The sequence below is a fragment of the Mucilaginibacter sp. genome (genome assembly GCF_039921305.1).
Taxonomy (GTDB): Bacteria; Bacteroidota; Bacteroidia; order Sphingobacteriales; family Sphingobacteriaceae; genus Mucilaginibacter.
In genome coordinates this window covers 57,672-115,342 of sequence record NZ_JBDSCA010000082.1, presented here as the reverse complement: position 1 = coordinate 115,342, position 57,671 = coordinate 57,672, and the positions used below count along the sequence as shown (strand labels likewise).

Below are 57,671 nucleotides of genomic sequence, written 5' to 3'. Positions count from 1 at the left end.
TCAATTGAAGCGTATTCAGCAGCTTATCCTTAACATCGCTAAAATGCGTACCAATAATTTCGGCAGCCTCATCATGACTAATGGTACTCCCCAAACGGAAATAAGCAAGCAGCGGCGGCAAAACCAACCAGCCAAATACAGCCAGGTTAAGTAAAATATAACCAAAAAATAAAATGCTGCGCAGTACAGTGTTAAAATTACCCAGGTATTCGCTCAGGGTAACTACCACAAATCCCGAAAACAATATGGCACCCAAGAAGATAACGCCACGCAGTAATTTATTTAAATAATACCTGCGTATAAACGTATCAATCTTCTGTATCAGTAAATCGTAATTACTAATTTGCTGCATGGTGGTTTATTAAGCTAATGTACTAAACATTGTGTTAAAACGCCGTATTTGTTGGTATAATTGCCTGTGGGTAACTTAAAAATCACATACGATACTATACCCGCAACTTACTTTAAATAGTAATAACCGGGTAATTTATAAATTGCTAATTTTGTAATACTAAACCAAATATCATGAAATTAATTGCCGCTGCATTTTTGCTTACCGTTGCTACAAGTGTAGCTTCCGCTCAAAGTCTTTTAAACCGCGCGCAAGCTGCTGCTTCATCACAGGGCATTACCGCACCATCGGTTTCTTCGCTACCATCATTAACTAATATTACCGGCGCTAAAAATGCCATTATGGGCAAATTAACCCCGGCCTTAGGTTTAACCACTGCCGAAAAACCAGCCGTATCAACCGATGTTACAGGATTTTTAAAAGACAAAGCCGCTATACTGCCCTTATTAAACACCGATAAGGCCGCTTATGCAACTAAGTTTACAGGCTTGCAAAGTGGTTTGCTTGGTAAGTTAAAAACAGCTTTAACAGCCGCGCAATACGCCAAATTATTGGGATTAAAGCCTGCCGCCCCAAGCGCAACCAATGTTCTTTCGACCTTGTTTTTCTAAATAATCTGCCGCTACTTCCCTATCACCACTTATTTATTTTTATGAAGATCCCTGTAAAAAAGATTTTATTCAAAACGGTTAAAATAAGTGGTATAACTATAGGAAGCATTTTATTACTGATGTTTTTGGTGCCGATGCTATTCCCGGGAACGGTTACCAAAAAAATTAACGAATGGGCAAATGGCAACATCAACGGGCATATTGTTTTTTCGGGCACAGAGCTTTCCTTTTTTAAGCACTTCCCAGCACTTACGCTTACCTTGAACGATGTTACCTTAAAAGGCAGCCCACCTTTTGAAAACGACACCCTAATTGCCGCCAAAGAAATATCGTTGGGGATTGATCTTCCGTCCATATTCAAAAGTAAGATCAACATCAACAAAATATACCTCAGCAATGCCTTTATCAACTTACAGGCAGATAGCAGCGGCAAGGCAAATTACTACGTTTATAAATCATCCGAACAAAAAACGGCTAGTAAAGATAGCAGCAGCACATCACTGGGCATTGATCAGATCCTGATAGAAAACAGCCGCCTGGTTTATCACGACCGCTCGCTACCCATGCTGGTAAATGCCCGCGGCTTTAACTACACCGGCAGCGGCGATCTAAGCAAGGATATTTTCGACCTCCATACCCATACCGAGATCAAATCGTTGGATATTTATTACGCCAATCAGGCCTACATCCTCAACAAAAAAGTAAATGCCAACCTGGTCACACAGATCAATACCAAATCGCTGGCCTTTGTATTTCAAAAAAACGATCTGATGATCAATCAGCTCCCGGTACAATTTACCGGTAAGTTTGAGTTTTTAAAAGATGGTTATGATATGGACTTTAAGATAGACTCGCACGAAAGTGATCTGAGCGATATCTTTACGGCCCTGCCTGCCGAGTACCAAAAAATGCTGGAACAAACCGATGTGGATGGCTCGGGAAGCGTGCAGGTTTCGCTGAAAGGTAAATATATTGTTAAAGACAACATTAAACCCGATCTGGATTTCAAACTCAAAATTCGCGATGGTTTTGTAGCTAATAATAAATCACCATCACCGGTAAAAAACCTGTATCTTAATTTGGAGTCGAGAGTGCCGGGCTTAAATCCTGATAGCCTTTTCCTCAATATCGATTCCATTTACTTTAACATTGATAAAGACTATTTCAGCTCCGTTATACGTGTTAAAGGGGTGAAAGAGCCCCTGATCTACGCCAAAGTAAACACCGAGATCGATCTGGAAAAATGGAACCACGCCTTCGGGATCAAACCATTCCAGATCAAGGGCCGATACTCAATGCATTTGCTGGCCGAAGGTAAATACGCCAAAGGTATCATCATCAATAAACATAAAAAGGCGGATACGATTATTACCAGCATCCCAAAATTCACCCTCACATCGTCATATAAAAACGGGTATTTTAAATACGCCAGTCTACCCCAGGCCATTCAAAGCATCAGCTTTAATTTACAAGCTAACTGTCCGGATAATAACTACAAGCACATTAGCATGGCTATGGATAACCTAAACATAACCGCGCTTAACAATTACATTAAAGGTTACTTCAAACTTAGTAATGCAGATGATTTCCCGATCAATGCCGGCCTGCAATCCAAACTCAATTTAGCCGATATAAAACAGTTTTACCCTATAGATAGCCTCGACCTGAAAGGCGATCTGAGCACCGACATCAAAATTAAAGGTAAATACATAGCCGCTAAAAAACAGTTCCCGGTAACGGTGGTAAATATTAGTTTGCAAAATGGCGCTATCCAAACTAAATACTATCCTCACCCAATCCAAAATATACAGGTAAATACGGTTATAACCAATAACACGGGCACAGCAAACGGCACCAAAGTTTGGGTTAAACCGATATCGTTCGAGTTTGAGGGAGAGCCTTTCTCGCTCAAAGCAAACCTGCAAAACTTTGCCGATCTGGAATATAATATGGCCGCACAGGGCACTATCAATATTGGCAAAATTTACAAGGTATTCGCCGTTAAAGGCTATAATGTAAATGGTAGCGTAACGACCAATGTAAACCTCAAGGGCAAACAAAGCGATGTAACCGCCGGGCATTACGATAAACTGCAAAACTCGGGCACGCTAAAAGTTAAAAACATAACGTTAGCATCAACCCTATTACCGCAGCCATTCACCATAACCAAAGGCAATTTCAGCTTTAACCAGGATAAAATGCTGTTTGATAGTTTTGTAGGCGAATACGGCAGCTCACAAATTATATTGAACGGCGCATTATCCAACGTCATCAACTATGCTATTAAACCCGGCTCAACCCTTAACGGCGATTTTAAACTAAGCAGTAACCTATTAGTAGCCGACGATTTTATGGCTTACTCTGGCTCGCCGCAGGCAAACACCAGTTCATCGGGCGTTATTGTAGTTCCTAAAAATATCAACCTCAACTTTACCGCCGACGTAAAAAAACTAACCTATAACGATCTGGTCCTAAAAAATGCAAAGGGCCAGATGACGGTTAATAATGGCACCATCACCCTAAAACAAACCGGCTTTAATATGATTGGTTCACCGGTAAGCATGGATGCCACTTACATGAGCTTAAACCCAAGCCGGGCGTTTTTTGACTATCACATCAATGCCAAAGATTTTGATATCCAGAAAGCGTATAAACACATCAAACTCTTCCACGATATGGCAACCGCCGCAGAGCACGCGCAAGGCCTGGTATCATTAGATTACCACTTAAGCGGAAAACTGGATGGCGATATGATGCCAATATATCCATCATTAAAAGGTGGTGGGGTATTATCAGCCAAACAAATTAAAATGCGGGGCTTTAAACTATCTAACGCTATAGGTAAAGCATCCAAACATGATAGCATTAATAATAATCCTGATGTATCACAGGTAAACATCAAAACAACCATAGCCAATAACATTATAACCATTGAACGTACCAAAATGCGTATGGCAGGTTTCCGCGCCCGTTTTGAAGGTCAGGTTAGCTTTGATAAAAAGATGAATTTACAATTCAGGCTTGGCTTGCCACCATTAGGTATCATAGGCATCCCGATGAACATTACCGGCACACAGGATAAACCTAAAATACGCTTAGGCAAAGGCAAAAAAGAAGATGAGCTGCAAGCCACAACCGGCGAAGATTGATATGTAAAATAAATCCTTGTTTTTACGACAGGTTATAAAAGGGGTCCACTTGGTGGTACAATGGCAAGTAAATAAAAAGCTTTCGCTTTTTTGAGTCCGAGCCTATTATTTACCCTTGCCCTGAACCATAACTTTAACCGTTTTAAGGATAATGCTCAAATCGGAATTCAGGCTTATGTTTTGTAGATATACTAAATCATAACGCATTCTGTCACACATTTGGTCAACATTTTCAGCATATCCATAATGCACCTGGCCTATTGAGGTTAGTCCTGGTTTTACGCGTAATAGTTTTTTATAATTCGGCGTTTTTTCAACAATCTGTTCAATAAAATGTTGTCTTTCGGGTCTCGGACCAACAACTGACATATCTCCACGTAATACATTCCAAAACTGTGGCAATTCATCCAGCCTGGTTTTACGCATAGCTTTGCCCCACTTTGTAACACGAGGATCGTCTTCCCTAGCCAGTTGTGGCCCCCATTTTTCAGCATCAATACGCATGCTTCTAAATTTGTGAATGTAAAATGGTTTTTCATTCCGGCCAATTCTTTCCTGGCGATAAAAAACCGGGCCTTTTGATGTTGTTTTGGTAACTATTGCCAATATTAAAAATATCGGCGAACCAAATACCATTACACCTGTTGAAAACAGAATATCAAAACTCCTTTTCAAAAACCTGACCTTCATGGCTATCTCCGGGTGAGACGTAATATGCAATACAGGAAGGTTATTGTAATTTACTAACTGGGCTGCATTATTACTAAGTATCAGATCAGAAACAACTTTTATTTTTATAAAGTTATTATCGCCAAATTTTATAAGTCTCTTTAACAGTTCGCTATCCATTTGCTTATAGCAAATAAATACTTCATCTGGCTTCTTACTTAATAAACTTTCTGTTAAAGAGTCTTCGTTCATTGTCAAAATACGCTCTTCAGAAATAAAATCGGCTAAATCATACCCATACTCCGGGTGATGGTTAAAAGATTCCAATAGTCGTTGTGCAATTTTTTCGTCTCCTATTATAACTATCTGCCTGTGGTTGTATCCTTTTTTCCGGGCATAGTCTAAAAAAAAGAACACTACTGACCTATAAATTATAACAAAGGTAAAGAACAGCACATAGGAAGTAAGCAGGAACAGCCTTGAAAAATAACCTAAGTGGAAAAAATAAAAAACCGTAAATACAATAAGTAAATGGTACATCAGCGTTAACATAAACCTGTTTATGTTATCACTTAACCGCAAGGGCCTTTTTATATTAAAACTACCGCTTATGGCTGAAACACCCAGCCAGATAATGTTTACGAGGAATAAAAATAAAGATAATTCAGTGCTTGAAGACGTAGATTGGGTTTCAATTAAGTGCGAATTATAAACCGCTAGGTTCAATAATAATAAATCCGTTACAAATATAAACCCAGGAAAATACTTTGAGTAACGTATCGACATATATTTTAATTTAAGTCAAAAGTAAAGCTTTTTTTAATAAGGGCTGCATTTATTATTAAATTGACAATAAATACACACTATCCTTATGTTAAACCAAAAACGATGCCAATAGTTTAATTACATAAATTTTTTATTTAGGTTCAAATTTATTTATGATAGACGTATACAATATTATCAGCAATCGGCATCTATAGCCTCACAAATAATATGACCAATTAAAATATGCATTTCTTGTATACGTGCCGTTATATTTGAGGGTACAACGATATTGATATCCGAGCATATATTCATTTGCCCACCATCTCTGCCTGATAATCCTATTGTTTTACATCCCAGCTTTTTACCAGCCTCCAGTGCTTTTACCACATTGGGGCTGTTGCCACTTGTTGATATGCCGATAAGTACATCATCTGCATTAGCAAGACCTTCTACCTGCCTTTCAAATATACGGTCAAATCCATAATCATTTCCGATAGCTGTAATTGCAGATGTATCGGTAGTTAATGCTATTGCAGGCAATGAACGCCGTTCCTTTACAAATCTGCCGGTAAACTCGGCTGCTATATGTTGGGCATCAGCGGCGCTGCCACCATTGCCAAATAGCAAAACTTTATTGCCGCCTTTGATGCAGTTTATTACAACACTACAGGCCTGAGCAATACTTGCATTCAATTGAATAGACGATGTTTTTGCTATTTCTATATGTTGCTCAAAAAATGCCTTAATGTTTTCTTCCATCTTAATAAATTTCACCTTTGGCCAAATATTTCCTTACATACTCACCTATACCTTCTTCTAATGTATAAAATTTATCGATATAGCCAGCCAAATGGAGTTTTTGCATGTTTGCTTCGGTAAAGTATTGGTATTTATCTCTAATGTCTACAGGCATGTCAATAAACACCACGTTGGGGCTTTTATCTAATCCTTTAAAAGTGGCACATACTAAATCATAAAAACTTCTTGCGGTACCGGTTCCCAGGTTATACAAACCATTTTTCGATTTATCCCATTTTTCATCAAGCATTGATGTCATCATCCAATACATAACCTTCAAAAGATCTTTTACATATACAAAATCACGTAATTGCTCTCCATCTTTAAAATCGGGGTTATGGCTTTTGAATAGTTTAACCAAGCCCTGTTCATTTATCTGGTTAAAAGAGTGCCATATCACACTGGCCATACGTGCTTTATGGTTTTCGTTAGGGCCGTAAATGTTAAAAAACTTTAACCCTGTCCAAAACGGCGGATGCGTATTTTGTTTTATTGCCCATTTATCAAATTCATTTTTACTAATACCATATGGGTTAAGCGGCTTAAGCTGTTCAATTACATCATGGTCGTCGTTATAACCTAACTCGCCACCACCGTATGTTGCTGCTGATGATGCGTAAATAAGCGGAATATTTTGTTGTACACAGTAATGCCACATATCCTTTGAGTACTGAACATTTAACTCTTCATGAATTGAATAATCAAATTCTGTAGTGTCTGTACGGGCACCCAGGTGTATTACAAAATCAATTTTATAGGGTTGTTGTTTTTGAGTTTCAAAAAATATTGCACGGTTAATTACGCTGCTGTATTTTTTGTTTTCCCAGTTTGGAGTTTTGTTGACTATATCAAAATCATCAACAAGTATCAGGTTGTAATAACCTTGTTCATTTAGATATTGAACCATGCATGAACCAATAAAGCCGGCTGCGCCAGTTACTATGATGGTTGAGTTATGATCCATGTCTTTATTTACTAATTCAATAACTTTTGTTCAACCTCATCAAGCGTAGCTGTTGCACTGCCTACTTTACTTACAACCACTGCCGCTGCATGATTAGCGAAATTACAAGCCTCTCTTAAGGTATAGCCCGATGCAAAAGCTAAACCTAATGATGCTAGTACGGTATCGCCAGCGCCGGTAACATCAACAACATCTATAGCCTTAGTTGGTATAATTTCTAAAACATCCTCATTAAAAAAGGCCATACCATCTTCTGACATCGTGATTATAACGCTATCACATTCTGTTATTTCTTTAATTTTTTCACAAGCTGCTCTTAAACTTTCATAGTTTGTTATATTAATACCCGATGCGATTATGGCTTCTTTTTTATTTGGCTTAATTACGTTAACACCCTTGTATTTTGAAAAATCAATGCCTTTAGGGTCAATTACAGTAAGTATACCTTCGGCCTTGCAAATAGCAAAGAGGTGTTTTAATAGTGTAGGAGATAATAGGCCTTTATTATAATCAGATAATAAAACGATATCATAGTTTTTGATATTTTTTTCAAGCAATCGGATCAGTTGATTTGCTATGTTATTATTGATAGGCCGAATATCTTCTTTATCCAATCGGATAAGCTGGTGGTTAGATACCAAAACTCTTGACTTTACAGTTGTACAGCGTTCTTCATCATTAATTAGAGTAAAGTTAAATACGCCCATCGCATTTAAATGTTCATTAACGATTTGAGCATTGTCATCGTTTCCAACTACCGACATAACGTTTGCGTTTACATTAAAAGATTTTAAGTTTTTTAAAACGTTACCGGCCCCGCCTAATGTATATTCTTCCTCTTTTATTTCTACTATTTGTACCGGAGCTTCTGGCGATATCCTATTACAAATACCGTATATATAATGATCTAACATCATATCACCGATAACCAACACCTTCACGTCGTTTTTTACTGAAACGTTCATATCTTAATTAGTTTTATTTACTATGGCATTAAAATACTTTATTTCCAATAAAATGAATGCATGGACAGCTTCTTAAGAACGGAAAGTGGCATTCTTTTAAAAAATCTGCCTGTATTATATCCCAGCCATTTAGCCAAAACAGAGTTTAGTGATTTAGGTAAAGTTTTCCAATCATTTTTAATTACATAACTTATTTCTGATTTTATAAACTTTAATCCTTCGCCTGTAGGTTTACCAAAATCGGTTAAAAGCCACTTATTTTGTTCATGAAAAACACGGGTATCAAAATAACGTTTAAATTCCTCTGTTAAAGTATAACTATGTGAATGGTAAACAGTCGCATCAGCTACATACGCCTTTTTAAAGCCCGCCGTTAACATTTTGGCTGCAACAATAGCGTCTTCGCCCATAATTGAATTGGACGGAAATCCACCAACCCCATTTAACATACTAACCCGGTATGCCGAAAATGAATTGGAACAAAAAAAAGCCTTAAAACCAAGCCGATCTTTATCTGATAACGTAAGCGTATTAGAAATTGATGGATAATTGTATAATCGGGCGTGAGTTTCAAGCGTTTTTGCCCCCTTGTGCGGCAGTTGCCTGCCATATGCCATACCAACGTCTAAATCTTCAAATACTTTCGTAATATTTGCAATGCTATCAAAAGAAGTTAATATTGCATCTTGGGTTAAAAAAACACAAATATCTACATCCTTATGTAGGTTAACCAGCTTTTGCCGTGTAGCACCATGATTAAATTCATTTTTATTAATTTGAATTATCTCGAAGCCATACTGCTTAGCCGTATCAATTGTGTTATCTATAGAGCCAGAGTCTATTATGGCCTTATGAGCAATTGATATGTTTTGAGTAGATATGCTTTCTAAAAGTAGAGGCCAATCAATACCAGCATTTAATGTGGGAATATAAACTGCTATTTTAATCATTTTTTGATGTCTTTGTAGGCTTTTGAATGTGCGTAAGCATATTTCAAAGATGATTTTAGTTTCATACTGCTTAAAAAAACCGCTGCAAAAACTTTGGCAAAAATATAACCAAGTTTGAAAACATTAATTCCATTAGGAAATTTAACCTTCGCGGCCATGCTTACTCTTTTGTAAACATCATCATAACTGTCATTGTGGCTATGCAAAATATTGTAGGCATGAAAATAATATAGTTTTCCTTGCTTTTTTAATACCGCCTCTGCCCATATTTCGTCTTCTCCAAAAAGAACGTCTTCAAATTTTACTAACTCCCAGTGAGCTCTGTTTATTATGGCTGCAGCATTAGAAAAACTGTGTTTTTTTACTATTCGAATAGGTGAAGACAGCGGATATCGTGGAAATCTATTTTTCAAAAAAGCTTTATCGTAGTTAGAATAGCCTAATATTTTGTTGGGTATTTGTCTAAAATATCCTGATCCAATGTCATCTTTAATAAAAAGGTATGAATCTTCTAATAATGACGGATCTTCTAATATGATATGTCCTGAAAAAAAGTATACCAATTGGCTGTTTGTAAGCTCCATCATTAAATTACAACTGTCGCCAAATCTAAATTCATTTTTTGTGATTGTATAAATGTTACAATTGTAAGTTTGTAATAACTCTAATGTCCCATCTGTACTTCCACTATCTAAGAAGGTAATTTCTAAATTGTTATATATTGTTTGCTTAACTAGAGATTCCCAAAACAAACTCAGTGCTCCTAGTTCATTCATTACTCTAACAGCTATTGAAATTAAATAAGGCTTGCCTGAAGCCTTTTGAGATTGTATTTTACAAAGGGATAGATAGGTGCTTTTACTCATATGCAGGATCGTTTTTTTTGTTGAAGCCTGCAAAAAAGATAGCAATCCAAACAAATTGGAAAACAACAGGTAAATATACAAACATGTTATAAAATATTGATAAAACTAAAATTTGTATAAGTATAGCTCTATAAAAGAAACGCTTAATACCCTTTACCCACCACACCAAATTACTGATTATGCCAATGGCAAAAGTGAAAATAATTATGCCCATGTATCCCATATCAATATAGGGTGACACAAATGCACTACTTACATTAAATGCCTCGGTTACTAAGTCGCCTCCCGTTGTATAATCAGCAGGGTTAAATATTATATTTCTAATAACACTAGGAAATAGTAAAGCTAAAGTATTTGGGAAAAGGTAATGATAGTGTGTAATACTAAAAGTAAAATTGAATAGTAAATTATTTATTGGCGTTGTTACATATATGTAAGCCCACAAAAAACCCGAGGGTAACCAGAGTGGCCAATTGTCTGACGGGCTTGCCAAAGCAAGAAATGCATCGCCACCGGTGCGCAAATCGCCTAATATTCCAAAACCTGTTACTATGATTAACATGTAAAATATAATTTTTAAGAGTACTTTACGCTTTTCTTGTGAAGTAATAAAATTTATCACAAAGATTTCTATCATCAATGACACAATTACTTGTCTTGATATTAAAATTATATTCCAAATTATAAAGCCAATTGTTATAATAAGATATTTTTTCTTTTTTGTTATTTTATAGTAATATGAAGAAATTAAAGCTAATACTAAACCCAACGCGTTTGTAAACCCATGAATAGATGGTATTCCATAATCGGTATAAACTTTTCCATTACCTATAAATAACCAGGCTAATGGTACCCCTTTTGAATAAATCACCTCAATAAATGATAGGATAATTAATCCAATCAAAAATTTGTCGTATTTTTTAAAAAAGTATTCATTTACATTGTAAATTATATCTGTGCTTAAGGATACTTTTTTTTTAAAAAAAAATGCAAATGTGTAGCCTGAAAAAAAGGTTATAGTAATAAGAGCATAAAATTCCCATGCGGTTGAAATGCTTTCTTGAAGGATGTTGCTTAACCGCAAAGAAAAGAGCAGTATAACAAATAACCAGGTTAAAGCGAATAATATTACTGGTTGAAAAAGTTTACTCATTTAATTTATAGATAGTAATCATTTAGAACTTTTATACATGAATGTCTTCATCCTTTTTATGAATGTGGATCTGTTTTTTAAATCAATAAACAATGAAAGTTCTTTTTTTACACCCGACTCAACCATTTGGTTGTATAATCCACTAAACAATATAACTGTATCAATATGTTCATCCAATTCAACTCGTCTATTAAACAAATAATCTTTTAGCTCCTTTGCAATCTTTTTCGCTAAACTGTCATGTGTTGCTGTAACGTTGCTGCCATGGCGTCTATACTGAATTAACGGCTCATTGATATATATATGTTTGCCAAAAGTAAAAGAAATTAGTGCTATCCAATAATCATGCATAAAAACATTATTAGGCATACTATCAAAATACAGCCTCATAGCGGGGTTAAACATTGTTGTGCAGCCTATTACTTTATTGGAATATAATAACGATCTAAGCTTTTCAAATTGAGGGTCTGCTTCAACAATTTCTTTAAAAAAAGATTGGTTCAGTTGTTTATTGTTACCGTCTATAACCGATAGATCGGAAAAAGCCAATGCTGGTATTTCGGGAGAAATTTGACTAAGTTCATCAATATTAACTTTAATTTTTTGAGGTAGCCAAATATCATCCTGGTCCGCTAGAGCAATATAATTCGTAGGCTTACAGTGCTTAACTGCATTTTTAAAATTAGCTATAACACCACCTTCGCTACCATTTATCATGTACTTAATCAATCCTTTTTCTTGGTATTCATTTAATATCGATAAAGTATTATCTGTTGAATGATCGTCAGATATAATTATCTCATCAACGATATACGTTTGATTTAAAATGGAATCCAACTGCTGTTTCAGATACATCCCTCCATTATATGTTGCCATCGCAACAGACACCTTATATTTCGTCATTTTTGTTACTAATCAACGGTTATATCGTTTCTATAAGTAAACTTAACCTGTAATACTATTGAAGGTTTTAAACAATTATAAATCCTTTTATAATTGTTTAGCTACGCTAATACAACTTACTCTAAATGTTTAATCAACCTGGCTGGGTTACCTGCAACAATACAGTTTGCCCCAAAGCTTTTAGTAACAACCGAATTGCTGCCAACAATGCAATTTTCTCCCAGTTTTACACCGGGCATTATTGCACATGATTCGCCGATCCAAACATTATCTCCAATAATAATTCCTCCTTTTGAGCTAAGTGTTCTTTGCAGCGGTTGTTGTTTAAGTGCTTCCGGTATTATTTCGCCGTGAAAATGATCTATGATTAAAACCTTACTGGCAATTAAAACGCCATTACCAATACGGATATGATTTATACAACCAATATGACAATCAAAATTTATTGTCACATTATTACCAATGGTTATTTTAGGTGAATACTGATCATTTAAAAAATGATCGTAAGCTTCTATTCTCAGTCTAGCTCCTGCACCAAAATTATCTCCTATTTCAATATATTGCCCTCCATGAAGGTTGATTGGCGACATAATCAAAAAATTTTCACCAACACTATTAAATTGTCTTTTTATATACCCGCTAAAAATACGGGCTTTGATCTTTTTACCACCTACGAACAAACTATAAGGAAATATGTAAGATAAAAGCACTCCTATTTTGTTTATAAATTTTTGACTACTGCCTTTCATATCTAATTGTACTAAAACCTTATGTGGTGGAGCTATTGTTAACTATATTATATGGTTTCCATATGTAAATTACAAAATAACGGTAAAGTATGACTAACGTATTTGTTAAATAAATAACGGGGCCAAACAACCGAACTTATAGAGCTTTTATAGTGTTTTTAAGCGTAATATTCGATTAAGTGTTATAAATCATGGTTTTAATTAAAATAAACAAAGAGAAAAGCTCAACTATAGATTAGATTATTGTTAATGATTCTGATATTTCTTGTTCGTTTTAATTCGCTATTATCTGGCTCGGCATTTAAAAATACCTCCTTAGTATAAATATTCTGCCTCGCAGTCAATATTGGGTCTAATTTTACATTTGTTCTTCATTATAATCCTGACTTCATTAAGCTAATCATTATCTTTATTACTACCTTTTACCCTGTGCAAGTTTACAAAATATGGGAGATAATTTCATTACGTTGAATCCTATTACTGTCAACATACATCTCATGCTACTGGTAAGGTATGTGCACATTATCCCTTGTAGCAATCCATTGTCATTTTTTTTGAAGGGTGGGGGCTAAACCAATTGCGTAACATACATTTATAATATCACTTACTCAAGATATTATAAATGTATGTTACGCACAGCATTACAATTATCATTATACTTTTTTGCGGTTTTTTATCCAAATTTTGATATCCAGTATATTATCTAATCGAACAAAACAAAAGATCGAACTAGCTAATAAAATAGTTGCATTTATAATATATTGTGGAAATCCGTTTAATAGTAAAGAACTACATAAAACCAATGCCAAGGCCACTCCCAGGGAAAAAATACATTTTGTATTTACAAATGAAAATTTAAAAGAGCTAATGTTTTTAACGCTGAAAAAAACAAAAAACACATTAATACAGTTAGCAATTAAAAAGCCTATTCCGAGCGCATTAAACCCCCAATAACGCCAGCCTACAAAAACGCAAACATTATATATAATTTGGCGTAAGGTTTCACTAATTATAGCATACAAGCCTTTGTTTTTTGAAAGGTAAAGTACACCCAGTGGCCAGCTGATCAATGTGAAAAACGAAGCCATCATTTGCCATTTTAAAACGGGAATTGCAGCATTGAAAGAAGAAGAATACAATAAATTTAATGCCAATGGAGCAAACGCTATCATGCCCATAAGCATTGGTGCCCCAACTAATAATGTTATTTCTAACTGTTCATTAATTAACTTGTTACTCGCGTTATTGTCGTGCTGGATCATGCTTAATCGAGGAAAGTAATCTGCGAGCATTGCATTAAGTAATATATTAATATAAAGTGTTGATATTGTCCAAACAGATTGGAAAAAGCCAACAGAATCTAATCCCATGTGGGATCGTATCAATACGCGAATTACGTACATTGATGCTGCCGCTACAAAGCCATTAATAACAATAAAGAACCCCAATTTAGCCATTCCCAATCCTTCCTTAAAAGTTTGGGATATTGATATTTCAACGTTTTGGGTTATAATTTTTTTTGCAAAAAACCACGAAACAGCTAATGAGCCAAGTGCCGTTAGTACCATTGCCGGAATAATACCAGATATGCCTAACCACCAAAAAAAAGGTAAGGAAACTACTGTGCCCAATATAGAGCCTAAAAGAGTAGCCTTAGCCATTTCTTTAATTCTTCTTAACCCTTGCAATATTGCCAATTGCCCCGCAGATACTGCATTAATTAGTAAAATTACCGACATTAAGGCTATGCTTGCTGTGGAAGTTGTATTGCCAAATGAGTATATACTAAAAAAACGGCATAAAACAAGAACCACCAATGTGCCGATTAAGCCAGTACCAAACTCCCATCGCCTTAGTATTAATATGGTACGGGCAACACGTTCCGGATCTGTATTGTTTTCTGCTACATTTTTTACACCACTAAAATTAACACCAAAGCCAGTGGCATTTCTTACCATATCAATTATAGTTTGAAAGACACCAGACATGCCAACCCCTCCAGGGCCTAGCAATATTGCAATAATTTTAGTTCTTACAATGCCAATAATTATATTAAAGACCTGCGCCCCCCCAACAATACTTGTTGATTTAAATATCTGTTTATACGACTCCTTACTTTCTCCCATAATTACAAAAACCTCACCTTCATACTGTATTCTTATTTAGTAAAAGCTTTAAAAATGTTTTAATAAGCATTTTTAAAGCATAACCATATGCCAACAATACCATACTAAAATAAGACATGTTAGAATAGTAGATTTTTATTGAACTTTTAATTCCCGACAAAGTAAATGTATATTGATTTGCTAAAATTTTGGTTTTACAGTACCAAAGACTTAAAAAATTTATCAGCAAATCAGATTTAATATGTTGAAATGTAGATAGTGTTATTTGTTTTTTTTGTAAACAGCCTTTAATCATTCCAAGGTATATCACGGCGAAGGTTTCAAATAAATTATAACCCCCTTTTGTGTTGACTTCCTGATATTTAACCAATACATTGTTATTAACTAAGTACGATGGCTTGTCCGATAACGCAAATAGCAAAGATGCATGAGGGAACATTGGCTCAACATCTATGTTTTTAATGCGCTCAAAATCAGTTTTCCAAATACCTAAAGCCGAACTCCACGAACTGTAAAACGATATACTATACATAAAGCCGTTAAAGCTATCAAACCCCTCTATTTTATTGATTTTAACATTCCCGTTGGGGAAAAATAGTACTGGCTGGGTTTTTACTGAGTTTTTTACTAAATCTACCATCTGTTGCAAGCCGTCCTCACAAAACTCACAATAGTCATTATGCAACTTTAAGAAGTTTCCATTACCTATTTTTAATGCGTTCATAATATTTAAAAACCCATTATTAGGTCCGGTTTTATAAACAAGATTAGCATACGGAAATTCTCTTAATATGTCATATTCAGATCCTCCATAGTCGGAGCTGTCGTATATAACAACCTCGTAATCAGATATATTAACTTTTGAATTAAAAATACTGGATAAGGTTTTTTTCAAAATCTGTTGTCGCCCACGGGTGGGGATACATATCGAAAGCAGTAAGCCTGTTTGGTTGTTATCCACTTTTTTATTTTGACAAAACAGATCTGGCTAAAACCTTCGCACATCCTTCGATAACTATATATACTTTTCCTGCAATGTTCATTTCAATTGTTTTACATAAAAAAAAATTTGTAAAGTTTCTTCCTAATTTCCATAATTCGAGATAAGAAACACGCCTGCTCTTCATTCCATAGTGTGCACAAATAAGATCATCGGCCATTATTTTTTTATACATCTGAGTTGATGCCATCAATCCATTATTATATAGCTTTTTGATTAGTTTGGCAAGATCGCTTTTTGATATGGTCAAGCCTGAGGCGCTTTGCAAATATATATCAAACTCAACCGCTCTTTTATCTGGTGAAAAAAACACGTCCTTCTCTGTGTATGTAAAGGACGGTGCGGTTGAACATTCATCCTTTGTCTCGGTGTAAAATAGCGGTAGTTTTATTATTGATGACCGGCCTAATACAGCCATCTCGGCGTTGATAAGATCAAAATAAAAGCCAAACTTTTCATGCTTCTCAAGGAGCTTTTTTACAATAGGGAGCTCTTTGTAAGTATTAGAATTATAAAAAAAGCCTGTGGGATGGTGCCCCAAATAAGCCATATTTAAAACCGATGCGAACCCTTTATCATAATGGATATCTGGTTTTTCTTTTTTTAAATTTAAAACACAAATACCAAATGTTATACCAGGATCGGCATTCAGCCTATTAATTAAACCTCTAATATTTTCAGGTTCAATTTTGTCTTTATCTAAACAAACAAAGGCATACTTGCCATTGGCCAGGGTAAGTGCTTTAATAGGGTTTATTATACCGCCCAGATTTTTGCTGTTTTCAACAAACAAAAATCTGGGATCCTTAATTTTAGTCAATAATATCTTTGTATCATCTGTTGAGCAGTTATCCAGTACTATAACTTCAATTTCGTTTCCAGGATAGAGCAAAATATCATTAACAAGCTTGTAAACCTTTTGTGATCTGTTAAAGGTACCTATACAGATGCTAATTAAAGGTGCTTCTTGTTTCCTGGCCTCAGCTACCATTGCAAATGTATTTATTGTAAACTTGGGCGATCTTAGTACTCGGCGTATACCCGATACTATTTTTTAGTTTATCCCCATTTAGTCTAAGTACCTTCATTCCAACATCTACTCGATCTGTTTTTCCAAAAATATTGTCAGGTATTTCCTTATCATTCAGATCAAAAAGCACGGTTACAAGCTCTTTAACCGAAAACTCTTCTACTCCTGATATGTTATAAATACCACTGACCAGATTTGATGCTATCGAATTAAATAAAACGTTAACAACATCTTGTATATATATATATTGCCTTACTTGCACTCCTGAAGTTAAGGTCAAATTTGTATTTTCATTTATTGCTCTGAGTGTATATGGGATTAACCGGTAGGCCGATTCGTGTTCACCGTAAATGGTTGGCAATATAAAATGCAAAAATGTAAAGGGTGCTCTAAACGAATTAAAAAAACGTGAAAGCATTCTTTTAGAAATAGAATAATCATTGGGAGCTACTAATTGTGATCTCAAAACATCAACTTCAGTAAACGCTGATTCTTCTGCTGTTTCTCCAATCTCAAAATAAGAACCAAAGCTTATAAATGCTCCCTTGTATCCTGTTCTAATTAAATTATTACAAATTGACACTGGTATAGACACATTTAAATTGTAAACAGCATCTGGGCTTTCTTTTAAATGAAACTGAATACCAGCTCCGGCAGTATAAATGATAACATCAGATTTGCTTAGCTCTTCATAGTGCAGGTTCTCATTTAATAAATCGATCTTGATAAATTTAGTATAGGTATGATGCTTCGGTTCTGTTTTACCATACATGTGCAATTCGAGGCCATGTTCATTACAATACGATCCGATACATGCAGATAATAAACCATTTGTACCTATTATAGAAATATGCATACCCCTCCTTTAAGTTTGACTATTATCCATTAATATAACCCTTTATCACATCAAGCATATAATCATAATGTGTTTCGTTTAGTCCTGGCCAAACACCCAGCCAAAAAGATTGGTTCATGATGGTATCCGTGTTTTTTAAATCACCAATGGTTCTATGTTGTATGTTGGCGTAGGCTGGCTGACGTAATAAGTTGCCCCCAAATAACAGGCGTGTGCCTATTTTGTTTTCTTCCAAATGCTGTACCAGCATGTGCCTGTCGGCGGCATCACCTTCCCGTAGTGTCAATAAAAAACCAAACCACGATGGATCGCTATGTTTTGTTGGCTCCGGAAGTATAAATATTTCTTCCAACTCTTTCATGCGCTCATATAAGGCCTTATAATTTTCGCGGCGGCGTTGTACAAAATGATCCAGTTTTTTTAATTGCGATACACCAAAAGCAGCCTGCATATCGGTAACTTTTAAGTTAAACCCAATGTGCGAATAGGTATATTTATGATCATAACCGTAAGGCAAGGTGCCTAACTGCTGGCCAAACCGGCATCCGCAGGTATTATCTTTACCCGGTTCGCAATAGCAATCCCGTCCCCAGTCTCTAAAGCTTTCGGCAAGTTTTGCCAACTCGGGGTTATTGATTAAAACAGCGCCACCTTCGCCCATAGTGATGTGGTGGGCCGGATAAAAAGAAAAAGTTGATATATCACCGAAAGTGCCCGTTTTTTTATCACGATATGTAGCGCCTAACGAATCGCAATCATCTTCAACAACCCAAAGGTTATATTTTTTTGCAACACGCATTACCTCGTCCAAATCAAATGGATTACCCAACGAATGGGCTATCATAATGGCTTTGGTTTTTGGTGATACAGCGGCTTCTATATCTTCGGCTTTAACGTTATGTGTAGCAATATCAACATCAACAAATACAGGTATGGCGCCAAACTGTATCATTGGGTTAACCGTTGTAGGGAAACCCGCAGCCACGGTAATTACCTCGTCGCCCGGTTTTACGGCACGGTCGCCAAGTTTAGGTGAGGTAAGCGCATAAAAGGCAACCAGATTGGCCGACGAACCAGAGTTAACCAATAAGGCCTTAGGCGCCTTAAAATATTTTGCAAATTCCGATTCAAATTCATTGGCAAAGCGTCCTGTAGTCAACCAGCCATCTAATGCGGCATCAACGCCCATTAAAATGTCTTCTTCATCTAATACTTTACCGGTTACCGGGATGTAATTTTGGCCAGGAACAATGATCTGTGTTGTTTTAGCTTTTGCAATTTCTCTTAAACTGCTTTCTAATGATGTGCTTTGTAGGATATTCTTTAACATACTATTGTGTTGTGAAATTCTTTTAATATTTTAATTAAGTACTCTCCATACCGATAGGAGCCGAAAAAGGTTCCATTTCGGTAATTGGCTTACCGAATGCTATTTTGGGATATGTATTGGTATGCGGATCTACCATTACTTGTAGTACAGTTGGTTTATCTGCATTTTCGTCATTCCAAAGCCACTCCATAGCATCTTTAACTTGTTGTGGCTCGCTAATGGTTTTGGCATTAATGCCATAGGCTGTGGCAACTTTTTCAAAATCGGGAGTATCATATCCCCAATAGGTTGATTGATATCTTGATTCGAAATAGCTATCCTGAAACTGCCTGATCATTCCCAGCGTTTTGTTGTTTAACACGATGATCTTTACCGGAAGCTTATTGCGTACCACGGTTTGCAATTCCTGAATATTTAGTTGCATACAACCATCGCCAATTAATACAACCACAGGTTTTTTATCAGTAGCAATGCAGGCTCCGATACCTGCTGGCAATGAAAAGCCCATAGCTCCCATACCACCTGATGTTAAAAACAATTGCCCTTTGTTTAATTGCAATGATTGCGCCGACCACATTTGGTGGCTACCAACATCGGCAAGGAAGGTTGTTGCTTTTTGGCTAACTGCCGATAACTCGCGCATCAATATATTGGGATTAATGCCAGCGGGTGTAAGTTCGGTTGTATCCGGCCATTTATTTTTTAAATCGGCTACGTAAGCCAGCCATTCATCTGGCCTGTTGAAAGTTGTTTTTTGCGATGCGCTTTTAAAAGCCTCAAAAAACTGTGATAGGGTTGCAACTATAGCCACACACCCTTTTATACGATTATTGATCTCGCAGGCATCACAGTCTACGTGATATATTATTCTGTTTTCTATAAATTTAGTATCGGCTCCTGTTTGGCGTATATCAAGCCTGCTACCTAATACTACAAGCAAATCACACTCGCCAAAAGCTATGTTTGCCCACCGGTTACCGTAGCTGCCAATAAACCCTACGCGCATAGCATCATCGGCAGCAATTGTGTCCAAACCAAGTAGCGTGGTAATTACCGGAACTTTAGTTTGATTAACAAACGCCTCAAATTGTTGTAACGATTTTGAGGCCCTTACACCACCACCTGCTAATATAAGCGGTCGTTTGGCCTTTTTAATATCCTGTATTAAGTTATCGAGGTCGGTATCGGCAATTTTACTGGTTGGTTTAGGCAGATCTGCGATAAATTCTGGCTCAATCTGGGTGCGTTGCACATCCATCGGCAAATCAATCAGTACCGGTCCGGGCCGGCCTTCAGTCGCTATTTTGAATGCTTCTTCAAATATCCGGGGAATATCGTTAGGATTGTTAACCAAATAGGCTGCTTTGGTAATAGGTTTTGCCATAGCCACAATATCGGTTTCCTGAAAACCCAGTTGGCGTATTTCCCTGTCACCTTTTTGCTCATGCCGGTTAACCTGCCCCGTAATAAAAATAGCCGGAGATGAGTCAAAATAGCAACTACCAATACCAGTAAGCAAATTAGTTGCACCCGGACCACTGGTGGCCATGGCTACGCCAGGTATACCGGTTACACGCCCAAAAGCATCTGCAGCAAAAGCGGCCGATTGCTCATGATGCATCGTAACAATATTTATCTTTGTTTTTTGGCTAATTGAATCTAACAGATGAGTAATCATCCCCCCAGACAGTTCAAAAATGTTGGTAATGCCTTTTTTCTCCAAAAAATCCGCTATATAATCTGATGCTTTCATCCCCCTGTTGTATCGCGTTATATTGCTTTTTTATAATATGTTATGGTGTCAGCTAGTGCTGAATGTAAATCTGTTTGTTTTAGTTTACCAAATGTAGCATTGTATTTGCTATTATCCCCACTTATTTCCATTATCTGATTGGGACGATAAGCTATAGCTCCATAATTGACTTTGCCCTTACCTGCTATACTCTGGCTTATTTGTTCAACAATTTTTTTTAATGCGATCGTTTGTCCTGAACAGATATTAAAAATTCCGGAAGAACTGTTTACTGATGTAACAATGTTAACTACCATAGCTACAAAATCGTTAACAAACAGGTAATCATATTCTTGTTCACATAGCGTTAAATCGCAATCGGTATCATTTAGCTGGTTTGTAATTACCCACGGAATAAACCAATTTAAAGCTTCACCAGGCCCAAATACCGAGAATACACGTAACCAATACCAATCTATATTGTTTTGATTACAAAAGTTTTCAATTATTTTTTGTGAGGCTTGTTTACATACAGCATACGCATCTGTGCCATTTACCGGATGGTTTTCATTAACTCTACCATCAATAGCTCCATATTCGGCTTGTGAACCCAAAATTAAAAGTTTTTTTAAATTAACTTTTTTTGATATTTCCAGCACATCACCTAACAGATCAAAGTTTTTTAATTGCGGAACCCAATCAACGCGTTCCTTGGAGCTTACTCCCGTCCAGGCGGCATGTACTATAATATCGGGTTTAAATAAAATTACCTCTTCTTTATACCGGTCATTACTGGTATCAACCCATGTAACCTGATCCTGAAAAGCTATACAACGGAACAAATCGGTTTGCGGGCGCCGGGCGGCCATCACCTCGAAATTATTTTTCAGAAGCGATGTCATGATTGCCGAACCCAGAAAACCACTTCCTCCGGTTATATAAGCCTTTTGTTTAGCCATTAATAAACTTTATGATCTGTTTTTCTGTAAACTCTGTAATGGTATCCTTCGCTTCAAAAAAATGTTTATACCACTCAATGGTATTGCTTATAGCCAATTGAGCATCGTATTTTGGCCGCCAGCCCAATTCTACCTGCGCTTTGCTCACATCAAGCTTAAGTAAACCAGCCTCATGAAGTTGGTTTTGGGTTTGGTGAACAAAATATTCCCCTTTGCCCCAGCAGCCAATAGCCAGTTCAACCATATTTGATACCGGCAAAGCATCTGTAAATGCAGGTCCAAAATTGTAGGCCTGACTATATTGAGTTGGATTACTATTTAAATTAATGCCCAACATTAAATACCCCAATAAAGGCTCTAAAACGTGTTGCCATGGCCGTATAGAGTGGGGGTTACGGATCTCGATCTTTTCATTTTTAGATAACGCTCTCACAATGTCGGGTATTAAACGATCTTTTGCCCAATCACCGCCGCCTATTACATTACCTGCACGGCCAACTGCTATAGCTTTTTGATGGTCGCTATATTTTCCGATATTAAAAAATGAATTGCGGTAAGAGTCAATTACCAACTCTGTACACGCCTTACTTGCACTATAGGGGTCATAGCCCCCCAAGCGGTCATTTTCCCGATATGGGTAAATCCACTCCTTGTTGTGATAAACTTTATCTGTTGTAATTAATACGGCATAACAAGGTTTGTTTAGCTGCCTTATTCCCTCTAAAACATTGGCTGTACCAATGGCGTTTATTTCAAATGTATCAACTGGTATTTCATAAGAAAGCCTAACGAGGGGTTGGGCGGCTAAATGAAATACAAAATCGGGTTCAAAATCGGTAATGGCTTTACTTAAGGTATCTCTCTCTCGCAGATCGGCTATTACTGATTTACAAAGCGTATTTCCATTTAATAAATAATACAGATCAAAATCATTTTCGGGGGCAAGGGCATAGCCTTTTACTTCGGCGCCAAGCATCGAAAATATTTTTAATAACCACGAGCCTTTAAAACCGGTATGGCCAGTAAGAAAGATCTTTTTTCCGCTATATGCAGCTTTTAACTTATCAAACATAGTTACCATATTTTCCATTGGGCTTTACCACTGCTCCACAATTGTTCAAGTTCTATCCTATCTCTTAAAGCATCCATTGGTTTCCAAAAACCAGAGTGCTTGTATGCGGCAAGCTGCCCATCGTTAGCTATTTCTTTCAATGGTACATTCTCCCATTGAATATTGTCCATATCATTTTCTAAATATTTAAATATGCCTGGCTCTAAAACAAAAAAGCCACCATTAATCCACATGCCGTCGCCTTGTGGTTTTTCAACAAAATGGTTAACAGTACCATCAGCATCCATTTCAATATTACCAAACCTGCCAGGTATTTGCACGCTGGTAAGTGTGGCTAACTTACCGTGTTGCTTATGAAACGCCACAAGTTTACCAATATCAATATTGGCAACACCATCGCCATAGGTCAACATAAAGGTTTCGTCTTTAACGTATTTTTGGATGCGTTTAATCCGACCGGCAGTATTTGTTGTTAAACCGGTATCAACAAGTGTAACCTTAAACGATTCTGAGTTAGAAAAGTGAACATCAATTTTGTTTTGTTCCAATTCTATTGTAACATCAGAATTATAGAGATAATAGTTTAAAAAGTATTCTTTGATAGACTGTTGTTTGTAACCTAAGCATATTACAAAATCATTATAACCATAAACCTCATAAATTTTCATGATATGCCATAGTATGGGTTTACCACCTATCTCAACCATTGGTTTGGGCCGGGCTTCTGTTTCTTCCATTAATCTAGTACCTAAACCACCGGCAAGTAAAACAACTTTCATATAGTTAAATTTATATTATTAAATAGCTATTTCTATAGCATTTGTTAAGGGAAAACTACAACATAGCAGGCACTCATTTTCTAGCAACTCCGGCGGTCTGCTTTGCAAACCAATCATTTTAATTTGTCCTTTCAATAGCGTACCCCGGCAAACCAGGCAACTACCTGTTTGGCAAGAATAATCCAGATCAAGCAGGGCATCAAGGCCAGCTTCCAATATACTTTTGCCTTTAACAACTTCGATAGTGATGTTTTCGCCATTCTTTTTAATAGCTACGGCACTTGTTACAACATCACCAAATTCTTCAGGATTTCTTACGATCTCAAATTCTTCAGAAAATATTTTGTCGTTATCGATTTTTAAATCATTTAATGCTGTTTTAACCGATTCCTTTAGTCCCTCTGGCCCGCATATGTAATGAACCGTGGCATTTAGGTCTCCCTCTGCCTTCATAACCGATAGTACCCGTGCGGGATCAATACGCCCTTGAACCACATAAGGATTGTTAATTGCAATTGCTGGCTGGGTATAAAAATGCCAGGCCGAAAAATGCTCTTTGTGTTGATTTTGCAAAACAGTTATTTTATCGCTAAAAATTACAGCTTCGGTATTGCGGTTACCATATACAAGTGTTACATGGCTAACCAAACCCTGATGCAATGCATATTTAGCTAATGACATAAGCGGAGTTATTCCACTCCCTGCTCCCCATAAAACCAAATGGCTATTTGTGTTGATAAACGTGTTTTGAAGCGTAAAATCACCCATTGGCTGCATAACCTCAACCACATCATCAACTTTTAATTTATCAATTATATGGTTAGAAACGATACCTCCGGGTACCCTTTTTATGGTAACCTCTAAAGTTGTATCAACTAAAGGAGCTGATGAAAAAGAATATGGTCTGATATATTTACGGCCGTTTATTCTGAATATTAGTGTTAAATATTGTCCGGCTATGTAGCTTATTTTTTTTAGGCCCGGCTGTTTAAATACAACAGTTACAGTATCCGCGGTTTCGGCACGTAACTCTAATACTTTAAGCGTGTAATGTTTCATAATATTAATTAAATAGCTAAAGAAGCAAAGCCTCTTTTAATTAGTATCATAAAAATGAAAATAAGCGCCCCTAAAATAAATCCTATAGCAGCGCCCTTTAATTTACCTAAATGCTCTACACTTAATGGCAATACTGGCTTGTCAATAATTTGTATCAATGGGGTTTCTTGTCTTAATGAAAGTTTTGCCGCTTCCAGGTTTTTAACAATTTCGCTATATATTGCTAAGCTGGATTGAACATCTATTTGCTTTTTTTGCGATGGCACACGTAAAGTAAGCATCGTTGGATTGGCGTTAGGAACGGCATCACTAGCCGACGCAACGCCGTTAATTGAAGAATTCAATACCGTCCTTATACTATCAGCTTGCTTTTGAAGGATCACTACATTTGTTAATGTTTTTTTGGTTTTTGTTAAAATGTAAAAGCTATTTACATTTTCAACAATCCTATTTGTAAATTCCTTAGCAAACAACTCATCTTTTGATTCGACCTGAACATTGATAATGCTTAGTTTTTTATCAAGTTTTGCTACTGTTAAGCCCTTTTTATTTATAGCATTAACAATACTTGTCATTATGCTATCCTGGTTGCGGTTAAAGCTATCACCATTACCCGTAAAAGAAATGTTTTTTAGATCATCCCTTTTATTCCAACCCTCCCTAAGTTTATTAAACTCAATGTAGCGATCTATTAACAGTTTTTTTGGGCCGCCAAAATCCCCAAAACTTAATAAAGTTTTCTCTATCATTGTGCGTGATTTATATAACTCAAGTATATTATCACCCTCAAAAAGGCCACCGCCAGTATTGATACCTATTCCTGCAATTGATGCCAGGCCGGCATATTGGCCCATAGAAGAACCCTTACCCCCTTCATCCAAAACAAAAGTACAAGCTGAAGTATAAACGGGTTTTTTAAAGTTTGAATATGCCCAGCCTATGCAAGCACCAATAGCGCCAAAAAGCAATATATAAACCCACTTGCTTATTAAAAAAACTAATAAGGATTTAATACTTCTTACCACATGGCTTAAATAAACTTCTTCGCTTTCTATATTATTTGCAGACGCTTGCTCCATAAATCCTTTACAGATTTGTTACATTATTTTTACAATATTAAACATTTTTTCACACACCATTAATTTAAATTTTATCAAATTAAAGTGCCGATAATAAAAAATCATTAAAAATAACGCATAAAAATTACCTTTTTGTTGAAAAAACTCATAAAATACATGTTTAAGTCTCAATTTATTTTTACTAAATATGACTTAATAATACAGACGTTAAACGAGTTGTTTAGAGACTTGTTTTAAATAATAAAATTTCACCTTGCGGGTTTAGGAAATACCGGTAAACTCTCATGCCCATCGGCATCAACGGCTTGTACTGCAAAAAAATAATTATCTTTTGAATATTCAAGTGTGGCCTGGGTATCGGCTATATAAAACTTCTTTTCCCAATACGGGCTTGTGGTTTCGCGCATTAAAATATAGTAGGCGGCTGGCTTTTTGCCGATGGGGGCATCCCATTTAAGGCTGGTTTTATTGGTTAATGCCGATGTTAGCACCACCACGTTTTGTGGCTGTGCAGGGGCAAGGGCCAGGTTAGCCAGTACAGACAAATTCATACGGCCAACTTTTTGGATGTATTGATAATCGGCAAAATCGGGCAGATCGCCATAATCAATGCCGTTTTCTTTACGGATATTTTGATGCTGGCGGGTAAAATCTTCGTTCATTTCGGTAAACCTAACGGCAGTAAAACCGTTTTGCAAAAAGGGAACATGATCGCCACCCCGCAAAAATCTATCCCGACGATAAATCAACTTCACGTCCAGATGTTCAACATAACGTTCGGCTGTTTCTTTAACGTAGCGGGCCAGTTGGCGCGATGGGCTATCATTTTCGCCACCATTGCCCACCAGCGAAATTATACCGGTATTGGCCCGGCGGGTTGCAAGGCTATCACCACGAACAGGCAGATCGGTTGATGGTACACCTTCACTAAATACGCGTACATGAGTATTATCTTTTAAATTATTTTCCATACCGTGCGTATTGCCCACGATATCATTATTTAGCATGGCATCTACATTCCAATGCTCATCCTTAGCGCGGTTTGCTACGTGGGTTGAGCCGTTTAAGCCTTGCTCTTCTCCGGCAACGGCCATGAAAATTATGGTAGCCGGAAAGGCGTGTTTTGACATTACCCGGGCAAGCTCCATAGAAACCGCAGTTCCGGATGCATCATCAACGGCGCCGGGCTCAACCGAGTTGGCTTCCATTATGTTGTTTATCCGCGAATCATAATGGCCGGATATAATATAAACACGGGTATCAGTAGGGTCGGTACCTTTTAATATAGCCAGTACATTTTTTAAAATAGTAGCTTTATCAATGCGGCTGGTTACGGGTTGTAAAAAACTATCAAACTGAACGGTCATTCTGCCACCTGATGCTGCCGCGTATTTTTCGTACTCGCTTTTGATCCAGTTACGGGCCGCGCCAATGCCTTCGGTTTTGCTGGTGGTATCGCTTAGGGTATGCCTTGTTTTAAAGCTTACCAGCTTGCGCACAATGGTTTCTATATTTTTATCCGATACCTCGTTCACCATTTGCTTTATAACAACATCTTGCTTTACAATGGTTTGGGCATAGCTGCAATAGCCTATTGTGATGAGCAGTAGCGCAATATAGTTTTTCATTTGTTTTGATGTGATTTTTAACGAATATACGAATACTGGTTATAGTACCTATAATTTCACCAATACGATATTTAACAGAATATTAAATCGCAGAAAAATTACAAACTGATGTTTTATTTTTTAAATTACAAATTGATATATTTGTAATACTGACTTCGTAACCATAATTGGCTCCGCGACAACTTCTATAATAATTAAAAAAAGCGCCTTTAATGGGCGCTTTTTTATAAACCGGTTTGGAAAACTAATATATTAGTTTTAACTTCATTGTATGATGAGCCAGATTAAAGAACTTACCCGTGCCGAAGAGCAATTGATGCAGATACTATGGCAGTTAAATAAGGGTTATGTAAAAGACGTGATTGATGAACTACCAGAACCCAAGCCGGCATATAATACGGTTTCGACCATTATCAGGATATTAGAGACCAAGGGATTTATTGACCACAAGGCTTATGGCAAAAGCCACGAGTATTACCCCATCATCAGCAAAGAACAATACCAGAATTTTGCTACCGAAAAGTTGCTGAATGGCTATTTTGATAACTCGGTGCAACACATGTTCTCGTACTTTGTGAAGAAAGAAAAGATAGATTTGAAAGAGGCCGATGAAATACTGAAACTGATAGAAAAACTTAAAAATAAGTAAGTTATGATGAACTGGTGGCATTACTTGTTATTGGTGAACTTGTACCTGGTGTTGTTTTTTACGTTTTACCGGGTGTTTTTACATAAAGAAACTTTTTTCCAGCTAAACAGGGCATACCTTGTGGCAGGTTCTATTTTATCGTTTGTGATACCGTTGATGCAGTCGGATTGGATAAAAAACCTTTTTATTACCCAGCGTGTACATCAAACCATATATGCCACTGTTAACCCGCAATTTATTTATGAGGTTAAGCCTGTTGAAAGTAACCCTATTACCCTAGGCGAAATTGTAGCATGGATATACCTTATTGGCACCACGCTTTTATTGTGCCGCCTTATTTACCAATTGTTTTTGTTGAAGCGCTTAGTTGACCGGGCAGATGCTCCGGTAGCTTTTTCTTTTTTCAAAAAAATACGCGTTGACGACAACCTGCCAAGCCAGCAAACTATAATTGAGCACGAGCGGGTACATACCCGCCAATGGCACTCGGCAGATGTATTGCTGATCGAGGCCGTAATGATCATCAATTGGTTTAACCCTGTTGTTTACTTTTACAGGAAAGCCATTAAACATGTGCATGAGTATATTGCCGACAGACAGGCCATTGAAACAGGAGCATCAAAAACAGAATATGCTTTACTATTATTGAGCCAAACCTTTGGTACGGCACCGCACCAACTGACCAATAATTTTTTCAATAACAGTTTGCTTAAAAAACGGATCATGATGTTGCACCAGAATGATTCAAACCGCAGGGCCTTATTGAAATATGGTTTATCGGCACCGCTTTTTGCTGCGATGCTTGTTTTATCATCGGCAACGGTGAACAATAGCAGCATTGTACAAATCATTAACAAAAAAACAGAGCAAGCTTTTTCGGTTAATACCGAGCAGTTTAAAGAATCACTGAATGATTCTATTTCGGGGATCAATGCTTTTGACGGCAATGTAACTGACACGCAGGACAAGATTGTAGTGGCTCCAAAAAGCAATGTTCACAATTTTAAAGAGGAGCCTGAAGCTGAACCTGCATTACAGGTGCATCAGGATAGTATGGTAAGGGTGGAAAAGTCGCCGTTATTTACTGCCGTGGAGTTAAATCCAACTTTCCCTGGGGGAGAGGAGAGCTTTGGAAGGTTTTTAGTTCAAAACATTCGTTATCCCGATAAGGCTAAAGAAAACCAAACACAGGGCCGTGTATTTATACAATTTACGGTTGAGAAAGATGGCAGCCTGAGTAACTTAAAAAACCTGCGCGATCCGGGGGATGGGTTGGGTGAAGAGGCAATGCGTGTTTTATCGTTATCACCAAAATGGCACCCGGGCATACAAAACGGAAGCGTGGTTAGGGTGCAATACACCATGCCGGTTAATTTTTCGTTGGCTGAAGCTGAAAGAAGAAGAACGACTGATACAGCGCGTTTAATGATAACTGGTGGAGCAGTAGCTAAAAGGATAAACTCGGTTTTCTTTTACAGGCACTTAGCCGGCGACTCGGTTCGTATCCCGGTATCCGCAAGTATGGTGGGCGTTTCAAACCGGGCAATAACAACCATTAGGTTGGATGGGAAATTGATATCAGAAGAGGAACTTAGACATATTAACCCTAAAAACATTGAATCTATACAGGTTATAAAGCGGGATACGCTGAATAAAACTTCCGGGGGTTCTTTTAAAGATAATATGATCTTGATCAGGGCGAAGAGTGTAAAAGCCGCTGCAAAAGGGTAAAAATATAATTTCAAAAAATAACTCCTTCTTTATTTTAACGAAATAAATAATTTCTCAAATTAAATTTTGATAATTAAAGCATAAAAAGTAATTTTATAATCATAAGATTAAAGGCCTGAAACAAAGGCTATACTTTAAAGTACCAGCTAAAAGTATATAACCTGTTTCGGTGTTTAATAAGATTTAATTGTTAATTTTTTTGGGGAAAGCCGCCAGTTCAAAAAACCGGCGGCTTTTATTGTTTAGTGAGCATCTACCGGCAGGGCCACATTCTTTTTGAAGGGTTGCAGGTAGATCAATGGGATACTGAATAGCATAATTAAACCTGCTACCCAATAGGCATCGTTATAAGTTAGCAATAATGTTTGTTTGATCACTTTACCTTCCATAGCTTGCATTGCCATTTTGGTAGCATCAAGTATGCTGTAACCTTTTGACATGAAGTTTTTAATAAACATATCGCGCTGGGCCGTAAACGTGCCGTTATAGTTATTGATGTGCGTTATAAGTGCACTGCGGTGAAAACCTGCACGAACGTGTATAAGCGTTGTTAAAGCAGCTATACCGAACGAACCGCCTAATTGACGCATCATGTTATTTAAACCTGTTCCCTGGCCTAATTCGGGGCCTTTCAAATCCTGGATGGCTAATGTGGTTAGCGGCACGAATAACAAGGCCATACCAACACCACGAATTACTAAGGGCCAAAAGAAGTCGCCTGTACCGGATGCCAGTGTTGAGTGACTTAACATGGTAGTAAATACAAAGAACAATATCATTCCACCGGTAGCCATAAACTGAGCCGGAACACCCGCTTTTAACATTTTACCGATAAAAGGCATCAGCACAATAGTACATATACCTCCCGGAAAAAGGATCATTCCTGTTTGCTCGGCCGAAAAGCCAAGCAGGTTTTGACAAAACACAGGGAACACAAATACAGACCCATATAAACCAAAGCCCAGCACAAAGGATGTAAACATCCCCACCGCGAAACTTCGATGCCGCATGATCTTAAAGTTAACTATAGGAAACTCAAAGGTGCTTTCTCTCCATATGAATAAGAACAACCCTAATACTGCCGCAATGGTTAACACCAGGATGTATGTTTTAGCAAACCAGTCTTCACTTTCGCCTTTTTCCAAAATAGTTTGTAAACTACCTACAGCAATAGCCAGTAAAGCAATACCCCACCAGTCGACGGGTTTTCCCTTCGCGTCCTTGGGTGTTTCGTGAACAAACGTCACCGTAAGGAAAGCAGCAAGTGCACCAACCGGAATATTTACATAAAATATCCATGGCCAGGAAAAGTGGTCGGTTATAAATCCACCTATAGTTGGCCCAACGGTTGGTCCGAATACGGCACCTAAACCAAATAAGGCGGTTGCGGTACCTACTTCTTCGCGCGGCCAGGTTTCAATCAAAATAGCCTGCCCGGTTGATATTAAGCCACCACCGGCAAACCCCTGCATAATACGGAAGATAACCAACTCGTTTAAGCTTGTGGCGTTACCGCATAAAAAAGATACCGCCGTAAATATGATGATAGAGGTTAAAAAGTAATTTTTACGACCGAAGAAACTACCTAACCAGCCCGACATGGGCAATACAATTACGTTTGCTACGGCGTACCCTGTTACTATCCAGGCTACATCTTCGAGGGTTGCCCCAAGATTCCCCTGTATAACGGGGAGAGAAACGTTCACAATCGTGGTATCAATAAGCTCTAACAGAGCGGCCATGATAACCGTGATTGTGATGATCCATTTCCTAAAACCTGTTTCTGCCATTTTATTTAGTCTTTATATATTACAGATACATTCGCGCTCATACCCGGACGAAGTTTCGCCATGATCTCTTTGCTCGCTTTGATCTTAATTTTTACAGGTACACGTTGTACCACTTTTACGTAATTACCGGTTGCGTTATCCGGAGGTAATAAAGAGAATTTAGCACCTGTTGCAGGTGAAAAGTTATAAACTTCGCCTTCAATTTTTTCGCCGGGTACGCCATCAATTTCTATCTCCACTTTTTCGCCGCTTCTTAAATTGCCCAATTGGGTTTCTTTAAAGTTGGCTGTGATGAACAAGCTGTTATCGTTAACCACAGAGAATAAGGTTTGTCCGGCTTGTACCAACTGACCTTTTTGAATGCTCTTTTTAGATACGATACCTGTTGCCGGTGACGTAATGCTGGTATAAGTTAATTGCAGTTTAGCATAATCAACATCGGCTTGTTTAGCCGATACACCTGTATTGGTTACGTTCAATTGATTTTGAGTGCCTTTTATTTGCTCTAAAGCCGCACGGTATTGATCTTGCATAGCCTGATAAGCCGCTTGCGCCGCATCACGGGCAACGCCTGCCTGCTCAAACTGTTGTTTGGTTACCGAACCATCTTTGATCAGGTTAGCGTAACGATCATAATCGCGTTTGGCCTGGTCTAATTTAATTTTGGCGGTTTCAACATTGGCTTTAGCTGTTGCTGAATTTGCAGTGTTGGTATAGATCTGTGATTGTGATACACCAACGGTAGCGTTAGCCCCTTTTTGAGCGGCCAATGCTTGTTCTAATTTCACCTGGTAATCGCGTGGATCTATTTTAACCAATAACTGGCCTTGTGATACATGTTGATTTTCTTCGAACATGATGGTATCAATGTAACCACCAACGCGGGCCACAACCGGGCTTATATCGCCGTCGATCTGCGCATCGTCCGTATCTTCGTGTTTGCCGTAGTATATATACTCTTTAACACCAAAAAATATACCAGCTACAAGTAATAAGCCTAATATGATAGGCATTACCTTGCTTGATTTTTTTTCTGCTTGTTCTTCTGATTTCTTTGTCATTGTGTTGTTTATTATTATTTGTTCAGTTTTCCGGTTGATTTTAATAAAGTATAGTAAGCCAGGCCTGCATCGGCTTTAGCTAATTCCAGGTTAATTTGAGCCTGGTATAGTAAAGTTTGCGCATCAACCCTATCGGTTACCGATGCTATATTGCTTTGATATTTTGATTCGAGAATTTTGTTGTTCTCGGTTGCTTGCGCGATAGCTGTTTCTAACAAAACGATCTTATCCTGAGCGGTTTTGTAATTCTGATAATTACGGTTAACCTCATCTTTTAAGTTATCGGTAGTTACCGATTTATTGATCACGGTTTCATCTAACTGGATACGGGCTTCGGCTTCTTTGTTTTTGTTTGTCCAAAGGGTACCAAAATTCCAGGCCGCGGTTACACCTAAAGTGATAGGCATAATATAGTTGCCACTTTGCGGTAGCGGATTACCGGTTGCGTTGATATAGTACAAATTAGCCCCTACACCTACCGTTGGTAACCTTTGCGCATTAATACTTTTGATATTGGTTGCAGCATATTTATTTTGGAGATCAAGCTGTCTTAATTCCTGACGGGTATTTAAAGCTGTATCAACATAATTAGATAGCGGCGCCAGGTTGTGGTTGGCTTCGTTAATATCAGCAATTTTGATCTCTGTAGTTTCGGGCAAACCCAATAAAACATCAATATTGTAATTGATAATTTTACGATTGCTTTCCAGATCCAAACCATTTAACTGAATATTTGATTTTTGTAGTTGGAAACGCAATACATCGTTCTTGGTAACCAAACCTTGCTCAAAAAAGCGTTGCGCTTGTTTTAACTGCGCATCAATTGAGTTGATGTTTTGAGCAACTACTTTTTTGCTCTGTAAAACTTTGTACAGGTTGTAATAAGCGTTTATCACATCATATATAATCTGGTCTTTATCCTTATCGGCATCTAAACGGGCAACCTGAACCAACAGATCCGTTGATTGCTGCGCGTATTTTAGACGGCCACCAGCGAAGATGGTTTCTTCTACAGCGGCAGTACCTAAATAAGCGTTCGCACTGCTTGGCAGGTGTAATGATGTTTCGCCCAAATTAAGCGTGTTAGCAGGTATTTGAGCACGATTGTAAGCAAAGCTGGCTTTACCGGTGGGTAGTACCTCATCTTTAACCTGGTTGTATTGCGATACGGCCCTGTCAATTTTTGATTGAGATAGTTTTAGCGTTTTGCTGTTATCGATACCTAATTTGATAGCTTCTTGTATGGTCAGGTTTTTCTCTTGTGCTTTGGCGGCTTGTGTTGTTATTAAGCCAAAGAACAGCAATGCGGTACCATACCGTTTTAATGGTTGAACCACCCTTTGCAGTAAGGGATGGCTGGCGGTTTGATCGGTGTTGTTTGTCATTATTATTGTTTAACTAAGTATGATTTCATAAGTCTTTTCATGTACGTTTTCATGCGGGGTTTAAGGTCTGCCTCTAAATAGGCTTCGTCTCGCACATTATTTCCCAGCATAATAGATACCATTTGTTGCGAATTGATGAGGTAGTTTTTGGTACCGAAGATGGTTATGATAGCCATTTCCAGATCGGCATCTGCATGAAAGGAGCCATCATCAACACCTTCCTGCATTATTTTTTTAAACTCTAAAACGTTGCTCATTAAAATATCGACCATTTTATCGGCCAGCTCAGTACGTGTATTGAGCGACAGCTCTCTGTTGATCAATTTTTGAAAGCACGTGTTGGTAATTATCCTATCTACATAATTATCAATACAACGTTCTAATTTGTCCCATGTAGAAATGCTACCATCGTTACCGATGTTCTGTATCAGGGTGCGGAAAGCTGATATTTTGCGTTCGAATACAGCCAGATACAATCCTTCTTTTGAACCGAAGTAATAATTAAGCATAGCCATGTTGACACCAGCTTCGCCGGAGATCGTCCGGGTAGAAGCGCCATCATAACCCAGCTCAGAGAATATCTTCTCGGCTATGTCAAGGATGTGGTCCTTTTTGTCTATTTTTTCTTTTTCCATTGTAATTCGGGTACAAAATTAATCAATCGATTGAATTAATCAACTGATTAACTGTCATTCTTTTGTAAAACGCTTAGCAATTATTCGGGAGATGGGTTTGGACGTTGATAATTCAACAAAAAACAAGCCAAAAAATTAAAGACATGTTAAGTAATTAACAACAGTTAGTAAAATATGGCAATGGCGTTTTAGTAGCATTACAATGGATATTTATGGTTATGAAGTGTTTTTAGTACCTTCATAACCATAAATTTGAACCATGAAGCTTTTAAAAATAGCATTCGCATTGTTACTGCTTGCGCCGATGGCATTTTCACAAACGGCACCACCCGCCGGTTTGACTGATATTAAACAAGAGTTTAAAAAGTTAAATGTATTGGGAAGCGTGTTGTACGTTGCGGCCCATCCGGATGATGAGAATACTCGCCTGCTGGCTTACTTAGCGCAAGAGAAACATTATCGTACGGGATATTTATCGATGACGCGTGGCGATGGCGGGCAAAACCTGATAGGAAATGAGCAAAGCGAGTTGCTTGGTTTGATACGCACCCAGGAATTATTAGCGGCACGCCGCATGGATGGCGCCGAACAATTTTTTACACGGGCCAATGATTTTGGATTTTCAAAAGGCCCGGACGAGACCTTGAGGATATGGGATAAAGAAAAAGTACTGGGCGATGTGGTTTGGGTGATCCGCAAGTTTAAACCGGATGTTATCATCTGCCGTTTCCCTACCGACGGAAGGGGCGGGCATGGACACCATACGGCATCGGCAATACTGGCGCAGGAGGCTTTTACGGCCGCCGCCGATCCGAAACGCTTTCCGGAACAATTGCAATTTGTGCAGCCATGGCAAGCCAAGCGTTTATTGTGGAACACGTTCAATTTTGGTTCGGTTAATACCACTGCTGATAGTCAGTTTAAAATTGATGTGGGTGTTTATAACCCGTTACTGGGCAAAGGTTATGGCGAGATAGCCGCCGATAGCCGCAGCAACCATAAAAGCCAGGGCTTTGGTTCGGCAAAGCAAAGGGGGCAGTCGTTTGAGTATTTCAGTACCATTTTGGGTGATGCGCCGCAAACCGATTTGATGGATGGTATTAATACTACCTGGAAGCGGATAAGCAATACCGAGGGTTTAGAAGCCACCATCAATATTATAGCTAAAGAGTTTGATGAGAATGCTCCAGAAAAATCGGTACCGGCATTGGTTAAGGTTTTAGATAGGGTAGAGAAAACCACAAACAGTTATTGGCGCGAGCAAAAAGCAAAGGGTTTAAAAAACTTAATAGCCGCCTGCGCGGGATTATGGTTTGAGGCCTATGCTGCAGAGCCCACTTACGCTTTGGGGGATAGCATTAGCGTGCGGTCGCAAGTGATCAATCGTTACAGTAATAATGTAAAGCTGAACAGCCTTACCAATGTTATTATTGTAAAGCATAATGCTGTACCGGCTTTGGTATCGCCATACAAAAAAATAAATGCCGTTATTCCGGCTAACCAGTTGCAAACGTTCGAAACTAAAACTTTCGCCAATAAAATAACACAGCCTTATTGGTTAGAAACGCCCCGAACTTTAGGCTCGTATCAAATAGCGGATATGAATAAGGTTGGTAACCCGGAAAACAACGACCTGCCTTTTGTTAGTTTTGAGTTTGTGATAGCCGGTAAACCTATCCGCTTTGAGCGCAGATTAGTTTATAAATCTGTTGACCCGGTGCGTGGTGAGGTTTATCGGAATGTTGAGATCACTCCGCCGGTAACTGCTAATATTGATAACCCGGTTTATGTGTTTAAGGATACCCGATCGCAAAGTATTTCGGTTAAATTGAAGTGCTTTACCAATTCGAGCGGCAGTATCGTGTTAAAGGCGCCATTGGGATGGAAAATAGTACCCGAGCAGGCATCATTTAGTGGAAAAGTAAAAGGTGAGGAATGGGTAGAAAACTTCACCGTTACGCCATTGGACCTGAAACCAAGCAGCGATGTTTTGCAGGCTATTACTACGGTAAATGGTACGGCTTATAATTTAGGTTTGCAGCGTATTAGTTATGACCATATCCCGGTGATTACTTTGTTCCCGTTTGCACAAACCAAGTTGTTGAAACTGGATATTCAAACGCCGGGTAAAAACATAGGCTATATTATAGGTGCAGGCGATTTAGTACCCGATGCCCTGCGACAGTTAGGTTATAAGGTTACTCTATTAAATGAAGAAGATGTAATGAAGGGAGATTTGAGTGGCTATGATGCTATAGTAACCGGGATACGTGCTTATAATGTGAACCCACGCATGGCGGTTGAGCAACCGAAGTTGTTGAACTATGTTAAAAATGGTGGTAATCTGGTTGTGCAGTATAATAACAATGCTGGCTTGGTTACACCTAACATTGGGCCGTATCCGTTTAAGCCGGTTAATGAGCGGATTACTGATGAGAACGCCAAGGTAACTGTTATTGACCCGAAAAACCCGTTGTTAAACTATCCCAATAAAATAACACAAAGTGATTTTGATGACTGGGTACAGGAACGCAGCCTTTACCATGTTGCCGATGTTGACCCTAAATATCAGCAATTGTTCCAGATGAACGACCCGGATGAAAAAGCCAATAGGGGATCGATCATTACTACGGAATATGGCAAGGGTAGATTTACTTATACTTCGTTATCGTTTTTCAGGCAGTTGCCTGCGGGGGTGCCGGGTGCATATCGGTTGTTTATTAACATATTGAGTAAGACTGCAACAAATACACCATAATATAAAACCATACGCTGTTGCGGCACGTATATGATTTAAACTAACGCGATAATCATTTAAAACTAAAGATATGTTACACACAACCCTGTTGTTTATGAGTGCGCCGGATATTGCTATTATAGCGGTATTGGCCTTGTTATTATTTGGTGGAAAGAAAATTCCGGAATTGGCACGCGGCTTAGGTACCGGTATTAAAGAATTTAAAAATGCGACTTCGGGGGTAACAGACGAGTTTCATAACGCTACAAAACCGGCTGAACAACCGGTGGCACCCGCGCCAGCTCCAACAACTGTTGAGCAGCATGTGTAGTTAAACATACACCCTATAAGAATGAAGAAGGCCGGAGAAATTCCGGCTTTTTATTTCAGGCAAATGACAGGCCCGCTGCTTCTAAAGCAAGCTTAACCGGCTTTAATGAGCCTTTACCAACGCCGTGCAGGCTCAGAAACTGTTTCTCTGTAAGTGTGGATAGCTCTTTCAATGTTTTTATCCCAGCATTGGCCAAGGCACGTTGTGCCGGATTAGAGAGTTTTTGGAAAGGGCTTTGCTGATTTTGCATAGTATGAAGTTTGATTACCAAATTTACAACAGACCCGCATTTGGTGTAAGCCATGTAAGCGACAATTTTGATGGCTGTTTGCGACAAATTATTACCACCAAGAGATAGTCTTGTATAGTTGCTCTGCCTAAAGAGATTGCTTCATACCTCGCAATGACGCGATGGGTGAACAGTAATATTGACGATTACAATTTTGCTAATGCCGCTTTTATTCTCGGTATCATAGCTTGAATTTCTTCCAGCGTACATGCACCTACTGATGCGCGGAACCAGTTTTCGCTTTCGTCTGTTCCGAAGGCTGAGAATGGTACCAAGGCGCATCCGGCTTCTTTAATTAAATAAAAGTTTACATCTGTCGAATTTTTAATCGGGTTGCCATCGGGCGTAGTTTTGCCGCTGTAATCGATTTTTACGGTGAGGTATATGGCACCCATTGGTTCAATGGCATCAACGGCGAAGCCTTCGGCTTTTAATTGCATAAAGCCGCTGTAGAGGGCCTGTAAGCTGGCCTGGATGCGCTCTTTAAAACCGTTTAAAAAGCTGGTAACACTCGCGCCATCTTTTAAGTAAGCGGCCATAGCAACCTGCTCCGCCTTTGGCGACCAGGCACCCATATGGCCAACAATGGCTTTCATGTTATTGATAATATCGGTTGGGCCAAAGCCCCAGCCTACACGTACGCCCGTTGCGGCAAAGCATTTGGATGAGCCATCAACAAATACGGTGTAATCTTTCAGCTCGGGGCGTAAGGAAACCGGGTCGTAGTGTTTATGTATGCCAAAGGTTAGTTGCGAGTAGATCTGATCGTAAAGTAAGTACAGTGGTTTTTCGCCAGCTTTACGGGTTTTGTTTTCTTCGATGATCATATCGCAGATTTCTTCCAGGTCCTTTTTGGTGAACATGGTTCCGGTTGGATTAAGCGGAGAACATAAAGCAAGTAATGTTGCACCTTTTATATGCGGGCGCAATTCATCTGCCGTAGGCATAAAATTGTTTTCGGGCTGGGTTTGTACCGTGATGCCTTCGGCCTTTAACAGATCGCAATAATGATTATTGTTCCATGACGGGGTTGGGAAAACAACCTTATCACCCGGATCAACCAATGCCAAATATGTTGCATAGATCAAGGGGCGTGAACCGCCTGATATCAGGATCTGGTTAGGTTTGTAATCCAGTTTGTATTCTTTGGTGATGAAATCGGACACACTTTCGCGCAAGCTTAAAACACCGTCGGCTGGTGGATAGTTGGTTTGGTTATGGTCGTAAGCATCAACAATGCCCTTTTTTAGATCGGTAGGGATGGGATATATGTTTGAGTCAAAATCGCCAATGGTTAAGTTGGCAATGTTTTGTCCTTGTCGTTTAAGTTCATTGATCTCGCCCGCTATCTTAATAATTTCGGATCCGCGCAGGTTTTGAGCCAATTTTGATGGTATCATGCTTTTGTGTTTTAAGAGGTGCAAATATATACGTTTATAAACAATACGATAATTAATAGACAGGCGTTTTAAAGCTGTTACAACAGCGTGTTCATCTGCAACAATCTTCGGTTGAGATATATGCGTAATAAATGTAATTTAGCGGTACCAAATACAAACTGTACATTGCGGTAAATTTTTTAGTTAAGGATAGGGCAATTAATGAAAGCACAACTATTAAAGGTTTTTCCGGGACATTCCAATTCATTTACCGTGAGGGAAGATGTTGGTTTTGATGCCAATAAACGCTGGCACTATCACCCGGAGATAGAATTTATCTACATTAAGAAAGGCGAGGGGACACACTTTATTGGCGATAGCATCAAAAAATTTAAGGCGGGTGATATTTACATGATCGGATCGCAGTTGCCGCACTTTTTTAAGTATGATGAAACGTATTTGCAAGCCAAAGAGGACGATGCGGTACATGTATCGGTAACGCAGTTTGACGATAAATTTTGGGGCGATAAATTTTTACAATTGCCCGAAAGTACCAACATGCGTACTTTGCTTGAAAAAGCCCGCCGCGGGTTTATTGTTCCGGCAGAGATTAGGGATAAAATTGCCGCAACTTTGGATGAACTGCTGGATAGTACCGGACTAGAAAGAATAATATTATTGCTGAATGTGTTGAACACGTTGAGCCATGCCAAAGGCTTAAAACAACTATCATCAATGGCGTTTAACCACGATGTTGTGGAGGCCGAAGATGAACGTATCAACGCGATTTATGAATACTCATTCGCTAATTATAAGCGCAAAATTGAGTTGAATGAAATTGCCGAAGTAGCCAGGATCAGTCCGAACTCGTTTTGCAGGTATTTTAAGTTAAAGACCAAAAAAACGTATTCTCAATTTATTACCGAGATACGTGTTGGGCACGCTTGCAAACTGCTTATCGAGAATAAATACTTTATTAAGCACATTTGTTATGATAGCGGCTTTAATAACTTCGCCAGCTTTAATAAGTATTTTAAACTAACCACGGGTAAAAGTCCGCTTAATTACCAGAAAGAGTTTATGAGCGCTTAAGCCAATAAGGCTTGTAGTTCTAAAACCAAAGCAACCTGGGCCGGGTTTAGTTTCGCTTCGGCTTCGCTTATGGTGAACCATGCCGCGCGGTCAACCTCGGGAAAGGTTTGCATTTTTCCGGATGCAGGTGGCCATTCTATTTGGAAAGTGTTGCTCACTATACTATCGGCATCAATATCACCTTGTAACGCCCAGGCATGAATGGTTTTTCCGCTTTTTAGTTTTACGGATTTAAGCTGGATAAAATCGCCATTAAGGACTGCTCCTGTTTCTTCTTCAAATTCTCGTTTCGCGGCAAGCAAGGCATCTTCATCATCAAAAAATTCGCCTTTAGGGATACTCCATGCGCCTTCGTCTTTGTTTTTAAAGGATGGGCCACCGGGATGAATGAGGAAAACCTGGTGGATTTGGCCTGTGGTTTTGTAAAGAAGGATTCCGGCGCTTTGTTTGGGCATGGGGTTTAATTTAATTAATTATGTAATTGCGAGCCTGTCGGCAGACAGACAGGCTCGCAATTACGCGTGGAGAAGGCGTTTATTATTATTTAATCTTCGCTTTTAAAAACGTTAATGTACGCTCATTGGCTGTTTTGGCTGCTTCGCTGCTGTAGTTATCGCCGCTTGGGTTAGCAAAGGCGTGGTTGGCATCGTATTCGTAAGCGGTTAAGTTTTTGCCTGCGGCTTTCATGCTGGCTTCAAAACCGGCCACTACTTTGGGGTTTATCCATTGATCTTTGTTGCCAAAATTGCCTAATACATCGCAGTTAAGGGTTTTTAGTTTGGCTACATCCTGTTCGGGCATGCCATAGTACATTACGCAAGCTACGGATTGTTTACCTGCAAGCAGGGCAGTTTGCAAGCTCCAGCCGCCGCCAAAACACCAGCCTATGGCAGCAATGCGGGCTTTTGGCCCGGCGTAAGCTATTGCGCCTTTGATAATGGCCTGAGCACGATCTTCTTTAACGGCTTGCATTAGTTTGGCAGCTTCGGCACGATCGGCAGATGATTTTCCATCGTACAGGTCGAGCGCAATAACGTTAACATCGCCTAATTGGTTATATAGGGTTTCTGATTCTTTTTTGATGTAATCATTCAGACCATAATATTCGTGTATTACAAGCAGGTAGCTATTGGTTGGCCTTTTGGCCTTTAGTTCGTAAGCGTAGGCCGTTTTGCCATCGGTAGCGGTGTAGGTGATGGCTTTACCAATGCTACTTTGAAACCGGGTAGCTTTGGGTTTTGGATGGGCCATTACAAATTTTTTGTCGGCAGCCAACATCGCGAAACGTTGTGTTGCGGTTGGGTAACAGCAGGCTACTTTCGCGCGGACCGGGGATTGGGCGAAACTGAAGGTTAAGGTTGAAATTACAGCGAATAAGGATAGCAGGAATTTTTTCATGAAGATCGTTTTTGTTGATAGATAACGAAAATACGAAGGGATTGTTTACCTGGTTGCCTTGATGCATTTCTTGAACGCAAAAAAGCCCTTTGATTTAATCAAAGGGCTTAATATTCAGTTTTACGCTGACAAATTAGTTTTTAGCAACTTGTTTAGCCTGATCTTTCATTTGATCATTAGCTACGATAACGATCTCTACACGACGGTTTTGTGTACGGCCATCAACGGTAGTGTTATCGGCAATTGGTTCAATATCACCTTTGCCGCTTGTTGTTAAACGTGATGGTGAAACTCCTGCTGCGGCTGCATAAGCTTTAACAGCCTCGGCACGGCGGATAGACAGATCCATATTGTGAGCGGCTGTACCGGTATTATCGGTATGGCCAACAATCAGAATATTAGTTTCAGGGTTGTTTTTTAACGATGCTGATAATTTTTCGATATCACTTTTTGCAACAGGCTTTAAAGCGGTTTTATCAATATCGAATAAAATACCCGAATCGAATTTGACGATGATACCCTCGCCGGTTCTTTCAACCGTTGCGCCGGGTACTGTGTTTTTTATTTCGGCGGCTTGCTTATCCATATTACGGCCTATAAAAGCGCCTGCTGTACCACCTAAAGCGCCACCTATTATAGCACCTAAAGCGGTATTACCGGCACGTTTGCCAATTAATGCACCTATGCTACCACCGGCACCGGCACCAATTGCAGCACCTTTTTGAGTTTTAGTTAACGAGTTACAGCTTGTACCCAACATAGCTACGGTGGCCAATGCCATGCCGAATGTTGCCAGTTTTAATTTGAACGATTTCATAACAGTAATAATAGTTTGTATTTGTGGGTAAATATACAAATGAAATGCCAAAGTTATTTTATAGTACATTTGCCGTTTAAAGATGGATCTTGAATAAAAAAATAAGCATTTTAGGCTGCGGATGGCTGGGTTTACCACTAGCTATCTACCTGATTACTAATGGTTGGTTAGTAAAAGGGTCAACCACATCCACAGATAAGCTTAATCTATTATTACTAAACGAAATAGACCCATATTTAGTACAGTTACAACAAATACTTTCAACTAAAGAGAGCAATTTTTGGGATTCTGAGGTGTTACTCGTTAACGTACCCCCCGGTTTAAGAAAGCGGAGCGGTAAAGAGTACCTGGATGAAATGCGCAATCTGGTTGAGGTTGTGGAAGCATCACCTATAAAAAAAGTGATCTTTATCAGTTCAACTTCGGTTTACCCGGAATTGAATAAAATTATTGTGGATACGGACGAGGTGGATGAGAACTCGGCGTTGTATCAATCGGAAATGCTATTTGCACAAAGCACTCAGTTTATAACAACGGTTATCCGTTTTGGCGGATTGATTGGCCCGGGCAGGGAGCCAGCCCGATTTTTCGCGGGTAAGAAGGATATTCCGAACGGGCAGGCTCCGGTTAACCTGATACAACTTGAGGATTGCATTGGTATTATTCAAATGGTTTTAGACAAGCAAATGTGGGGAGAGATTTATAATGCAGTATCGCCCGTTCATCCTACCAAAGCCGAATTTTATAAAAATGCGGCTAAAAAGGCGGGTTTGGTTGAGCCTCAATTTGTAAATGAGTTGAACGATTGGAAGGTTATTGACAGCCGGAATCTCCCATACGAATGGAGAAGCCCCCTAAAGGGTGAACAGGAACCATAATGCAGGATAATGAAGTTATTATTTAAGCACTTGTTGAGAAACCCCTCCCTACACCCTCGCGTTGGGAGGGGTTTCTCAACGCTTTTCAAATGCCCGTGTCTTGCGTTATTGTTTCCTAAAAGTATGCATAACTATTGCACACCAGTATTTACAACAGGCGTTGGGAAGCTTTCGTTTTTCAACCTATCAATGGCCGTGACTACATATTGGTAGGTTTTACCTTCTTCTATAGTAGTATCTTCAAAAGTTAAAGTGGTATCGTATTGAATGTTGAGGATGTATTTAGGGTCATCAATATTGATGCGATCACCCTGGTAAAAGCGGTACACTACATAACCGTAAACGGCTTCCTTATCTTTGGCTAATAGCGGCGCTTCCCAGGTTAACGTTGCCGATTTTGGCTTTACTTTTATTTGCAGATTGCGCGGCACGTTTGGCGATACGGAATCGAGCCATATCATGGGTGGCGGCAGGGCCGGGTAGCGGTAAAAATTTCGTTTTAACGAGTCGGCAAAGCCATAGGGATTTTTAGTTATCGATTTGGAACTGAAAAATACACTGCCCTGTACACGGTTGTTTTTACGAATGTAGTTGATCTGATCGGGCATTTGGTGTGTGTTACGGAAAGCTATACTTGCCGACGATGTTTCAAAGCTGCGGTATGGTCCCTGGCCAATGTAGAGGTGCCTGTCGTATGTATTATCGCTCCACCAGTCAACCACTTTATCAAAAGATGCGGCGCGGTTGCCTATTTGCCAATAGATTTGTGGATTGATATAATCTATCCAGTGCTCCATCATCCACTTACGGGTATCGGCATAAAGTTCGGTATAGGTTGATATACCATTGGTTTCGGAACCGCGCGGATCCTGGCTGCGGTTTTTCCAGATGCCGATAGGGCTTATACCGTATTTGATGTGTGGTTTATGTTTATGGATACTATCGCCAACGGCTTTGATCATCACATCTACATTGTTGCGGCGCCAATCGTCGATATTATCAAAACCGGCCCCATATTTTCTGTAGGCCGCGGAATCATTGATGATCTGACCGTGAATTGGATATGGATAAAAATAATCGTCCATGTGGATGCCATCGATATCATAGTTATCCACCACATCTAAAATTATTTTGATGATGTATTCGCGTACTTCGGGTATACCGGGATTAAAGATCTTTTGACCTCCGTAAGTAAAGAACCACTCGGGTTTTTTATTAATGATGCTATTGGGGGCTATGCTGGCGCCGGCATACATGGTGGCGCGGTAGGGGTTCATCCAGGCATGGAGCTCGATGCCGCGTTTGTGGGACTCGTTAATTGCTATTTCTAAGGGGTCGTACAGTGGATCGGGAGCGCGGCCCTGGGTGCCGGTTAACCATTGCGACCAGGGTTCGTGGCTTTTGAGATAAAAGGCGTCGGCCGCGGGGCGTACCTGGAACATGACCGCGTTAATGCCTGTTTCCTGGTGCGCGTCTAATATGTCGGTTAATTCACGGATCTGGGTTGATGATGATGAGCGGCTACTGCTTGGCCAGTCGATATTGCTAACAGTGGCTATCCATACGCCACGAAACTCGCGCTTAGGTTGAAGTTTGGGTTGCGCGTTTGCAGATAAAAATGGTATCGCTAAACAAGGAAGAATAAATAATGCTTTTTTTGACAAACCCATTAGCCATTAAATTTTTTGAAGTGGCAAAGATATTAAACTATGAGTAATGAGTTTTAGTATGAATTGTTTTATATGATGGTTGATTTTGGAGATTTGAGGTAAACTTTTTTTGGTATAAGAGAAAACAAAACCACCCTAATGTTTGTAATGATTTACGAAGTGTGCGAATATTAACAGGCCTGCCGGATGTTTAATTTTAAAAAAGAGTTATAAAAATATATCTTAGGCCCGTATATGTTAAATTAACACTTATAGCACACCAATACTAACTTTAATACGTTTTAGCCTATAACCAATTTAATCAGCGTATGGAAAACCAACCAGACAGAGCCCCAAAAAGAAACTCGAATGTAATTTACTTTTTAATAGTTGTTATTTTGGCCTTAGTTGGTAGCGATGTTTATTTGTTGCTAACCAAAAATAAAACCGAGAGTATTATTGTTAGCCAGGAAGGGGATAAAGATCGCCTTAAAACGGAGTTGGATAGCCTTGAGAGCCAAATAGAGCAGGTAAATGCAGGTAAAACCAAAATGACTGCCGCACTGCAGGCTAAAAATGATTCGCTTAAAAGCAAGATCAGGATATTACGATCTGAATTGGCTAAAGGTAAATTAACCGCTGCTGAGTTGAGCAAAGCGCAGGAAGATGTTAAGCAACTGCGTTATTTTGTTACCAAATACACCGCCGATATTGATGAGCTGAAAAAGCAAAATGAATCGTTAACTACTGAGCGCGATACTTTAAAAACTAATTTGGTTACCGTTAGCCAAAAAGCTACCACCCTGCAAAAACAAAACGAAGATTTGGGTACCAAAGTTCAAATTGCTTCGGCATTGAAAATAGGTAGTATCAATATTTCTACATTGAAGCTAAAATCGAGCGGGAAAGAGGTAGAGAAAAACAGGGCAGCAGTTACTAAAAAGATCAAGATTGATTTTACGATACCGAGCAATGCTGTTGCTGAAAAACGCCTGCACGATGTTTATGTTCGTATTATTGACCCTACCGGGAATTTAATGACCCAAACGGATTCTGAAAACTTTCAGGCTGATGGACAGGATTTTCAATATACCTTTAAAGCCGCTATTGATTTTAAGGATGATGGCAGCGGTTATAGTATTGATTGGGTTAACCCGGGCACTTTCCAAAAGGGCGCTTATACCGTTTTGATGTATGCCGATGGTTATACAATGGGTAAAACCAGCTTTACGCTGAAATAAGATTTTAAAAGCACGAGATTAAAAAGTCCTTTGAGCATTAACACTCAAAGGATTTTTTATTTATAAATTAATGAGTACAGACCATTGGAGCTGCTATTATAAAAGTGTTTTATCACTTTATTACCCAAACCTGATTTTAAAATTCAAACAAACAACGTAGTTTTGGTAGCTGTCACTATAATTAGTGATTATGTATCATAATCGGTGTAATCCAAAACAATATATGAAGCATTTCGGGCTAATAGGCTTTCCACTTACGCACTCTTTCTCAAAAAAATACTTTGAGAAAAAGTTCGCGGATAAAAAAATAACCGATCACGAATACAAACTTTTTCCGCTCGAACACATAACGGGCCTGCAAGCGTTGTTGCATGAGCATCCGCATCTTTGTGGGCTTAACGTAACTATCCCACATAAAATTAGTGTAATGAAATATCTGGATTGGGTAAATCCGGATGCTAGAGAAGTGGGCGCGGTAAACTGTATCCGTATTTCGAACGAAAGTCCGGTAATGGCCGCTTTTAATGGCGAAGTAGGTGTAAAAGGACATGATTTTAGATTGGAAGGCTTTAATACCGATATCTACGGTTTCGAAATGTCGTTAAAACCATTGCTAACCAGTTCGCACGAAAAAGCATTGGTATTAGGTAATGGTGGGGGTGCAAGGGCAGTGAAATATGTATTAGATCAATTGAATATTGAATATACCATAGTTGCCCGTAAGCATACCGACGAAAGTATTTTGTTCAGTGAGCTTACGCAGGAAATTATGGATGAACATAAACTGATCATCAATACTACACCTTTAGGTACTTCGCCTAATGTGCACGAGTGTCCGCCTATACCATACGAGTTTATTACCAATGAGCATTTATTATATGACGTGATTTATAACCCTGAGGTATCCTTGTTTTTACAAAAGGGGCTTGAGGCAGGTGCCACCATCAAAAATGGTTACGAAATGCTGGTGCTGCAAGCCGAAAAATCATGGGAGATATGGGGTTCAAAAACTATCCATCCTTAATGAAGCTTTGTGGTTTTGCATTGATTATGATGCTATTGCTTTCGGCATGTGGCGATCATGATTATTCGCCAAAGCCACGCGGTTTTTTCCGTATTGATTTTCCGGCGAAAGCCTATCAAAGCTATAACGGCGGTTGCCCGTTTACTTTTGATTACCCTACCTACGCTAAAGTAGAGATAGATAGTATGCGGGGATCAAAGCCATGCTGGTTAAACGTGCAGTTCCCGCAATTTAATGGTACGCTGCATTTGAGTTATGAGGATGTGACCTCTAAAAAAATGTTTAACGAGTTGGTGGAAGACGCTTATCAATTTGCATCTAAACATGCTATTAAAGCATCATCTATAGATGGTGTACCGATGGCCTATCCCGAAAGGAAGGTTTATGGGATGTATTATACTATTGATGGCAATACGGCATCAAACGCGCAGTTTTTTTTGACCGATACCACCCGCCACTATTTGCGCGCCGCGCTTTATTTTCGTGCCGAACCCCGGCTTGATTCTATCCAGCCTGTACTCACATTTATTAAAAAGGATATGGATGTGATGATCAAAACCCTGAGGTGGAAGTAAGTTAATAGTGAGTTGTGAATAGTGAGTGGTTGTATTAAGATAGAAAAGGTTTGTCGACAAATAACGTCTCTCCGCTCACCTCTCACCAATTTTTTTTATTTTTGAAACATGTTACAAGTACAAGCATTTCCTAATAATCCTTTTGAGGAGAATACTTATATCGTTTATGAAGAGGGTGGCGAGTGCGCTATTATTGATCCGGGTATGTATACCGCCGCCGAGCAAAATGCTGTTGTGAACTTTATTAAGCAGCACAACCTTAAGCCGGTAATGTTGCTGGCTACCCATTGCCATATTGACCATGTTTTAGGTAATAAATTCACGTTTGACCAATATGGCCTGAAACCACAATTCCATAAAGGAGAGTTGCCTTTGTTGAATGACGCGCCGACTCGTGGTGCTCAGTTTGGGATGCGTTACGAAATGTCGCCCCAGCCGGATACTTTTTTGCCTGAAAGCGGGACGATCAAAGTGGCGGATAGTGAGTTCCAGATCATATTCGCGCCTGGGCATTCACCTGCGCACTTGTGTTTTTACGCGGTTAGAGAGAACTTTTTAATTGCCGGCGATGTGCTGTTTCGTGGGAGCATTGGCCGTACGGATTTGCCTGGTGGCGATTTTAAAACGCTGATCAACAACATAGAGCAAAAACTGTTTATCTTGCCGGCTGATTGCGTTGTTTATCCCGGACACGGCCCTGATACTACTATCGGGTATGAAAAGGAAACCAATCCTTTTTTTGAATAACAAATAAAACGCCATTGAATACTTCATTATATATAGCCCGCAGGTACCTGTTTTCGCGTAAAAGCACACATGCTATCAATATTATTTCGGGTATATCTATGCTTGGGGTTTTTATTGGGAGCGCGGCACTTATTATAATCCTTTCGGGATTTAATGGTTTTGAAAAGGTGATACTGGCCTTGTATAATAACTTTAGTCCGGAATTGAAAATTGAACCGGTAAAGGGCAAAACCTTTAACCCCGATACACTTCACTTTAATGATCTGCGTAAGAATGCTTCTGTGCTGTCTTTTAGCGAAGTGTTAGAGGAAAAGGCACTTATAGCTTACGGCGACCGTAAAACAATAGGCATTATAAAAGGTGTAAGCTCTGAGTTTTTGAAAAACCCTGATCTGGCCAAGACCATTGTGCCGGGAGCGGGTTCGTTTGATCTGCATGCGCATAATCACCCTTCGGCGGTGATAGGGAGTATTATACAATCAACCCTGTCGGTTAATATTTTTGACCAGTTTACCACACTGCAAGTTTATTCGCCAAGGCGAAATGTGGTTAATTCTGTTAACGTGATGGACGAATTTATTCAGCGGAGTATTCCTCCGGCAGGGATCTTTTCTATTCAGCAGGACTTTGATAACATCGTGGTAACACCGTTATCGTTTACCCGCGAATTGCTGGAGCAACCTAATGAAGTATCGTCGCTCGAGTTAAATTTTAATCCGGGAACGGATATCAGCCAAATGCAAGAGGAGATCCAGAAAAAGGCGGGTGCGGGTTTTACGGTGAAAAATCGACGTGAGCAAAACACGGCTTTGTACCGTATCCTTAATTCAGAAAAGTGGGCGGTGTTTAGTATCCTCACCTTTGTGCTCATAATTGCCATTTTTAATATTGTAGGCTCGTTAACCATGCTGGTAATGGATAAGCGGAAGGATATAGCTATATTAAGTAGCTTGGGCGCGGGTAAGGGTTTAATTCAACGCATCTTTTTTTTTGAGGGGATGCTGATATCGTGGATAGGTTGTATAGCGGGTTTGGTTATTGGCTTGATATTTTGCGTAGTACAATTGCAATACGGCTTAATTAAAATGGGAAGCGCTACCAGTGTGCTGGATGCTTACCCGGTAAACCTGAAATTTAGTGATGTGATATTGGTTTTTTTAACGGTTAGCTTTATTTCGGTAATTTCTGCCGGAATAAGTGCAAGAGTTAGTGTGCAGGGATTAGACGAAATCAAACAGGATTTGTAAATTTGCAAACGCATGAAGCTAAACCTTAAACTATTCGCCGCATCAATATTGGTAGCACTATGTGCCGGCTGCGGCAATTCGGACAAGAAAGAAACTACTGGTGTAATATACAAAGGTGTTTACAAATCGGGCCCGGAAGAGAAATCGTTTAACGATTGTGAAACCGGCAATGAGTTTTGGGCAACCGATAAGGCGGGCTTAGAACAGGAATATGCCAAGCTAAACTTCCAAAAACCTTACGAACCTGTTTATATAGAGGTTGAAGGTGAAAAGATCAAAGCTACCAAAGCTGATGCCCTGGATACCCAGTATGATAGTATTATTGTAGTGAAGAAGGTAGTGAAGATAACCAAGGTTATCCCACAGGATATGTGTAATTAGTATTTTCTTACTGATTTTATTGGACCATGTTATTGCGAGGAACGAAGCAATCCCTAACTGTACAGGGCGGATTTGCATTGCCGCTCTGCTTGTCGGGGATTGCTTCGTTCCTCGCAATGACGCGTGGGAATAAAGGGTTCCCTAAAAACTCAATTTTTTATCCGCTTCCGTTGTACCTGGTTGTTGCTGCTTGTAGGCGTTACAATCCAGTGTTATAGTTAACGGTGCTTTAGGTGGGTCAAAATCAACATTTTTTTTGATGCCCAGCTCGGTATTGGCGTAAACGCGTTTCATGTACAGGGCAAAAATTGGAAGTGCGGAGTTAGCGCCTTCGCCCAATGATGTGGAACGGAAGTGGATAGCACGGTCTTCGCAACCAGTCCAAACGCCGGTAACCAACTGTGGCGTGATGCCGATGAACCAACCATCGGAGTTGTTTTGTGTGGTGCCCGTTTTACCGCCGATAGGGTTATTTAATCCGTATTTATAACGCATACGGGAGCCTGTACCGTCTTCAATAACACCTTTTAGCATATAGGTCATCACGTAGGCAGTTTGCTCATTTAGCGCCTGGGTTACTTTAGGTTTGTTCTCGTACAATACGTTTCCGTTTTTATCTTCAATGCGTAACAGGTAGGTTGGCTCCGTCCATAAACCGTGGTTAACAAATGCGGAGTAAGCACCCGTCATATCATAAACAGATGCATCAAAGGGCCCAAGGAAAACCGATGGGTAAGGATCTATTTTACTGGTTATACCCATTTTTTTGGTTAGCTCTACTACTGCGGGTACGCCAACTTCCTTAAGTACAGCGGCGGTTATCCAGTTTTGCGAATAACCCAAAGCCTGGCGCAAGGTTAAATTGCCCGCACGGGTATCGCTCGAACCGGGTGTATAACCATCTGGAAACGTAACCGGTACATTTGGTATCACCATACAGGGCGACATGCCATTATCAATAGCTACAGCGTAAGTAAACGGTTTAGCTGTTGAACCTACCTGGCGCATACCTTGCTTTACCTGATCGTACTTAAAATGCTCAAAATTGATACCACCAACCCATGCTTTGACATAGCCAGTGGTTGGGTCCATACTCATGAGCGAGTTACGCAAAAGCATTTTACAGTATACAATGGAGTCGATTGGCTTCATTGTGGTATCAATATTACCGCGCCAGGTAAAGATGTTCATTTTGACAGGAGTATCAAAATCGGCTTTGATCTCGTCGTCAGATTTTCCTTCGTTCCTTAGTTCGCGGTAACGGTCACTGCGGCGCATACCGGCATCAAGCAGGCTCTTAAAATCGGGAATCTCTTTCCAAAGGCTATGGCCTTTCCAGTGCTGGTTAAACTGATTTTGCAGGTTGCGCATGTATTCTTTTTGCGCTTGCTCGGCATAATCCTGCATGGTTGAGTTAATGGTGGTGTATATTTTTAAACCATCGCGGTTCAAATCCCATGGGGTGCCATTGTTATCTATTGATTTTTCTTCAAATATTCTTTGAATATCCTGTTTCAGGTAATCGCGGAAATAGGTTGCCAAACCTTCATTATGATCTATCGGTTTAAAGTCCAGTCCTAACGGTTTAGATTTAAACTCTTCGGCCTGGCCGTGGCTCAAAAAGCCGGCTTCGTCCATGCGGTTCAACACCAGGTTACGGCGTGCCAGTGCCTTATCGGGGTGCCTTATTGGTGAATAGATAGCTGTTCCGTTTAGCATACCTACTAAAAGCGCGGCCTCATCTGGCGTTAATTTATCTGGCGTAGTGTTGAAATAAACCCGGGATGCCGATTTGATACCGAAGGTACTATAGGCTCCAAAATCAACCGTGTTTAGGTACATGGTGATGATCTCTTCTTTAGTATAGCGGCGTTCTATCCTTACGGCGGTAATTAGCTCTTTTAGTTTTTGTGGGATACGTTTCCAAACATTATGTTCACGGCCCTTATCCGAAAACATGTTTAAGGCCAACTGTTGTGTAATGGTACTGCCACCTTGTTTACTGCCTAAAAGATTATGTAAAAAGATGGTGAATATGCGGCTAAAATCGATACCTGAATGTTCTAAAAAGCGTTTATCCTCGGTAGCTATTAAGGCGTTTATTACGTTTGGTGATATATCTTTATAGTTTACGTTGGAGCGGTTCTCTACATAATAAGTGCCTAAAACCTGCTTGTCTGATGATATGATCTCTGATGCCTGGTTGCTTTTAGGGTTTTCCAGATCACGGAATGATGGCAGTTTGCCGAAGATCTCGAAAGTGGTGAGCATTATCACCAATATCACAAAGGCGAAACACGCACCTATAAACTTCCATACGTACAGGTTGTAACGTTTAATATCCTGGGGTGTTAATTTATTGTTGGCGGGTTTGGTCCACATGGGTTAATAATGTTTTTGATAGAAGTTGAAATAACTATCTAATGTTTTTTGATCGGCTAATTTATCCAGATTCTCTTGGGTAATGATAAAGAAAGTGTATTTATCTGCCGGTACTTTAATAATATTAGGCAGCAAAGGTACAATAGCGCGGGCATAATCTTTAACGGCTCCAAGACTACTAAATTTTCCAACGTATATCAATTGATGATCGGAAATGGGTTTTAGCTGGTGTTTTACGGTTGTGCCCTGCGGCAGATTTGAACGGTTAAACTGCCCGATACCAAAACGCGAAGGGGCCAGGTTTACGGTGTTGGTAGCCACATTTACTACAAAATAATACTGGGTACTATCGCGCAATGAAAACATTGAAGGGGCTTCTTTAGGCTCTTCTGCCGGTGCACCCGGGGCTGTTATTGTGGATTTGGTTGCGGCTGGCGTTGTTGTTTTAACTACAGCCGGTTGCTGTTTTGGGATATTGCGGTTAGGGAAATAGGTTTGATCAACATGTACCGGCCTCAGCAAAAACGGTATCTCGTTAGGGTCGCTGTCTACCAATACCGGGTTGCGTTGTTCCAGTTCGGCTTTGTTGGCAACAATGTAGTCGAGGTGTTGCTTAACCAATGGGGTTACCAGCCTGTCATCCGGAAACTTATCTACTATTTCTTGCAGTTCGGCTTTGAATGGTTCGAGCGATTGGGTATGCCCCAGGGCTATGGCGCGTAAATAATACACCTGCGCGGTAAGGCTGTTGTTAGGATATTGTTGGATAAGCTCGTCGGCCCGGGTTGCAGATTCAGGGTATTTTTGCGAGGTTACCTGATCAAATAGCTGGTTGTAGAATGCGGTGTATTCGGCATTGCGGTCGTTCAGTTTCTGATTAAAATCGGGGTCGAGAATTACTTTGGCAAAGTTTGTTTCCGGATACTTTTTCAGGATCAGGTTTTTATAATAATTGGATTTGGTTTGGTCTATATCGCTGTAAAGCCTATATAAATTATAATATACCGAAGCTACATTGTTGTTGTTTGGATACAATACCAGCACCTTATCGTAAGTATTGATGGCTTCTTGTTTATCATTTAATACATCACGGTAAAAGTTAGCGATATCTACATAAGCATTTAAAATACGCGCGTTAGATTGGATCAGTAAGCCCGGGGTTGTTGGGATATTCTGCAACAGATCTTGCTGTATTTTGGTAGAAACCACATCGGTTGTCGATTTTTGTGATTGTGTACCATAGGATGTTGGGTTTAAACCCTGGAGAGTTGCAGCCACCTGAACATTGTTGCTTTCGCTGCCTGATTTTACGCTCCGGCGCCAGTTATCGGCCAGTTGGCGGTTGCCCCAAACCCGTTTAAAATCTGTAAAACCCTGGCTCACGGCGCTGCTGTTGTAAAAATAGAAAGTGCTGCCACCTGTATTATTAGTACCTAACGAATTTGGTAATGAATATTGGCTGCCTGCATTTAAAGCGTTGCTCGCGCTTTTGCCGCTAATAGTTTTTTGCTGCGCGATGATAGCTGTAACCATTGTTGTAATTTTGGCGGCACGCTCGGGTTCGCTTAAGCGGGCCAGCATTTGCAGGGTATCTTCGCGGGCTATGGTTTGCAGTCTGTCGGTTAGTAATTGCAGGTTATTTGCCTTTTTGTAGATGGCCTGGTAACCGGGATAATTGGGCGACAGGCTGATTAGCGTGCTGTCGTAATATTTTTTAGCATTGGGGTAATCTGCCTTATCCTTAAAATTAATATCGGCAATGCGTAAATACGACAAGCCTTTTTGATTTTGATTGATGGTGCTTTTACGAGCTGATAACTTAAAGTTTTTGATAGCCAGATCAATATCGCCTTGAGACAGGTACAGTTGGCCCATCTGGTAATAGATCTGGTCAATAAAATCGGCGTTCTTATCTTCTTTTAGCAATTGGCGCAGGGCTTCAATGCGGGTGATTTTTTTGCCTGGCACCAGTACTAAGTTGCTTTGCATTGTGTTAGAAGCCGGGTTGATACCTATAGCACTTCTAAATTTACTTTGGCCGACAGGATGTTCTTGTATGCGTATCAAATTCAAGCTAGCATTGAACGACATCCCAAAGGGCGCGTTGCTGTTTTGCACCCGCGTATAGCTTATCACGGCGTCGGCTGGCTTGTGGTTGTATTCTTGTAGTTGGCCTAAAATAAACGTCCAGCGGAGTTTATGGTTAATATCGCCACTGTAGTGGATGGCTTGTTTGGCCATTTCTTCGGCTTCGGTAAAATGCCCGGTGTAAATATCGTATTGCAGACGGGTGGCGTATACATCGGCAATATTCTTTTGCTTTTTAAAGATGCTATCCATCGCGGTACGCAAAACGGTATCGGCCAAATCCATCTGATCGATGCGCATTAAACCGCGGGCCTTCCACACACGGGCTTCCTGAACCAGGTTTTTTTGTTTGGGGAAACCTAATATCACCTGGTTTAAAAACTCGATGGAGTTAAAAAAGTTGTTTTCCATGTAATTGGCCTTGCCCAAAACCAGGTAAGCATCACCAATGTAATGGCTTTGCTCTTTAGTATTGATAATTGTGTAGGCCTTGGCTATGGCGGCTTCGAGCATTTTATCGGCAGTGGCGGTTTTGGTTGTGGTATCCGGATAAACGCTCAAAAACCTGTCGTAAGCATCAATGTATGATACGGCGGTGCCCTCCTGCTTTTGGGCCAGAATATCGTTAGCATTAAACAGAATGTTATAATGCGCCGTTAAATTCTGCATACTGCGGTTAAAGCGGCTCTGTTTTTCAAGGTTACAGCCAGCCAGTAGTAAAACCGGTATCCAGAAATAAGGATTGTTTAATTTTTTATATAATGATAGCCTCAATATCAATTTGGTTAGCGGTAGTAAATGTTTGTACAAAGATATTTGATAATCTTTTGGTTCAAACCAATTGTACTGTTATTTATTTAATGATAATTGGTAGTTTTGACGCATGCAATCAGCAAGCCCTAATGACAACAAGAATAAACCCATTAGTAATTACGCTAAATATAGTGGAATTGGGATTCAAATGGTGGCTATAATCGGAATTTTTTCCTTCGCGGGATATAAGATAGACCAGTACGCCGGGCACCAAACCAAGTGGGTTACGGCTATACTGGCGCTAACAGGTGTTTTTATTGCGATGTATGTTGTTTTCCGGTCGGTAAAAGAATGAGTATCCGGAAATCGATCATATCCTATTTAATTTTTTTAGCGCTGATAGCGATACCTCCAGCGGCGCTTTTATATAGTGGCAATACCTCATTGATCACCCCTCATTTTTGGCTTATTTTCTTTTTTATATCGGCTCTTACGTTTATGGTTGTAATAACCATATTGGTTGTTCAAAAAATAAATAAGGAATTATATGCCCAGGCCTTTTTGGCGGGCACTACGCTGAAGATACTGGCATGCCTGTTTTTCGCGCTCATTTTTATTCACAAAAACGAGGTTCACAGGCTGCTTTTTACGGGCAATTTTTTTTATGTATATTTCTTAAATACGGCCTTTGAAGTTTACGGTTTGTTACGTAGCTTGCGCAACCAAAATTTAAAGTAGAAAACTTCATTTGGATGAATAAGAACTCGATTTTGAAATCAAAAATATTTACACTACAGTTAATTTTCGGCGTTTTTTTAATGTCGTTACTATCACCAGCAATTACTTTTGCACAGGAAACTGACACTGCAAAGGTTGAAAAGGCTGAGAAATTTAGTCCGAAAGAAACAATTCTGGAACACATTTCAGATTCGCATTCTTTACACCTTACTTATGTGGTTGGTACTTATATAGCGCCGCTACCTATTATATTATATACTGATAAAGGTATAGAGGTGTTCTCGTCGGCAAACTTAGAAGCTCATGAGGCTGTTACGCCTTACCAGGGCAAGTGCTACAAATACACAGTAGTGCATAATAAGATAAAGGTATTGAATGCCGCAGGCGAGGTTGACGATGCCGCATCTAAAAAGGTATGGGATTTTTCGATCACCCGTAACGTTGCTTCCATGTGGATCTCTATCCTTGTATTGTTTATTGTTTTCATCGGCGTATCATCAAGCTACAAAAAACGTGTTGGTAAAGCGCCTAAAGGTTTGCAATCGTTTTTAGAGCCTATCATCCTATTTGTTCGTGATGATATCGCTATCCCTAATATCGGCGCTAAATACGCCCGTTACATGCCTTTGCTGTTAACGTTCTTCTTTTTTATATTGATCAATAACGTTTTGGGTTTAGTGCCGTTTTTTACTGGTGGTTATAACTTAACCGGTAATATAGCGGTAACAATAACTTTAGCTACTATTACTTTATTAACCGTTAACTTTAGCGGGAATAAATATTACTGGAAACACATTTTAGCACCTGATATTCCTTATTGGTTGTATATTATCATGGTTCCGGTTGAGATCATCGGTATCATATCACGCCCGTTCGCGTTGATGATACGTTTGTTCGCGAATATTACAGCGGGCCACATTATTGTGTTGAGCTTAATATCACTGATCTTTATCTTTAACACACTTTGGATATCACCGGTATCGGTTCTGTTCGTAGTGTTTATGGATGTGATTGAGGTTTTGGTGGCATTTCTGCAAGCATTTATTTTTACCATGCTTTCGGCTTTGTTTATCGGGATGGCTGTTGAAGAACACCATCACTAATTTTTAATTAATTATCTATTATATACA

At 39.3% G+C, this 57,671-nt stretch carries 51 protein-coding genes (1 of these 51 only partly in view); 17 read left to right on the top strand and 34 right to left on the bottom strand.

The window, feature by feature from the left end; translation table 11 throughout:
• A protein-coding gene (locus ABIN91_RS24695) for a DUF4175 family protein (protein WP_348054414.1) crosses the window boundary here: on the bottom strand, window positions 1-352 show its beginning. Its footprint begins 2,984 nt before the window's first position; 352 of the gene's 3,336 nt are visible here — the first part of the coding sequence; its start codon is at window positions 350-352; its stop codon lies beyond the left edge, outside the window.
• Window positions 353-525: 173 nt separating this feature from the next.
• On the opposite strand from ABIN91_RS24695, the gene ABIN91_RS24690 reads away from it, so the two are divergent.
• Window positions 526-963 (top strand): hypothetical protein, encoded by a 438-nt coding sequence (locus ABIN91_RS24690; protein WP_348054412.1) that lies wholly within the window; start codon window positions 526-528, stop codon window positions 961-963.
• A 41-nt stretch (window positions 964-1,004) separates the two neighbouring features.
• On the top strand, window positions 1,005-4,112 hold the full coding sequence (locus ABIN91_RS24685; protein WP_348054410.1) for an AsmA-like C-terminal region-containing protein: 3,108 nt from the start codon (window positions 1,005-1,007) through the stop codon (window positions 4,110-4,112).
• Window positions 4,113-4,217: 105 nt separating this feature from the next.
• Here the strand turns inward: ABIN91_RS24685 and ABIN91_RS24680 are convergent, their stop codons facing one another.
• The 21 genes from ABIN91_RS24680 to ABIN91_RS24580 form a co-directional block, all read right to left on the bottom strand.
• On the bottom strand, window positions 4,218-5,567 hold the full coding sequence (locus ABIN91_RS24680; RefSeq protein WP_348054408.1) for a sugar transferase: 1,350 nt from the start codon (window positions 5,565-5,567) through the stop codon (window positions 4,218-4,220).
• 174 nt (window positions 5,568-5,741) lie between these two features.
• Window positions 5,742-6,305 (bottom strand): D-sedoheptulose 7-phosphate isomerase, encoded by a 564-nt coding sequence (locus ABIN91_RS24675; RefSeq protein WP_348054406.1) that lies wholly within the window; start codon window positions 6,303-6,305, stop codon window positions 5,742-5,744.
• A gap of 1 nt (window position 6,306) precedes the next feature.
• Window positions 6,307-7,308: an ADP-glyceromanno-heptose 6-epimerase gene (gene rfaD / locus ABIN91_RS24670; protein ID WP_348054405.1), complete on the bottom strand. Its 1,002-nt coding sequence runs from the start codon at window positions 7,306-7,308 to the stop codon at window positions 6,307-6,309.
• 11 nt (window positions 7,309-7,319) lie between these two features.
• Window positions 7,320-8,273, bottom strand: a complete 954-nt coding sequence (rfaE1, locus tag ABIN91_RS24665) for a D-glycero-beta-D-manno-heptose-7-phosphate kinase (RefSeq protein ID WP_348054403.1) — start codon at window positions 8,271-8,273, stop codon at window positions 7,320-7,322.
• Between the two features lie 38 nt (window positions 8,274-8,311).
• On the bottom strand, window positions 8,312-9,223 hold the full coding sequence (locus ABIN91_RS24660) for a glycosyltransferase family 2 protein (RefSeq protein ID WP_348054401.1): 912 nt from the start codon (window positions 9,221-9,223) through the stop codon (window positions 8,312-8,314).
• A complete protein-coding gene (locus tag ABIN91_RS24655) occupies window positions 9,220-10,089 on the bottom strand; it encodes a glycosyltransferase family 2 protein (protein ID WP_348054399.1) in 870 nt (289 codons plus the stop codon). Before ABIN91_RS24655 ends, ABIN91_RS24660 begins: the two co-directional genes overlap by 4 nt.
• A complete protein-coding gene (locus ABIN91_RS24650; RefSeq protein ID WP_348054397.1) occupies window positions 10,082-11,242 on the bottom strand; it encodes an O-antigen polymerase in 1,161 nt (386 codons plus the stop codon). Before ABIN91_RS24650 ends, ABIN91_RS24655 begins: the two co-directional genes overlap by 8 nt.
• Before the next feature lie 18 nt (window positions 11,243-11,260).
• Window positions 11,261-12,145, bottom strand: a complete 885-nt coding sequence (locus ABIN91_RS24645) for a glycosyltransferase family 2 protein (RefSeq protein WP_348054396.1) — start codon at window positions 12,143-12,145, stop codon at window positions 11,261-11,263.
• A gap of 116 nt (window positions 12,146-12,261) precedes the next feature.
• A complete protein-coding gene (locus ABIN91_RS24640; protein WP_348054394.1) occupies window positions 12,262-12,894 on the bottom strand; it encodes an acyltransferase in 633 nt (210 codons plus the stop codon).
• A 653-nt stretch (window positions 12,895-13,547) separates the two neighbouring features.
• Window positions 13,548-15,020 (bottom strand): oligosaccharide flippase family protein, encoded by a 1,473-nt coding sequence (locus ABIN91_RS24635; RefSeq protein ID WP_348054392.1) that lies wholly within the window; start codon window positions 15,018-15,020, stop codon window positions 13,548-13,550.
• Window positions 15,021-15,039: 19 nt separating this feature from the next.
• Window positions 15,040-15,981 (bottom strand): glycosyltransferase, encoded by a 942-nt coding sequence (locus ABIN91_RS24630; protein ID WP_348054390.1) that lies wholly within the window; start codon window positions 15,979-15,981, stop codon window positions 15,040-15,042.
• 4 nt (window positions 15,982-15,985) lie between these two features.
• The gene (locus ABIN91_RS24625) at window positions 15,986-17,011 is read right to left on the bottom strand and encodes a glycosyltransferase family 2 protein (protein WP_348054388.1); all 1,026 of its coding nucleotides are present in this window, start codon (window positions 17,009-17,011) and stop codon (window positions 15,986-15,988) included.
• Window positions 17,001-17,906: an NAD(P)-dependent oxidoreductase gene (locus ABIN91_RS24620; RefSeq protein WP_348054387.1), complete on the bottom strand. Its 906-nt coding sequence runs from the start codon at window positions 17,904-17,906 to the stop codon at window positions 17,001-17,003. The genes ABIN91_RS24625 and ABIN91_RS24620 overlap by 11 nt, the downstream gene beginning before the upstream one ends.
• A gap of 22 nt (window positions 17,907-17,928) precedes the next feature.
• Window positions 17,929-19,236: a lipopolysaccharide biosynthesis protein RfbH gene (gene rfbH / locus ABIN91_RS24615; RefSeq protein WP_348054386.1), complete on the bottom strand. Its 1,308-nt coding sequence runs from the start codon at window positions 19,234-19,236 to the stop codon at window positions 17,929-17,931.
• 34 nt (window positions 19,237-19,270) lie between these two features.
• A complete protein-coding gene (locus ABIN91_RS24610; RefSeq protein WP_348054385.1) occupies window positions 19,271-20,989 on the bottom strand; it encodes a thiamine pyrophosphate-binding protein in 1,719 nt (572 codons plus the stop codon).
• Window positions 20,990-21,006: 17 nt separating this feature from the next.
• On the bottom strand, window positions 21,007-21,927 hold the full coding sequence (locus ABIN91_RS24605) for an NAD(P)-dependent oxidoreductase (RefSeq protein ID WP_348054384.1): 921 nt from the start codon (window positions 21,925-21,927) through the stop codon (window positions 21,007-21,009).
• The gene (rfbG, locus tag ABIN91_RS24600; RefSeq protein ID WP_348054383.1) at window positions 21,920-23,017 is read right to left on the bottom strand and encodes a CDP-glucose 4,6-dehydratase; all 1,098 of its coding nucleotides are present in this window, start codon (window positions 23,015-23,017) and stop codon (window positions 21,920-21,922) included. Before rfbG ends, ABIN91_RS24605 begins: the two co-directional genes overlap by 8 nt.
• A complete protein-coding gene (gene rfbF / locus ABIN91_RS24595; RefSeq protein WP_348054382.1) occupies window positions 23,002-23,778 on the bottom strand; it encodes a glucose-1-phosphate cytidylyltransferase in 777 nt (258 codons plus the stop codon). The genes rfbG and rfbF overlap by 16 nt, the downstream gene beginning before the upstream one ends.
• An 18-nt stretch (window positions 23,779-23,796) precedes the next feature.
• A complete protein-coding gene (locus tag ABIN91_RS24590) occupies window positions 23,797-24,837 on the bottom strand; it encodes a ferredoxin--NADP reductase (protein WP_348054381.1) in 1,041 nt (346 codons plus the stop codon).
• 8 nt (window positions 24,838-24,845) lie between these two features.
• Complete coding sequence (locus ABIN91_RS24585) at window positions 24,846-25,916, bottom strand: lipopolysaccharide biosynthesis protein (RefSeq protein WP_348054379.1); 1,071 nt, start codon at window positions 25,914-25,916, stop codon at window positions 24,846-24,848.
• Between the two features lie 248 nt (window positions 25,917-26,164).
• Window positions 26,165-27,544, bottom strand: a complete 1,380-nt coding sequence (locus ABIN91_RS24580; RefSeq protein ID WP_348054378.1) for a M28 family peptidase — start codon at window positions 27,542-27,544, stop codon at window positions 26,165-26,167.
• Window positions 27,545-27,818: 274 nt separating this feature from the next.
• Between ABIN91_RS24580 and ABIN91_RS24575 the strand changes: the two genes are divergently transcribed.
• Together ABIN91_RS24575 and ABIN91_RS24570 are read left to right on the top strand one after the other, a co-directional pair.
• Window positions 27,819-28,193: a BlaI/MecI/CopY family transcriptional regulator gene (locus tag ABIN91_RS24575; RefSeq protein WP_348054533.1), complete on the top strand. Its 375-nt coding sequence runs from the start codon at window positions 27,819-27,821 to the stop codon at window positions 28,191-28,193.
• Window positions 28,194-28,196: 3 nt separating this feature from the next.
• Entirely contained in the window at window positions 28,197-29,924 is a 1,728-nt protein-coding gene (locus ABIN91_RS24570) for a M56 family metallopeptidase (protein WP_348054377.1), read from the top strand.
• Between the two features lie 242 nt (window positions 29,925-30,166).
• Here the strand turns inward: ABIN91_RS24570 and ABIN91_RS24565 are convergent, their stop codons facing one another.
• Genes ABIN91_RS24565 through ABIN91_RS24550 form a run of 4 tightly spaced genes read right to left on the bottom strand, consistent with a single transcriptional unit; the run spans window position 30,167 to window position 34,795 of the window.
• On the bottom strand, window positions 30,167-31,714 hold the full coding sequence (locus ABIN91_RS24565) for a DHA2 family efflux MFS transporter permease subunit (protein WP_348054375.1): 1,548 nt from the start codon (window positions 31,712-31,714) through the stop codon (window positions 30,167-30,169).
• A gap of 5 nt (window positions 31,715-31,719) precedes the next feature.
• Window positions 31,720-32,775, bottom strand: a complete 1,056-nt coding sequence (locus ABIN91_RS24560) for an HlyD family secretion protein (protein WP_348054374.1) — start codon at window positions 32,773-32,775, stop codon at window positions 31,720-31,722.
• 14 nt (window positions 32,776-32,789) lie between these two features.
• Window positions 32,790-34,160, bottom strand: a complete 1,371-nt coding sequence (locus tag ABIN91_RS24555; RefSeq protein WP_348054373.1) for a TolC family protein — start codon at window positions 34,158-34,160, stop codon at window positions 32,790-32,792.
• A gap of 2 nt (window positions 34,161-34,162) precedes the next feature.
• Window positions 34,163-34,795, bottom strand: coding sequence for a TetR/AcrR family transcriptional regulator (locus ABIN91_RS24550; RefSeq protein WP_348054372.1), 633 nt, complete (start codon window positions 34,793-34,795; stop codon window positions 34,163-34,165).
• Window positions 34,796-35,054: 259 nt separating this feature from the next.
• On the opposite strand from ABIN91_RS24550, the gene ABIN91_RS24545 reads away from it, so the two are divergent.
• Together ABIN91_RS24545 and ABIN91_RS24540 are read left to right on the top strand one after the other, a co-directional pair.
• On the top strand, window positions 35,055-37,553 hold the full coding sequence (locus ABIN91_RS24545; protein ID WP_348054371.1) for a PIG-L family deacetylase: 2,499 nt from the start codon (window positions 35,055-35,057) through the stop codon (window positions 37,551-37,553).
• Window positions 37,554-37,623: 70 nt separating this feature from the next.
• Window positions 37,624-37,863 carry a twin-arginine translocase TatA/TatE family subunit gene (locus ABIN91_RS24540; protein WP_348054370.1) on the top strand — a complete coding sequence of 80 codons (240 nt, stop codon included), beginning with the start codon at window positions 37,624-37,626 and terminating at the stop codon, window positions 37,861-37,863.
• A 55-nt stretch (window positions 37,864-37,918) separates the two neighbouring features.
• Here the strand turns inward: ABIN91_RS24540 and ABIN91_RS24535 are convergent, their stop codons facing one another.
• Window positions 37,919-38,113 (bottom strand): DNA-directed RNA polymerase subunit alpha C-terminal domain-containing protein, encoded by a 195-nt coding sequence (locus ABIN91_RS24535; protein WP_348054369.1) that lies wholly within the window; start codon window positions 38,111-38,113, stop codon window positions 37,919-37,921.
• A 185-nt stretch (window positions 38,114-38,298) separates the two neighbouring features.
• On the bottom strand, window positions 38,299-39,552 hold the full coding sequence (locus ABIN91_RS24530; protein WP_348054368.1) for an aminotransferase class I/II-fold pyridoxal phosphate-dependent enzyme: 1,254 nt from the start codon (window positions 39,550-39,552) through the stop codon (window positions 38,299-38,301).
• Window positions 39,553-39,753: 201 nt separating this feature from the next.
• Here ABIN91_RS24530 and ABIN91_RS24525 point away from each other — a divergent pair, with 201 nt between their 5' ends.
• Complete coding sequence (locus ABIN91_RS24525; protein ID WP_348054367.1) at window positions 39,754-40,623, top strand: helix-turn-helix transcriptional regulator; 870 nt, start codon at window positions 39,754-39,756, stop codon at window positions 40,621-40,623.
• Here ABIN91_RS24525 and ABIN91_RS24520 read toward each other — a convergent pair.
• The 3 genes from ABIN91_RS24520 to ABIN91_RS24510 all read right to left on the bottom strand — a co-directional run bounded on the left by ABIN91_RS24520 (window position 40,620) and on the right by ABIN91_RS24510 (window position 42,838).
• The gene (locus ABIN91_RS24520; protein WP_348054366.1) at window positions 40,620-41,078 is read right to left on the bottom strand and encodes an NUDIX domain-containing protein; all 459 of its coding nucleotides are present in this window, start codon (window positions 41,076-41,078) and stop codon (window positions 40,620-40,622) included. The two genes, ABIN91_RS24525 and ABIN91_RS24520, sit on opposite strands and share 4 nt — an antisense overlap.
• A gap of 85 nt (window positions 41,079-41,163) precedes the next feature.
• Complete coding sequence (locus ABIN91_RS24515; RefSeq protein WP_348054365.1) at window positions 41,164-42,021, bottom strand: dienelactone hydrolase family protein; 858 nt, start codon at window positions 42,019-42,021, stop codon at window positions 41,164-41,166.
• 133 nt (window positions 42,022-42,154) lie between these two features.
• On the bottom strand, window positions 42,155-42,838 hold the full coding sequence (locus ABIN91_RS24510) for an OmpA family protein (RefSeq protein ID WP_348054364.1): 684 nt from the start codon (window positions 42,836-42,838) through the stop codon (window positions 42,155-42,157).
• Window positions 42,839-42,927: 89 nt separating this feature from the next.
• On the opposite strand from ABIN91_RS24510, the gene ABIN91_RS24505 reads away from it, so the two are divergent.
• Window positions 42,928-43,716, top strand: coding sequence for an SDR family NAD(P)-dependent oxidoreductase (locus ABIN91_RS24505; RefSeq protein ID WP_348054362.1), 789 nt, complete (start codon window positions 42,928-42,930; stop codon window positions 43,714-43,716).
• A 131-nt stretch (window positions 43,717-43,847) separates the two neighbouring features.
• On the opposite strand, the gene ABIN91_RS24500 is transcribed toward ABIN91_RS24505, so the two are convergent.
• Window positions 43,848-45,386: a family 10 glycosylhydrolase gene (locus tag ABIN91_RS24500; RefSeq protein ID WP_348054361.1), complete on the bottom strand. Its 1,539-nt coding sequence runs from the start codon at window positions 45,384-45,386 to the stop codon at window positions 43,848-43,850.
• A 308-nt stretch (window positions 45,387-45,694) separates the two neighbouring features.
• Between ABIN91_RS24500 and ABIN91_RS24495 the strand changes: the two genes are divergently transcribed.
• From ABIN91_RS24495 to ABIN91_RS24470, 6 genes are all read left to right on the top strand, one after another.
• Window positions 45,695-46,606 carry a hypothetical protein gene (locus ABIN91_RS24495; protein ID WP_348054360.1) on the top strand — a complete coding sequence of 304 codons (912 nt, stop codon included), beginning with the start codon at window positions 45,695-45,697 and terminating at the stop codon, window positions 46,604-46,606.
• A gap of 223 nt (window positions 46,607-46,829) precedes the next feature.
• On the top strand, window positions 46,830-47,630 hold the full coding sequence (aroE, locus tag ABIN91_RS24490; RefSeq protein ID WP_348054357.1) for a shikimate dehydrogenase: 801 nt from the start codon (window positions 46,830-46,832) through the stop codon (window positions 47,628-47,630).
• The gene (gene gldD, locus ABIN91_RS24485; RefSeq protein WP_348054356.1) at window positions 47,603-48,205 is read left to right on the top strand and encodes a gliding motility lipoprotein GldD; all 603 of its coding nucleotides are present in this window, start codon (window positions 47,603-47,605) and stop codon (window positions 48,203-48,205) included. The genes aroE and gldD overlap by 28 nt, the downstream gene beginning before the upstream one ends.
• A 108-nt stretch (window positions 48,206-48,313) precedes the next feature.
• Window positions 48,314-48,952: an MBL fold metallo-hydrolase gene (locus tag ABIN91_RS24480; protein WP_348054355.1), complete on the top strand. Its 639-nt coding sequence runs from the start codon at window positions 48,314-48,316 to the stop codon at window positions 48,950-48,952.
• 14 nt (window positions 48,953-48,966) lie between these two features.
• On the top strand, window positions 48,967-50,199 hold the full coding sequence (locus tag ABIN91_RS24475) for an FtsX-like permease family protein (RefSeq protein ID WP_348054354.1): 1,233 nt from the start codon (window positions 48,967-48,969) through the stop codon (window positions 50,197-50,199).
• 12 nt (window positions 50,200-50,211) lie between these two features.
• Window positions 50,212-50,580 carry a hypothetical protein gene (locus ABIN91_RS24470; RefSeq protein WP_348054352.1) on the top strand — a complete coding sequence of 123 codons (369 nt, stop codon included), beginning with the start codon at window positions 50,212-50,214 and terminating at the stop codon, window positions 50,578-50,580.
• 141 nt (window positions 50,581-50,721) lie between these two features.
• Here ABIN91_RS24470 and ABIN91_RS24465 read toward each other — a convergent pair whose 3' ends face one another.
• Both ABIN91_RS24465 and ABIN91_RS24460 read right to left on the bottom strand, forming a co-directional pair.
• A complete protein-coding gene (locus ABIN91_RS24465; protein WP_348054350.1) occupies window positions 50,722-52,962 on the bottom strand; it encodes a transglycosylase domain-containing protein in 2,241 nt (746 codons plus the stop codon).
• 3 nt (window positions 52,963-52,965) lie between these two features.
• Complete coding sequence (locus ABIN91_RS24460) at window positions 52,966-55,824, bottom strand: tetratricopeptide repeat protein (RefSeq protein ID WP_348054349.1); 2,859 nt, start codon at window positions 55,822-55,824, stop codon at window positions 52,966-52,968.
• A gap of 109 nt (window positions 55,825-55,933) precedes the next feature.
• Between ABIN91_RS24460 and ABIN91_RS24455 the strand changes: the two genes are divergently transcribed.
• The 3 genes from ABIN91_RS24455 to atpB are packed head-to-tail and all read left to right on the top strand — an operon-like array spanning window position 55,934 to window position 57,644.
• Window positions 55,934-56,158, top strand: coding sequence for an AtpZ/AtpI family protein (locus tag ABIN91_RS24455; RefSeq protein ID WP_348054348.1), 225 nt, complete (start codon window positions 55,934-55,936; stop codon window positions 56,156-56,158).
• The gene (locus ABIN91_RS24450; RefSeq protein ID WP_348054346.1) at window positions 56,155-56,541 is read left to right on the top strand and encodes a hypothetical protein; all 387 of its coding nucleotides are present in this window, start codon (window positions 56,155-56,157) and stop codon (window positions 56,539-56,541) included. Before ABIN91_RS24455 ends, ABIN91_RS24450 begins: the two co-directional genes overlap by 4 nt.
• Window positions 56,542-56,555: 14 nt before the next feature.
• Entirely contained in the window at window positions 56,556-57,644 is a 1,089-nt protein-coding gene (atpB, locus tag ABIN91_RS24445; RefSeq protein WP_348054345.1) for a F0F1 ATP synthase subunit A, read from the top strand.
• Window positions 57,645-57,671: the final 27 nt, after the last annotated feature.

Coding starts and splice junctions, on each gene's coding strand:
- ABIN91_RS24585 (WP_348054379.1), bottom strand. CDS start 25,916: ATGGAGCAAGCGTCTGCAAATAATATAGAAAGCGAAGAAGTTTATTTA.
- ABIN91_RS24690 (WP_348054412.1), top strand. CDS start 526: ATGAAATTAATTGCCGCTGCATTTTTGCTTACCGTTGCTACAAGTGTA.
- ABIN91_RS24465 (WP_348054350.1), bottom strand. CDS start 52,962: ATGTGGACCAAACCCGCCAACAATAAATTAACACCCCAGGATATTAAA.
- ABIN91_RS24525 (WP_348054367.1), top strand. CDS start 39,754: ATGAAAGCACAACTATTAAAGGTTTTTCCGGGACATTCCAATTCATTT.
- gldD (WP_348054356.1), top strand. CDS start 47,603: ATGGGGTTCAAAAACTATCCATCCTTAATGAAGCTTTGTGGTTTTGCA.
- ABIN91_RS24645 (WP_348054396.1), bottom strand. CDS start 12,145: ATGACGAAATATAAGGTGTCTGTTGCGATGGCAACATATAATGGAGGG.
- aroE (WP_348054357.1), top strand. CDS start 46,830: ATGAAGCATTTCGGGCTAATAGGCTTTCCACTTACGCACTCTTTCTCA.
- ABIN91_RS24635 (WP_348054392.1), bottom strand. CDS start 15,020: ATGGGAGAAAGTAAGGAGTCGTATAAACAGATATTTAAATCAACAAGT.
- ABIN91_RS24625 (WP_348054388.1), bottom strand. CDS start 17,011: ATGGTAGCTGAGGCCAGGAAACAAGAAGCACCTTTAATTAGCATCTGT.
- ABIN91_RS24605 (WP_348054384.1), bottom strand. CDS start 21,927: ATGGCTAAACAAAAGGCTTATATAACCGGAGGAAGTGGTTTTCTGGGT.
- ABIN91_RS24530 (WP_348054368.1), bottom strand. CDS start 39,552: ATGATACCATCAAAATTGGCTCAAAACCTGCGCGGATCCGAAATTATT.
- rfbH (WP_348054386.1), bottom strand. CDS start 19,236: ATGTTAAAGAATATCCTACAAAGCACATCATTAGAAAGCAGTTTAAGA.
- ABIN91_RS24450 (WP_348054346.1), top strand. CDS start 56,155: ATGAGTATCCGGAAATCGATCATATCCTATTTAATTTTTTTAGCGCTG.
- rfbF (WP_348054382.1), bottom strand. CDS start 23,778: ATGAAAGTTGTTTTACTTGCCGGTGGTTTAGGTACTAGATTAATGGAA.
- ABIN91_RS24685 (WP_348054410.1), top strand. CDS start 1,005: ATGAAGATCCCTGTAAAAAAGATTTTATTCAAAACGGTTAAAATAAGT.
- rfbG (WP_348054383.1), bottom strand. CDS start 23,017: ATGGAAAATATGGTAACTATGTTTGATAAGTTAAAAGCTGCATATAGC.
- ABIN91_RS24655 (WP_348054399.1), bottom strand. CDS start 10,089: ATGAGTAAAAGCACCTATCTATCCCTTTGTAAAATACAATCTCAAAAG.
- ABIN91_RS24640 (WP_348054394.1), bottom strand. CDS start 12,894: ATGAAAGGCAGTAGTCAAAAATTTATAAACAAAATAGGAGTGCTTTTA.
- ABIN91_RS24455 (WP_348054348.1), top strand. CDS start 55,934: ATGCAATCAGCAAGCCCTAATGACAACAAGAATAAACCCATTAGTAAT.
- ABIN91_RS24515 (WP_348054365.1), bottom strand. CDS start 42,021: ATGAAAAAATTCCTGCTATCCTTATTCGCTGTAATTTCAACCTTAACC.
- ABIN91_RS24480 (WP_348054355.1), top strand. CDS start 48,314: ATGTTACAAGTACAAGCATTTCCTAATAATCCTTTTGAGGAGAATACT.
- ABIN91_RS24650 (WP_348054397.1), bottom strand. CDS start 11,242: ATGAGTAAACTTTTTCAACCAGTAATATTATTCGCTTTAACCTGGTTA.
- ABIN91_RS24500 (WP_348054361.1), bottom strand. CDS start 45,386: ATGGGTTTGTCAAAAAAAGCATTATTTATTCTTCCTTGTTTAGCGATA.
- ABIN91_RS24550 (WP_348054372.1), bottom strand. CDS start 34,795: ATGGAAAAAGAAAAAATAGACAAAAAGGACCACATCCTTGACATAGCC.
- ABIN91_RS24555 (WP_348054373.1), bottom strand. CDS start 34,160: ATGACAAACAACACCGATCAAACCGCCAGCCATCCCTTACTGCAAAGG.
- ABIN91_RS24510 (WP_348054364.1), bottom strand. CDS start 42,838: ATGAAATCGTTCAAATTAAAACTGGCAACATTCGGCATGGCATTGGCC.
- ABIN91_RS24570 (WP_348054377.1), top strand. CDS start 28,197: ATGATGAACTGGTGGCATTACTTGTTATTGGTGAACTTGTACCTGGTG.
- ABIN91_RS24495 (WP_348054360.1), top strand. CDS start 45,695: ATGGAAAACCAACCAGACAGAGCCCCAAAAAGAAACTCGAATGTAATT.
- ABIN91_RS24610 (WP_348054385.1), bottom strand. CDS start 20,989: ATGAAAGCATCAGATTATATAGCGGATTTTTTGGAGAAAAAAGGCATT.
- rfaD (WP_348054405.1), bottom strand. CDS start 7,308: ATGGATCATAACTCAACCATCATAGTAACTGGCGCAGCCGGCTTTATT.
- ABIN91_RS24620 (WP_348054387.1), bottom strand. CDS start 17,906: ATGCATATTTCTATAATAGGTACAAATGGTTTATTATCTGCATGTATC.
- ABIN91_RS24675 (WP_348054406.1), bottom strand. CDS start 6,305: ATGGAAGAAAACATTAAGGCATTTTTTGAGCAACATATAGAAATAGCA.
- ABIN91_RS24540 (WP_348054370.1), top strand. CDS start 37,624: ATGTTACACACAACCCTGTTGTTTATGAGTGCGCCGGATATTGCTATT.
- ABIN91_RS24575 (WP_348054533.1), top strand. CDS start 27,819: ATGAGCCAGATTAAAGAACTTACCCGTGCCGAAGAGCAATTGATGCAG.
- ABIN91_RS24580 (WP_348054378.1), bottom strand. CDS start 27,544: ATGAAAAACTATATTGCGCTACTGCTCATCACAATAGGCTATTGCAGC.
- rfaE1 (WP_348054403.1), bottom strand. CDS start 8,273: ATGAACGTTTCAGTAAAAAACGACGTGAAGGTGTTGGTTATCGGTGAT.
- atpB (WP_348054345.1), top strand. CDS start 56,556: ATGAATAAGAACTCGATTTTGAAATCAAAAATATTTACACTACAGTTA.
- ABIN91_RS24560 (WP_348054374.1), bottom strand. CDS start 32,775: ATGACAAAGAAATCAGAAGAACAAGCAGAAAAAAAATCAAGCAAGGTA.
- ABIN91_RS24545 (WP_348054371.1), top strand. CDS start 35,055: ATGAAGCTTTTAAAAATAGCATTCGCATTGTTACTGCTTGCGCCGATG.
- ABIN91_RS24520 (WP_348054366.1), bottom strand. CDS start 41,078: ATGCCCAAACAAAGCGCCGGAATCCTTCTTTACAAAACCACAGGCCAA.
- ABIN91_RS24680 (WP_348054408.1), bottom strand. CDS start 5,567: ATGTCGATACGTTACTCAAAGTATTTTCCTGGGTTTATATTTGTAACG.
- ABIN91_RS24470 (WP_348054352.1), top strand. CDS start 50,212: ATGAAGCTAAACCTTAAACTATTCGCCGCATCAATATTGGTAGCACTA.
- ABIN91_RS24565 (WP_348054375.1), bottom strand. CDS start 31,714: ATGGCAGAAACAGGTTTTAGGAAATGGATCATCACAATCACGGTTATC.
- ABIN91_RS24590 (WP_348054381.1), bottom strand. CDS start 24,837: ATGAAACATTACACGCTTAAAGTATTAGAGTTACGTGCCGAAACCGCG.
- ABIN91_RS24535 (WP_348054369.1), bottom strand. CDS start 38,113: ATGCAAAATCAGCAAAGCCCTTTCCAAAAACTCTCTAATCCGGCACAA.
- ABIN91_RS24660 (WP_348054401.1), bottom strand. CDS start 9,223: ATGATTAAAATAGCAGTTTATATTCCCACATTAAATGCTGGTATTGAT.